Below are 57,671 nucleotides of genomic sequence, written 5' to 3'. Positions count from 1 at the left end.
CGAGCCGCTGTCGCCGGACGAGGTCAACCACCGGCACGCCGAGGACACCCCGGCGGGCAGCTCGTACCACCGCGGCGACCCGGAACTCGGCGATCTGCCGCACCGTGTCCAGCCGGACCCGGACGGGCGCTACACGGTGGACGTGCACGTCACCGCGGACGGCCACGCCCGCATCGGCGACCGGCTGTACACGCCGGAAGAGTTCGCCGACATCCTGCGGCGCAACGGAAACTACGACGGCAGGCCGATCCGGCTGATCGGCTGCGACGCGGGGTCGAACGACTTCGCGCACCGGCTCTCGCGCGACCTCGACACCGAGGTGATGGCACCGAGCAAGCCGGCGTGGACCGATTCGAACGGCCGGGTCTTCTCCTCCGACTACGAAATCGGCCCCGACGGACGGATGCGGCCGCGGATCCCGCCGGACGGCGAATGGTCGGTGCACCGTCCCGACGGCACGTCCCACCACGTCGGCGACGACGGTTTCGCCCCGGACGGCAAGCACCACGACCCGCACGACATCGACGCCGACAGCGCCGTCGACCGCGGGCAACCGCCGTTTAACCAGGAACAGCGGGACCAGGACGTGCGCGATCTCCGGCAGGAGAACCGCGACCGCCGCGCCGAGGGCCTCGACGACGTGCGAGATCTGAACGGCAACCGCAACCCGCTCACCGACGACGTGCGCCGTCCGCACGAACGGGCCCTCACCACGGCTAGGTTCCGCGACGCGAACGGCGAAACTGTCGATCTCTACAGTTTCAGCGGGAAAACCCACGACTGGGCGCCGGCGAAGGACGGCCCCGAGTGGCCCAAGTCCGAGCGGCTGTTCGGCACCAAGGACGCCGCTCCGTACCGGCCCGAACTCGGCATGCCCGACCCGGAGGGCAAGTTCGGCCGCACCCACGACTCGGAACCGAAACTGCTCGAAGAAATGGTGCGGCACAATTTCGCGTCGCGTTCCGGACTCGACCGCGGCGAAATCGACGACATCGTCAAGAAGGAAATCGAGAAGTCCCGGCGCGAGGAAGCGGCGTACCTCAAGAACAACCACGAAAACATGTACCGCGAAGGACTTCGCGGCGACACGGCGCGAGCCCGGGACCGAATGGACGGCGCCCTCGAGGAAATCAACCGGCGCGGTGCGGAACGCGCGCACCAGGCCGGGAAGCCCTACACCCCGGTCACGCGCGAAGATCTCAGCGGCGACCTGCGGATGGTCGTGGACCTGCCGTCGACCAAGCGGGACATGATTCCGAACGAGTACCAGATCTGCGACTCCTGTACCGATGTTATCCTGCAGTACAAGCAGCTTTTCCCGAATGTCCGGGTCGAGGTCGTCAACCTCGCCGGTGAAAGGTTGATGTGATGACGGCGTCTCCGGGCGACGGCGCGGAACTGGTTCGCGCGATCTTCGCCGGTGCGGTCGAAGCCGGTTTGCGCGCGGAATCGGTGCGCGGCGCATCAGATGCCGAGATCGACGCGATGGCGGAAGACCAGCGCGCCCGCGCCGTGCCGGCCGCGGCAAGGGAAGTGCTGCGCCTCATCGGCACGACGCACGGTTTGTGGCTGCCCGGCAGTTCGCTGGGCGTGCAAGCGGTGCGCGGCGAGGCCAAGAACCACGCCGCCGCCACCGCGAACGCGCAGAATGCCGAACTGTCCGATGTGGACGGCGCACTGGTGCTGGTCGCGCACGGCGGGTACACCTACCACGTGATCGACGGGGCGGACGCGGACCAGGACGACCCGCAGGTCTGGCTCCTCACCGAAAACGAGTCCGCCCGCGTCGGGTGGCCTTCGGTCAGCGCGTGGTTCAAGGCCATCACGCCGGATGTCGAGCGTTACCGGGAGCGGCTGGAGATCATGCGCGAGACCGGGTCCGACTTCCTGCCGCCGTGGGCGCAGGACATCACCGTCGGCGGATGACCGTGCCGCTCGCAGGCCAGCCGGCGCAAGGGATCGCCGTTGCCCGGCATTCCGTCAGCGTCGACGTCGCGTGGAAGCAGATCGAGAAGTTGTCGCCGCAGGTGGCCTTCTACTTCGACTACCTCACGCAGGACACCAGCGCGTTGGCGAACGTGCTGCGCCGGGAATTGATGCTGGCGCGGTACCGCAGCGTCGTCGATCCGGACGCCGAGGACCCGGACACCTGGGGCGACCTCGCCCTCGCCGCGCAGGCCGCGGCCGCCGCTTTCACCGCGGCGTGCGCGCCGGAGGGGCAGGAGGTCGAGGCAGTGATCGGCCGCCCGCGGCGCTTCGCCGCCACCGGTCCCACGCCGCGCACTGACCCGGCTGCCTGGATCACCGCGGCCTGGCTCGCCGTGATCCAACGGGACGACGTCCTGATCCAGCAGCTGGCCGCGGTGCCGCTCGACGTGCTGCGCGCCTCGGGCGTCGAGCACGACGCCTACCTGTACCCGTGGGTCGAGACGCTGCAGACGTTCCTCGCACACCGCGAGGTGACCCCGGAGATGTTCCTGCCCGCAATGGACGGCACCGACCCGGACACCGCGCGGTTCACGCCGCCCGCGGCGATGCTGCAGCTCGTGTCCCCGCCGACCCGGATGTTCTACTACGTGCTGCGCCGGGACTCGGAGAAGTTCGCCGAGGCGTTCGTCTCCGCGCTGGAGCGGCACCGCGAGTACTGGACCGCCGAGGATCGCGCCACCGATCCGGAAGGTTTCCTCGCGCTGGCCCCGCTGGCGGTGGCGGTGCTCGCCCGCTCAGTCGGGATGACGTTCGACGTGCGGTCCGGTTACACGCCGGCCAACCTGCTCGCGGGTATCCTCCCGCCGCGGAACGGTTAAGCGAAATGAAGCGTTCGCCCGGTGAGGAGCCGCTGAACTCATGACCCCGCCACCGGTGCCGCTCACTGCCGCCCAGCAGCAGGAGCTAGTCCAGCAGATCGGCCAGGTGGCCGCGGCCGCGCTGCCCGCGGGCTGGCAGCAACTGCAGGTCGTCTGCCGCGCCGCGGGACGGCACGTGGAAGTCGACGTCGCCGTGCTCGCCCCGGACAACCGGACCTACCCGGTCCAGCCGCATCCGGAGCTGCCGCGGCTGTTCGGCGTGCTGCGCACCGGGATGTACCAGCCGGGCCGCGGCACGTGGCTGAGCGCGACTCTGGTGTTCTCGCCGCAACGGCCGCCGTCCGCGGACTACCACCCGGACGTCGAACCGCGGTGGCGACAGATGCCTCCGCCGATCGGCTTCCAGGACGAGCTGCGCTTCTTCCCGCGCGAAGACCGATTCGTACCGCCGTGGCTGCGGCAGCGGGCTGGTGCAGTGCCTCCGCCGCCGGGTGTGGTTCCTGGACAGCCGGTTCCGCCGCCCGTCCCTGGCTCGAACCCTGCGGTACCTCCGCCGGTGCCGGGTGCGGGGCAGGTTCCGCCGCCGTTGCCGGGCGCGGAAAATCCGGCTCCGCCGCCCTCGGCTGGGCCTGCCACGCCTCCTCCGCTGCCGAGCCCCGGGCAGGTTCCGCCGCCGTTGCCGGACGCAGAGAATCCGCCGCCCTTGGCTGAGCCCGCCACACCTCCTCCGCTGCCCAGCGCCGAAGAGCCAGCGGACGCGCGGGCTGTTCCGGAACTCCCCGTGGACGAGCCGAGCACGCCTCCGCCGCTCTCCCCGCCAGAACAGCCCACGGACTCCGCGCAAGCTCTTCCCGTGCTCCCTGTGGACGAGCCCAACACACCACCACCGCTGCCCGAGACAGGCCAACCCACAGACCCCGCGCAAGCTCCTCCCGAACTCCCCGTAGACGAGCCCAACACGCCACCACCGCTGCCCGGGACAGGCCAGCCCATAGACGCCGCGCAAGCTCCTCCCGAACTCCCCGTAGACGAGCCCAACACGCCACCACCGCTGCCCGACGCGGAGCAGGCGGTCCCCCCGGCGCTCCAGGAAGCCGCAGCGACCCCGGCATCGGCTGGCGACGAGGCGCAGTCTGAGCCAAGCGAGGTCGCGGCGGCCGAGATCGCTGCCGAAACCTCCGAGGCAGCGGAAACCATCCCCGCGGAAGAACAATCGGCTGCTCCCGAGCCGGAAACCGTTGTCTCCGAACAGGAATCAGCGACGGGCGCGAGCCCGGCAGGCGAGCTGCGCACTCCGCGCGTCTACGACGGGCTCGACGAGACGGGACATCCGGTCGTCGAGCGGGAAGCGTTGTCGCCGGAGGAGAGCGAGCGTGTTCTCGCCTACCTCGACAACGCGCCGGTCATCCTGGCCTCCCGCAGCAACGACACCGACGCCTTCGATCCGTCCCGCACGGACGCTGTTCCGCTGAATTTCCGGACCGACGGCAGCTGGGTGTGGCCGGGCGCGGTCGCCTATTACCTGCGGGAGCACGGGGTTTCGCCGGATCCGGAGTTCGTCGAGCACATCCGGGCGGCCGGGTACACCGTGCCCGAGGTCGACGAAGCGACGCGGGACCGGATGCTGGCGGCGATGACCAGCCCTCCCGCTGAGAAGAGCCGTCCGGTGCCGCAGGATCCGGACGAACTGCTCAGCGAGATCTCGGCGGCACTCATCGCGGCGGCTCCGCAAGGCTGGCAGCGGATCGTGTTCGACTTCATGGCGCTGGGCAGGCACGCGAACCTCGCGTGCGGTGCGCGGATGGCCGACGGAAGCACACAGCAGGTGCCCGTCGCGCGGGAGTTGTCGAAGCCGTTGGCTCAGTTGCGGCGCAGCAAGTACGTCCAAGGCCGGGGCACCTGGTACACGCTCTCGCTGGTCATCGACCCGCCGTCGAACCACCAGGCCAGCTTCAACGAGGACGACGAACCGGCCTTCCACACTCCGCCCCGGCCCGAGGATTACGCACTGGACCAGGAGCTTTACCCGCGCGACGAGGACTACCTTCCGCTGTGGTTCAGCGCTCGGCTGCCGGAAGGTCCAAAGTAGACAGTCAACTGACGATCGTGAACCCGGCGTCGGCGAGGGCGGCTTCGACGTCCTTGCAGTGCTCCGGGCCGCGGGTTTCCAGGGCCAGGGCGACGTCGACCTCGCCGAGGGCCAGGCTGCCGGAGATGCGGGAGTGCTCGACGTCGAGGACGTTCGCGCCCAGTTCCTTCACGCACGACAGCACCGAAACCAGCGAGCCCGGCCGGTCCGGTACGCGCAGGTGCAGCTTCAGGTAGCGGCCGCCGGCGGTCATGCCGTGCTGGATGATCTGTTGCAGCAGCACGGGATCCACGTTGCCGCCGGAGAGGATCGCCACCACCGGCGGTTCGAAAGCGCCGGGATGCTGCAGAAGCGCGGCCACGGAAGCGGCACCGGCCGGTTCGACGACCAGCTTTCGCCGTTCCAGGCACAGCAATACCGCGCGCGACAAGGATTCCTCGGTGACCGTCACGACATCGTCGACCAACGACTGGACGTGCGCGTAGCTGGTTTTCCCCGGCTCGCCGACCGCGATGCCGTCCGCCATCGTGTGCACCTCGCGCAGCCGGACCGGCGCCCCGGCCTCCAGCGAAGACGGATACGCGGCGGCGTCTTCGGCCTGTACGCCGACCACCCGGATCTCCGGGTGCAGCGCCTTCACCGCCGCCCCGACACCGCCGACGAGCCCGCCGCCGCCCGTCGGGACGAGGATCGTCTTCACGCCAGGCACCTGTTCGAGAATCTCCAGGCCGACGGTGCCCTGACCAGCGATGACGTCGGCGTGGTCGAACGGGTGGATGAAGACCGCGCCGGTGCGCTCCGAGAACGCGATGGCCTCGGCGAGGGTTTCGTCGACGACGGCGCCATGGAGGTGGACCTCCGCGCCGTAACCGCGCGTCGCGGCGAGTTTCGGCAGCGGAGCGCGCAGCGGCATGAAGACGGTCGAGGAAATGCCGAGCAGCGACGACGCCAGCGCGACCCCCTGCGCGTGGTTGCCGGCGCTGGCCGCCACGACGCCGCGGGCGCGTTCCTCGGCGGTCAGGCCGTGGATGCGGGTGTAGGCGCCGCGGATCTTGAAGGAACCGGTGCGCTGCAGGTTCTCGCACTTGAGGTACACCGGGCCGCCGTGCAGCCGGCGCAGGTCGCGGGCGTGCTCCATCGGCGTGACGCGGGTGATGCCCTCGAGAAGCTTCCGAGCTTCCTGGATGCGCTCGACGCTGACCAGTTCCATGGCGCCGATGATGCCACCGACGGACGGCCGGGGTGCGCCGCCCGGCGGACCGGTACTCTGATAACGGCAGTCACACAGGATCAGGGAGTGCGACCATGGCACGCGCGCAGCACGGGACCACCGCCCGGGCGAAGTCCCGAGCCCAGTCCCGCACCGGTCTGCTGCCGCTCGCCGCGGGCATCCTGTCCGCGGTGGCCCTCACCGGAGCCGCCTTCGCGACGGTCGAGGCGGCCGCCTGCACCGGCCCCGCCCAGTACATCCGGCACGACAACCACATCGAACTGGTCGGCGGCTGCGTCAACGGCACCGATCTCCCGGCGACGACCGGAACCCGGCAGGCCAACGCGGCTCAGGAGAACAGCAAGCCCTGACAGTTGGCTGCTGGCCAGCGGGGTATGACGAGCGCGGAGTTGTCGTCCGTGAGGGGAACCTTCACGGACTCTGAGTCCCTCAGGGTTCCCCTCACAGCCACGAGGAAGCGGTCACCTGGGCATTGGTCGAGCATTTCGGCGGTAGTTACGTCCTTTGTGGACGGTCGGCGTGCTGAAGCCGCGCGGCTTAGGTTCCTGGCATTGACGTGACGGACCGCATCGACCGCAACAAGCTCCGCCGAAATCCCGCCCTGGATTTACCGCAGCGGCGGATTCGGCTGCCGCTCGGACGAAGCCCGGTCAGCTGGCCCCGCCAAGCCGTGAACGGGGCACCGGAGCCAGCCCGGCGCCCCCTCAACCAGCTAAAAGTCAGCCCAGCGCCTGCGTAAGGTCCGCCACCAGATCGCGGCCGTCCTCGATGCCGACCGAGAGCCGGATCAAGTCTTCCGGGACCTGCAGCGTCGAGCCTGCCGTCGAGGCGTGGGTCATCTTCCCCGGGTGCTCGATCAGGCTTTCGATGCCGCCGAGCGACTCCGCCAGCACGAACAGCTTCGTGCGGGAAGCGACCTCCAGCGCGGCTTCCTCGCCACCCGCCACGCGGAACGACACCATTCCGCCGAAGCGGCGCATCTGCTTCGCCGCTGCCTCGTGGCCGGGGTGTTCCGGGAGGCCGGGGTAATAAACCTTGGTGACCTTCGGGTGCTTCGCCAGGGTGCGGGCGACCAGATCCGCGTTGTCGCTGTGCCGTTCCATCCGCAGGGCCAGCGTCTTGAGACCGCGCAGGGTCAGCCACGCGTCGAACGGGCCGGGGACGGCACCGGCGGCGTTGCGCAGGTAGAAGAGCTGCTCGCGCAGTTCGTCCTCGTTGGTGACGACCGCACCGCCGACGACGTCTGAGTGGCCGCCCAGGTACTTGGTGGTCGAGTGCACCACGATGTCCGCGCCGAGGGCCAGCGGGGTCTGCAGGTACGGCGTCGCGAAGGTGTTGTCCACGACCAGCCGTGCGCCCGCGTCGTGGGCGGCGCCAGCGAGCGCGGCGATGTCGGCGATGCCCAGCAGCGGGTTGGTCGGCGACTCGCACCAGATCAGCTTGGTTTCCGGACGCATCGCGGCCCGTACGTCGTCGATGCGGCTCAGGTCCGCGACCGTGTGCTCGACACCCCACAGGCTGAGCACCTTGTCGATCAGCCGGAACGTGCCGCCGTACGCGTCATTGCCCAGGACCAGATGGTCGCCGGGGCGCAGGACCGTGCGCAGCACCGCGTCGGACGCGGCCATTCCGGACGCGAACGCCAGCGTGTGCCGGGCGCCCTCAAGCGAAGCGAGGGCTTCCTCCAGCGCGGTCCGCGTGGGGTTCGCGGTGCGCGAGTACTCGTAGCCGCCCTCGCGGGTGCCGCCCACGCCGTCCTGCGCGTACGTGGACGTCTGGTAAATCGGCACGATGACGGCACCCGTGCGGGGATCGGGCTGCTGCCCGGCGTGGATCGCGCGTGTTTCAAAACCCAGGACGGAGTAGTCGTCGGCCATGGTTCCCAGGGTACGGGGCACCCCCGACAATCCCATCAGCTGGGAGGCAACTCACCATGCGGGAGAGGCTGCCGGTACAAAACCCGCACCGGCAGCCCCGCGGTCACCAGCTCTGCGGCGGCGGGTACGCGCCCTGCTGAGCGGGCGCGCCCGGACGGTAGTTGACCCAGTCGGCGGTCGGCTTCACGATCGCCAGCACCAGGGTCGCGACCGGCGGGATCAGCCCGAGCAGGGCACCGCCGATGCCCGCGCCCAGGATCTGCGCGCTGCTGCTGGAGCTGTGGAGACCCGACGTCGCGGCGGAGAAGACGACAGCCGACACGATCCCGAGCGCGATCGTCAGCCCGCAGCCGATGATCGTGCACAGCCGCGCGGACGCCTTGTGCAGGAACAGGCCGATCCCGCCGTAGAACAGCAGGCCGACGAGCACCGCGTCGACGACCAGCGTCAGGTAGAACTGCCAGGGCGTCTCGTGGACGTTCGAGATCACCACGACCGAGGCGATGACCCCGATGATCGCGAAAATGCCGCCGAGGATCGCGAGGATCCCGGCGATGATCGCGGTCGCGCCGTTCGGTTTCTGCTGGTACACGCCAGGGCCGCCCGGGTAAGCCGGGTACGGCTGGCCCGCGGCAGGCGGAGCGAACGGCTGCTGCGGCGCGCCCGGGTACGGCTGCGCCGGCGTCGGCTGGCTCGCCGGGTAGGGCTGGCCGGGAATCGGGCCGCTCTGCGGCTGCTGGGGCTGGCCCTGCGGGTTCTGGGGGTAGGTCACGGGGAGTCCTCGGTGTATCTGTTCCCGCCGGACGGCGAGTGGAATGCCTGTATCGTGCCAGGCCCACCCGGTTTTCGGGGCGGATTTACCATTGTCGCGACGGTGACGAAGCAGGCACGGCGGGTGCGCGATGACGCAGGTAGCCGAAGGTTCGCGGCAAGCCCGCCAGCACGAGTGCCAGCAGCACCGCGGCCGCCAGTGCTACGCGGTCTAGCGCGGCGAAATTCTCGAACCGCACCAGCGTCCGGAAGTACTCGGCGTAAGCCGGGGAACCGCCCAGCGCAGGCTCCAGCAGAAGTGCGCCGAGAGCGAGCAACGCGCCCGCGATCAGCAGTACCGCTCCTGCTGTCGCACGGAAAAAGGTCGCGATCGCACCGAGCAGCAACACCAGAGAAGCGCCCAGGTACGCGGCGAGGTCGGCGAGCGTCAGCGGGGAAAGATCGCCGAGGCTGAAGCCGGAAGGAATGTCGAGGAACAGCCGTGCCGGAAGGTAGCCGGACGTCGCGGCGGCGACGAGACCGAACAGCCCGGCGGCGATCGCGGTGCTCCCGTTCGGCCGGTACGGCGCCGGATCCGCCGCGGAGGATTCCCGTTCCCGCTGCCGTGCCGGAAGTCCGTGCAGGCCGCTCACAGGAGGTCCCCCTCGGGCTGGGAAGGCGATTCGGACGGCGCTCACCCTAGCCCGGAAATGCGCGGTTGGGGACCGGCGAGAGCGCATGGGCGGTGCAATTCCCCCGGCTGCCGGAACGGCCGGGAAAAGCCCACCACCTTTCCGCGAATCCGGCGAAGAACGGACCGGAAACGACGAAGGGCGCCGCCGTCGGGAGACGGAGGCGCCCTTCGCGGAAATTCAGCGGCTCACCACTGCGGCGGCTGCTGCTGTCCCGGCTGGCCGTAGCCCGGAGGCGGCTGCTGCCCGCCCGGCGGCGGGTACTGGCCCGGCTGGCCGAAACCGCCCGGCTGCTGCGGCGGCTGGCCGTAGCCCGGCTGCTGTCCCGGCTGGCCGTAGCCCGGCTGCTGGCCGTAGCCGGGAGGCGGCTGCTGCCCGAAGCCCGGCTGCGGGTTCGCGCCGCTGCCCGGGTTCTGCCCGCCCGGCTGCGGGAAGCCCCCGCTGGCCGGGTTGGGTCCGCCGGGAGGCGGGAAGCCGCCGCCCTGCGGCTGGCCGTAGCCCGGCTGTCCGCCGCCGAAACCGCCCGGCTGCTGCGGTCCGCCGGGACCGCCGGGGCCGCCCGCGTTGCCCGAGGACGAACCGAGGCCGACGTACTGCGAGGTGGCCGGGATGATCGCGACCACGCCGACGATCAGGATGATGATGCCGAGGATCAGCGTCAGCATGCCGCCGCCGCTCGTCGCGCTCGATCCGCTGCCGCCGTACTTGTCGACGAAGGAACTGCTGACCGAGGTCCCGGTCTTCGCCAGGATCGAGAACAGCAGCAACAGCACGCCGCCGACGAGCACGCCGATCGGAGCGAGCTTGCGCATCACGGCCGCGCGGGAGGCGAGCGCCAGCGCGACGCCGCCCGCCAGCGCGATGACCGCGCCGACCAGGATCATGATCACGTAGAACCAGAGCGTGCCCGGCGAGGCGAGACCGGCCTCGTCGAACAGCTTCTGGTAGCGGCTCGAGCTGTTGTACATCGTCGAGTAGTCGCTGGTGTCGCTCATGTAGCTGAACGCGACGATCAGCGAGATCAGGCCGAGCAACGCGACGACGCCGCCGGCGATGTAGCCGTACAGCGCGTTGCCGCCGCCCGAAGAGGACGCCGCGGGGGACGCGCCGAACGGGGCGGGCTGGCCGAAGCCCGGCTGACCCGGCTGTCCGGGCTGGCCGAACGCGCCCTGCGGCGGGCCGCCGAAGCCGCCCTGGTCGTACCCGCCCGGCTGGCCGAAGCCCTGCGGCGGCTGACCCGGCTGCCCGGGCTGGCCCGGCTGCCCGAAGCCCTGCGGGGCGCCGAACCCGGCGACCGCGGCCGGGTTGTCCGCGGCGCTCGGCGGCGGGGCGTACGGGATGTTCTGCGGCTGCTGGCTCGGCGGAACCAGCTGCGTCGACTCGGCGTTGCCCTCGGCGCTCACGGGGTTGACCACCTGGGTGGCGTTCGCGTCGGCCGGCTGTCCCGGCTGCACGACCTGCGTCGGTTCCGGGGTGTCGCCGAACGCGCCGCCCCCGTGGGAAGGCTGCTGCGGCTGGCCCGGCTGGACCACCTGGGTCGGCTCCGACGCGCCGAAGGGACTGTCCTGCTGCGGTGTAGGACCACTCGAAGGGCCCTGCGGCGGCTGCTGTCCGCCGTCCCAGGGCTGGTTCGGTGGCTGCGGAGCACTCATGTGGGTCTTGAACCCCCTTGACGAGGACGCGAAAAAGTTCTATTCGGCCGTAACGCTATCGGATGCCCGGCCAGGACGCGCGCAGACGCCCCGGCCGGCAGCCGCGAGGTTGGAGCTATCGGCCCGCGAGGAACGCGAGCAAATCGTGCCTGGTGACGACGCCCGCCGGCTTGCCGTCGATCAGCACCAGAGCGCCGTCGGCCCCTTCGAGCGCCTTCATCGCGGCGCTCACCTGTTCGCCGGCCCCGATCGTCGGCAGCGGCGGCGACATGTGCGTCTCCAGCCGGTCGGCGAGCTGGGCCTTGCCGGTGAACAGCGCGTCGAGCAGGTCGCGCTCGTTGACCGCGCCGACCACCTCGGCGGCCATGACCGGCGGTTCGGCGCTGACGACGGGCATCTGGCTCACGCCGAATTCCGACAGGATGGCCACCGCTTCGGCGACCGTCTCGTTCGGATGCGAGTGCACGAGGCTGGGCAGCGCGCCGGACTTGCGGGTGAGCACGTCGCCGACCGTCGCGCCGGAGGAATCCGGCGGGAGGAAGCCGTAGGACGACATCCAGGCGTCGTTGAAAACCTTGGTGAGGTAGCCGCGGCCGCCGTCGGGCAGCAGCACGACCACGACGTCGTCCTCGGTCAGGTTCTCGGCCAGCTTCAGCGCGGCGGCCACGGCCATCCCGCACGAACCGCCGACGAGCAGGCCTTCTTCCGTCGCGAGCCGGCGCGTGGTCTCGAAGGAATGCGCGTCGCTGATCGGGATGATCTGGTCCGCGACGTTCCGGTCGTAGGTCTCCGGCCAGAAGTCCTCGCCGACGCCCTCGACCAGGTACGGCCGTCCGCTGCCGCCGGAGTACACCGAGCCCTCCGGATCAGCCCCGACGACCTGGACGCGGCCGTCGCTGACCTCCTTCAGGAACTGACCGGTGCCGGAGATCGTGCCGCCGGTGCCGACGCCCGCGACGAAGTGCGTGATCTTCCCGTCGGTCTGCTTCCAGATCTCCGGGCCGGTGGAGTGGTAGTGGCTGGCCGGGTTCTCCGGGTTGGCGTACTGGTTGGGCTTCCAGGCGCCCTCGATCTCGCGGACGAGCCGGTCGGACACGTTGTAGTACGAGTCGGGGTGCTCGGGCGCGACCGCGGTGGGGCACACGACGACGCGGGCACCGTACGCGCGCAGCACGTTGCGCTTGTCCTCGCTCACCTTGTCCGGGCAGACGAACACGCACTGGTAGCCCTTGCGCTGGGCGACCATGGCGAGCCCGACCCCGGTGTTGCCCGAGGTGGGCTCCACGATCGTGCCGCCGGGCCGCAGCTCTCCGGAGGCCTCGGCGGCCTCGATCATCCGCAGCGCGATCCGGTCCTTCACGCTGCCGCCCGGGTTGACGTACTCGACCTTGGCGAGCACGAGCGGCTTGAGCCCCCGCGTAAGCGAATTCAGCTTGACCAGCGGGGTGTTGCCCACGAGGTCCACGATGTGTTCTGCGTACTCCACGCGACCAGCCTAAACAGCCGGGTGCCGGACCGGCTAGCGCGGGACCACGCGGAGCCAGCCGTCGTCGCCGGGTTCCTCCGTCCATCCGGCGGGCCAGCCGCGGCGGTAGCCGGGTTTCGCGAGGGCTCCGGCCAGCCGGACTTCCGCGTCCCCGGCGAATTCCGCGTGCTGTTCGAACTTCGCGCCGCGGAATGCGTCGCGTTCGCCGCCGATGGCGACGCCGCGGAAGTCCGCGCGTTTCTCGAACACCGCCTCAGTGAAATCGGCTTTGGTGCGGAATTCGGTGTAACAAAACGTAGATTCTTCGGTGAACGTCGTTTTGTGACAGACGATGGAACGGATCCGGCAGTAGGTGAGAGTCAGCTCGACGAGCCGGGCGCCGGAGAAGTCGAGGTCGATGTCCGGCCAGTACGACCCGGTCGGCTCGTCGCCGCCGCCCGGACGCAGGTGCAGCATCAGGATCCGCTGCGCGGCCTTGCGCACCTGCACCTCTTCGTCGGTGCCGTCCAACGGCATCCGCAGGTACGCGCAGAGCACGTTGACGATGGTCTGCCGCTGGTCCGCGTGGCTCTGGGCAAGCCGTTCGAGCGCGTACAGCCCGGCCAGCCGGACCGGGGCCTTGTCGCTGCCGAGCTGGTCGGCGGCCTTGCCGTACATGTCGGTGATCCGGCGCTGGGTCGCGTCGTGGTCCTTCTGTTCCAGATCCAGTTCCGCGGACCGCTGCCGCCGCGCGGCGAGCAGGAGCGCGGCCGCGCCGCCGGTCCCGACGACGATGCTCGAGGCCGTGCGCAGCGCGTCGAGCCGCGACGAATCCGCCGGGGTGCCGCCGCCGAGCAGCCACAGCAGCAGCGCCGCCGCGACCGCCGCGAGCAGCACGATGCCGGTCCCCCACCACGCGATCGTCCGCGTGGACAACACCCGGTTGCGCTCTGTCACGGCGGAAATCCTCCCACGGGCGCAAGGTGGTGCATGTCGCCTTCGGCTTTCGATCGGACGCCGGACGCGGCAAGATGGTGAGCAACCGCTTAGCGCCGCCGACCCGAGGATGTGTCTGTCATGCCCGAAGCCGTCATCGTCTCCACCGCCCGCTCCCCGATCGGCCGCGCCGGGAAGGGCTCGCTGGTCGGGATGCGCCCCGACGACCTGGCCGTGCAGATGGTGCGCGCGGCGCTGGACAAGGTGCCCCAGCTGGACCCGGCCGACATCGACGACCTGATGCTCGGCTGCGGCCTGCCCGGCGGCGAGTCCGGTTTCAACATGGGCCGCGCGGTGGCCGTCGAACTCGGCTACGACCACCTGCCCGGCTGCACGATCACCCGGTACTGCTCCTCCAGCTTGCAGACCACCCGGATGGCGCTGCACGCGATCAAGGCGGGCGAGGGCGACGTCTTCATCTCGGCCGGCGTCGAGGCCGTGTCGCGGTTCGCCAAGGGCAGCTCCGACTCCTGGCCGGACACGCACAACCCGCTGTTCGCCGACGCCGAGGCGCGCACCAAGGCCACCGCCGAGTCCGGTGCGGACAGCTGGCAGGACCCGCGCGAGAACGGGCAGCTCCCGGACGTCTACATCGCGATGGGGCAGACCGCGGAGAACCTCGCGCGGCTCAAGGGCGTCACGCGCGAGGAGATGGACGAGTTCGGCGTGCGGTCGCAGAACCTCGCCGAGAAGGCCATCGCGGACGGCTTCTGGGCCAAGGACATCACGCCGGTCACGCTGCCGGACGGCACCGTCGTGTCGAAGGACGACGGGCCGCGCGCGGGCGTGACGCTCGAAGGCGTGTCCGGACTGAAGCCGGTCTTCCGCCCCGACGGCCGGATCACCGCGGGCAACTGCTGCCCGCTCAACGACGGCGCGGCGGCTGTCGTGATCATGTCCGACACGAAGGCGCGCGAGCTGGGCCTGACGCCGCTGGCGCGCGTCGTGTCGACCGGCGTCACCGGGCTGTCGCCGGAGATCATGGGCTACGGCCCGGTCGAGGCGTCGAAGCAGGCGCTGTCCCGCGCCGGACTGTCCATTTCGGACATCGACCTCGTCGAGATCAACGAGGCGTTCGCCGCACAGGTGATTCCCTCCTACCGCGACCTTGGCATCGACCTGGACCGGCTGAACGTCAACGGCGGCGCGATCGCGGTCGGCCACCCGTTCGGCATGACCGGCGCGCGGATCACCTCGACGCTGATCAACTCCCTGCAGCACCACGACAAGCAGTTCGGCCTCGAGACGATGTGCGTCGGCGGCGGACAGGGCATGGCGATGGTTCTGGAGCGGCTTTCCTGAACGCCAGCGTGGCTCCGTTCCTGCGATAGTCCGTGAGGGGAACCCTGAGGGAATCTGAGTCCCTCAGGGTTCCCCTCACGGACCGCAGCAACGAGAAAGGGCCGTCCGCGAGCGCAACGCGGACGGCCCTTTCCTCAGGTGAAGCGTCAGTGCATCAGCACCGGAGGAGCGGCCTCGTCGGACTCCGTCGCCGCGGGCACCACGCGCTTCTTCGGCAGGAAGAACGCGGGCACCAGGCACAGCGCCAGCAGGACCGTGCCCCACAGGAACGTCGTCGCGAACGACTCGCCCGCGAGACCGGCCGCGGCGTCGTGCGTGGCCGGGTTCATCGTCGCCGCGGTGGCGACCAGCTGGCCCTGGCTCGTCGGGACGCCGAACTTCCCGGCGAGCAGCGCCGCCAGGATGATCGACATCACCGCGGACCCGATCGCGCCCGCGGTCTGCTGCAGGATGTTCGTCGCGGTCGAAGCCTTCGCCATGTCCTTGGACTGCAACGTCTGCAGTGCGGCCGAGGTGATCGGCATCATCGTGCAGCCCATACCAATGCCCATCACGAACAGCGCGGCCAGCAGCTGCCAGTACGGCGTGGTGGCGCTGACCTGCGTGAACACCACCATGCCCAGTGCGATCAGGACCAGCCCGGGCACCACGATCCGGCGCGGCGCGATCTTGTCCGCCAGCCGTCCGGTGACCGGCATCGCCAGCATCGCGCCCAGGCCCTGCGGGGCCAGCAGAAGACCGGCGTTCAGCGCGCTCTCCCCGCGCACCAGCACGAAATACGTGGGCAGCAACAGCATCGCGCCGAAGAACCCGACGCAGAACACCGCCATCGTGATCATCGCGACCGAGAACGACCTGTTGCGGAACAGCTTCAGGTCGATCAGCGGATGCTCCATGGTCCGCGCCCGCAGCACGAACGCGACCAGCAGCACGATCCCGGCCAGCGCGGGCAGCCACACCTCGAGGTCGGCGACGGTGCCGGTCGACGGGATCCGCGAGACCCCGAAGATCAGCGCGGCCAGGCCCGGCGACACCATCAGCATGCCGAGGAAGTCGAACCGGTTGCCTGCCTCCGGGTTGTCCTTCGGGAGCAGCCGCAGCGCGAGCACGAAGGCGATCAGTCCGATCGGGACGTTGATGTAGAAGATCCAGCGCCAGCTCACCGAGTCGACCAGCCAGCCGCCGAGGATCGGGCCGCAGATCGGGCCGAGCAGCATCGGCACGCCCAGCACGGCCATCACCCGGCCGATCCGCTGCGGACCGGCCGCACGGGTCAGGATCGTCATGCCCGCGGGCATCAGCATGCCGCCGCCGAGGCCCTGCACGACGCGGAACGCGATCAGCGATTCGACGTTCCAGGCGAGCCCGGCCAGCATCGAGCCGAGCAGGAAGGTGCCGATCGCGAGCAGGTACAGCCGTTTCGTGCCGAACCGGTCGGACGCCCAGCCGGTGACCGGGATGACCGTCGCCAGCGCCAGCATGTAGCCGGTCGCGACCCACTGGATGGTGTCGAAGGACGTGGTGAACTGGATGGTGAGTTTCTGAAGCGCGACGTTGACCACGGTGGTGTCGAGGATCGCCATAATGGCGCCGAGCACCACCACGGAAGCGACCTTCAGCACTCCCCGGTCAAGTTTGTCACCGGCATCCGGCGCGGCCGGAGTCGCGGGTGCGGACATGCGGAACCCCATCTGTTAGTGGTGAAGCGCAAGCCCGCGACGCGACAATACGACAGCGGTTCCCCCTTGCGCGCGCTCCAGACTAGCCGAGCGGCAAGCGGTGCCACAGCCTTTTTCGCTGGCGGAAGAAATACGTGGGGGCTTTTCGCGCAGTCACGATGACCTGCGAAAAGCCCCCACGAGGGTCAGCAGATACTGTCCGTGCGCACGGGGTTGCCCAAACCGAACAATGGCCGCAGTTTCAGCCCGATCCAGGTCCCGAAAAGCGCGAACGCGCCCCACAGCCAGCCGTGCAGACTGCCGACGGAAATGCCGCCGAGGTACGCGCCGATGTTGCAGCCGTTCGCCAGTCGCGCGCCGATGCCCATCAGGATTCCGCCGAGAACCGCGGCGACGGCGGTGCGCCACGGGATCGAGCTGTGGATCTTCCACGCGCCCGCGGCAGCCGCGGCGACGAACGCGCCGATCATGATCCCGATGTCGGTGAGGCTCGTCTTGTCCTGCCAGATCGGCTTGGACAGCGACGTCGCGTTGGCCTTCAACTGCCAGAACTCCCACTGCTCCGGGTGCAGTCCGAACACCTGGAGAATTTTCGCGCCCCACAAGCTGAACGCGCTCGTGACGCCCCAGATCCCGCCGGAAACCAGGTAGACCGCGCCGGCCAGCACGCCGAGCACCACCGCGCCGACGAGGACCGGCCACGAGCCGCGGAAGATCCGGGCGAACCCGTGCGCGGTCGGCACGGTGTCGACCGGCGGCGGCACGCGGCGTTTCTGCACCACCCGGGTACCGATCACGATCGCGACGAGGACCGCGATCGTGATCGCCCACGAGCCGAACCAGCCGACGTGATCCGACAGCAGGAATCCGGAAACCTGCGGCCAGCCGGTGAAAAGCGGGTAGCCCCACGTGTAGATGACCGATCCGGTGATGAAACCGCCGAGAGTCAGCACGATCGTCGACTGCCCGGCACCGACCGCGAACAGGGTCCCGGACGCGCACGCACCGCCGAGTTGCATGCCGATCGCGAAAAGCGTGGCTCCGACGAACAACGCCAGCCCGATCGGCCCGACGTTCGCCACCGGCAGCGGTTTGCTGCCGAAGAGACCCGCGCCGGTGCCGCAGATGAGGGCGACGAGTGTCGCGGCCGTGCCGAGCAGGAGAGTGTGCGCACGGAGGCCTTGGCCGTTGCCGACGGCGATCAGCTGCCGCCAGGCGGACGTGAAACCGAAGCGGGAGTGGAAAAGGGCGAGGCCGAGCAGCAGCCCCAGCACGAGCAGAACCCCGAACTTCGCGCCGTGCGCGGCCCAGACGTACGCCGTCAGCCCGACCGCGAGCACCGCGGCGACGGCCAGCGGGACGACCTTGACCGGCTCCTCCGGTTTCGGAGCCGGAGCCTCGCAGGAGGTCGGGAAATCGAGCAGTTTTCGCTCGTCGACAGGGGAATCGGTGGTCGCCACCACGTCTCCTGGGGGTGTCGGGGATCAACGGGGCCGCCCGGCGGCGGGCGGCGGTCCACGTTAGGTCCGCGCGGCGACCGCACGCAGCCTGTCCCACGGAGTGCGACGAACGGCCGAAACCGGACGTCCGGACGGCCCCTTTGTACCGCCCCGGTCAGCTCTTGATGCAGATGACTTCTTCCGGATCGGAGTACCAGCGGACGGCGGTCGAACCGCTGCCCTCGCACGCCGAACGATCCTTCGTGCCGGTCACCAGCTTGACGATCTCCGCGTTCTTCTGCGGGTCCGTGCACGCGACCTTCTGGTAGGTCGTCGTGGCGGTCTGGAGCCCGGAGAGGCAATCCCCTTGCCGCACATTGGGAACGAGACAGAGCACGCGGCGGTTCTTGCCGCCGGTGGTGTAGCGGTAGTAGTCGCCGCGCGGGCAGGTTCCGCTCCGGTTCGCGCGGACGACCGCGACCTTGACGTTCGCTCCGGGGTCGGCGCAGTCGATCGTTTTCGTCGTCGTGGTCGAGCCGGACTTCTCGATGTGCATGCAGTCGCTCGCGTGGGTGTTGCTGGTCGAGTTGCCGAACGTGAAGAACCCGATGACGACCCCCGCCGCCACGACCACCACCGCGACGGCGACCAGCACGACGGTCTTGGTCGGGAAGTTACGCTTCGGACTCTGTTGCGGCGGCATCCCGCCCGGGCCGTGGTGCTGCTGGAACGGCGACGGCCCGTTCTGGCCGTAGCCCGGCTGCGGTCCGTGCCCGTACGGGGGGACGCTCACGTGATACCTCGCAAACCCGAAAGAAAGATTCCGACCGGGCACATCCAACACGACGGCCGCGAGGGCTCGCAGAGGTTCGAGGCAGAAAACCAGAAAAGGCGCTCCGCGTATCGCGGAGCGCCCCTTCCCGGAAACCTGCGGCGACAGCTAGTCGCGCAGGTAAGACAGCAGACGCAGGATCTCGAGGTACAGCCACACCAGCGTGGTCATCAGGCCGAACGCGGCGTACCAGGCCCACTTCGACGGCATGCCGGCGCGGATCATCTTGTCGGCCTGGTCGAAGTCGAGCAGGAAGCTGAACGCGGCGATGCCGATGACCACCAGGCTGAACAAGATGGACAGCGGGCTGCCGTCGCGCAGCGGGTTGAAGCCGAAGAACACCGCGGTGACCAGGTTGACCAGCATGAGGATCGCGGCACCGGCGATCGCGCCGACGATCCACTTGGTGAGCTTCGGCGTGACCTTCACCGCGCCGGTCTTGTAGACGACCAGCATCGCGACGAAGACGCCCGCGGTGCCGATGAGCGCCTGCAGGGCGATGCCCGGCAGGAACACCTCGAACAGGCCGCTGAGCGCACCGAGGAACAGGCCCTCGGCACCGGAGTAGACGAGCGTGAGCGGGCCGCTCGGCTTCTGCTTGAAGATGATCACCAGCGACACGACGAGGCCCACCACGAGCCCGCCGATCAGCGCGCCGAGGAGCGGCCCGCTCGGCGAGAGCCTGCCGAGCGAATCGCGCACGAGCTGGGACTGCGCCCAGATCGCGGTGAGGACGCCGATGACGAGCGCGACGCCGAGCGACATGCCGGTCTTGACGACGACGTCGTCGACCGTCATCGGACGGTCGGCGGAGGCGGTGCCCATCTGCCCCGGGCCGTAACCCGGGACGCCGCCTTGGCCCTGCGGCTGGCCGTAGGGCTGGTCGAAGCCGACGTTCGGCCCGTACTGCCCGGTCGCGGCCGCGCCGCGCGGGAGATTGCGGAACGCCGGGTTGCTGCTGGAACGCACCTGTCCTCCTGGACTTTATGGCACCTTGCATCGGGTTCAACGACCGCGGCGGCTCGCTGGTTCCCGTTCGGGTAAAGCCGATTTTACTCGTCACCCGCACGGGTGGGGCGACCCCCGTTACGGCCACCGTAGGCGATGAAGGTCACGACCGTTCACCGCAGGTCACCCGATGGTCTCTAGACAACCCCCATGCTGACCCGCGAACCTTCACATCGCGTGTCCGGGAAGTGACCGAACGCGCGTCGGGGAGTTTGTTCGATCAGGTGAACTGCGAAGACGCCGCTCAGGCGTCGGCGGGCACGTCGAAGGAGCCAACACACCATGGGGTGGATCTCACGCCCGCGCGCTCGCTGGCGCGCGGCCACCGGGCTGGTCGCGACCGCACTGCTCGGCGCACTCTCCGTAACCGCATTAGGGACTACTCCGGCTGCCGCGGCCGCCACCACCGGCCACGGCCAAACGATCAAGCACAAAGAGGCCGACGGCGTCACGTACGAGGATTGGCTTGGCTCGTACAAGGTGGGCGGCAAGGACGTGTTCTGCGTCAGCTTCCACCTGAAGGCACCGGACAGCGATGAGCAGTACCAACCAGGTCAAGATCTGTTGACGAAGTGGGGCGATCCGCTGAAGCCCGACGTCGCAGGCAACATCTCGTACCTGCTGTTGCGTTACGGCAACACCACGAACGACGACGAGGCCGCCGCGCTGGCCCACCTGCTGCACTCGTGGACCGCCCCGACGAAGACGCCCGGCGACACGGACTTCGGCACGCCCCCGAACAAAGCTGCCTATCCCGAGGACAAATACTTCAAGCTCCTCACCGCGGAAGCCGCCAAGGACGTGGCCAAGATGAAGGCCGAGGCCGCAGCGAACCGCGGCCCGTGGACGGCCTCGGTCACCGCGCCGAAGGGCGATCAGCACATCGGCCAGCCCGCGGCCTGGACAGTCACGGTGAAGAACTCCCAGGGCAAGGGCATCCCGGACGTTCCGGTGAAGCTGACCGCCACCGACGGGACTATCGGCCAAGCGGACAAGCAGGCCGACGCCGAGAAGGCTTCAGACTCTTCGTCGGGCAACTCCGCGCCCCAGGCCGCGGAGAAGGACACGACGATCAAGACCGATGCGAACGGCACGGTCACGGCGAAGGTCACTCCCACCGGCGACCAGCCGAAGCTCGTCGCGTCCCTGTCCGCGCCCGCGGACAAGCCGACTGTCCAGACCCCGGTCGACACCAAGGACGGAATCCAGAGCGTCGTCGGCACCGGCGGTGAACAGCAACTGACCGCGCAAGGCGTCGTAGCCGTAGCGAAGCCGGGCAAGGTGCAGGTCACCAAGACCGACGCCAAGACCGGCAAGGGCATCGGCGGGGCGACGCTGCGGGTCACCGGCAAGGACCGCAAGAGCGCGGCCACCAGCCAGGACGGCAAGCCGCTCACCGGGCCCGACGGGCAACCCGCCGTGGTGACCACCAGCGGGGACAACGGGACGGCGACCGTCGAGAATCTGCTGGCCCCGCAGGAGGTTTGCGTGGTCGAGGTGAACGCGCCGCCGGGCTACACCAACGCGTTCGACCCGAACAATCCGCCCGCCGCGTGCGGATCGCTGACGCCGGGCGGCACACTCGCACTGACTGTGGCGAACACGCCGAACGAAGTGCCGCACGCGATTCCGGCCGGCGATCTGCCGGTGACGATGGCGAAGGGCACTGTCGAGACGAGTTTCTCCACGGGCGGCATCGCGGGTCTCGCGGCACTGGTACTCGTCGGTTCGGCGCTGGTCGGGTTCGCCGCTCGGCGGTCGGCCCGGCGGTAATCGAAAGCAGCAAGGGCAATGAACGGAAAAGGACGGCTGATCGGCGGGTTCGTGCTCGGCGCGGCAAGCGTGCTGGCAGTGGAACTCGCGACGGTCGTGATCAGTTCGCCGCCGACGACGGTGGTGGCCGGGAGCGCGTCCCCGGCCACCGCCGCCGTTCCGGCCGCTTCCCCGCAGCAATTGGCGCCCGCGCCGCCGCCGTCGAGCAGTTCGGCGGCACCGCCCAGCAGTTCGGCGGCAGCACCGCCGCCTGCCGCACCCGCGGAGCATCGGCAGGCTCCGGAACCGGGACCGCAGGCACCGGGCACGATCCGGCTGCCTGGCGGCGGGACCGCGGCGATGGTGCGCCAGGACCTCGGGCCGGGCAACACGCTTCCGGTGCCGGCGGACATCGGCCAGGCGGCTTGGTGGGGCGCGGATCTGGAGGCAGTCAGCGGCGCGAGCGTGTTCGCGGGCCACGTGAACTGGCGCGGCGCGACCGGCCCCTTTTCGGAGCTGTGGAACGAGCGCATCGGCGGCGTGGTGACGATCGTGGACCGCGCGGGCAAGACGCGCCAGTACCGGATCTCCCAGCTGGTCACCGTGCACAAGAACGATCTGCCGAGCCGCGCCGACGACCTCTTCGGGCAGGCCGGGCCGCATCGGGTGGTCCTGGTGACCTGCGGCGGACGCTGGATCGGCGGGAGCGACGGGTACGAGGAGAACCGCGTGGTGATCGCGGACCCGGCGTGAGGGGTCCCCTCGCGCCCCGCTGAAACCAATGCCAGGGACTCAAGCGGCGTGGCCTCACGCCTACCTACCGTCCGCAAAGGCCACCACTTCCGCCGAAATGCCCGAACTATGCCCACTTAGCCGCTTCCGCCTGTCCGTGAGGGGAACCCTGAGGGACTCAGAGTCCCTCAGGGTTCCCCTCACGGACAGCGAACCCCGTGCCGGCCTCGCCAACCCCACGACCAGGACAGGCACGCTTCGAACCGCACCCACAGCGCCGCCTTAAGTCCCTGGCATTGTCCGCTGAAACCGCGCGAGGGGTCCATTCGCGCAGTTTTTGGCCAGCCCGTCGCTCGCGGAAATCCGCCGCCACCTGCGGAACCCCGTGCCGACGCTAAGTTACTTGCGAGTAACCTCACCCTGTCGCGTTGTGGTCAGCGCGGCGTCCATGCAGCAGAATGCCCATGGGTTCAGGCGGCGGCACGGCGGAGGGTGATGGAGATGGCGACGTTCTTGGTGACAGGCGCGACCGGGTTGATCGGACGCCAGGTCACCCGGCAGCTGCTCACCCGGCCGGACGTGGAACGGGTCGCGCTCGTGGTGCGCGCGTCGTCGAGGGAGAAGCTGGCCGCGCTCGTCGACGCGTGGCCGCATCCGGACCGCGTGACGCTCGTGACCGGCGACCTCGGCGAACCGCTGATGGGGGTGTCCGAAGCGGACCGGGAGGCGCTGCGCGGCGTCGACCACGTCGTCCACCTCGCCGCGCTCTACGACCTCACCGCCGACGACGAAACGAGCATCCGGGCCAATGTGGACGGTACGCAGAACGTCCTCGACCTCGCCGCGGACCTGAACGCCGGCTGCCTGCACCACGTCTCGTCGGTCGCCGTCGCCGGAGACCACGAAGGACTGTTCACCGAGGACATGTTCGACGTCGGCCAGCGGCTGATCACGCCGTACCACCGCACCAAATTCGAGGCCGAGAAGCTCGTCCGGGAACAGCACGAGGTGCCGTGGCGGGTGTACCGGCCCGCGGTCGTGGTCGGCGATTCGCAGACCGGCGAGATGGACAAGATCGACGGCCCGTACTACCTCTTCCCAGCGATCAGCAGGCTCGCCGGGCTGCCCGACATCCCGTCCGCCGGCCCGGATCTGGGCGACACCAACGTGGTTCCGGTGGACTACGTCGCGAAAGCCCTGCTGGAACTGGTCACCACGCCGGGTCTCGACGGCCGCGCCTTCCACCTCGTGAACCCCGAACCGCAGCCGGTGGTGTCGGTCTACAACGCGTTCGCCCGCGCCGCCGGAGCGCCGACGATCACCGTGCAGCTCGGCGACAAGGTGTCGAAGGGAATCGTGGGGCTGGTCAAGCTCAGCGAGCACATTCCCGGGTTCACCATCGCCCGCGACGCGGTGCTGGAGCGGCTCGGCATTCCGCCGGTGCTGCTGGAAACGATGGCGTTCCCGGCGGTGTTCGCCTCCGCGGAAACCCGGAAGGCGCTGGCCGGCAGCGGCGTCGAGGTGCCCCGGCTCGAGGAGTACGCCCCGACGCTGTGGCGCTACTGGCGCGAACACCTCGACCCGTTCCGCGCGCGCAAGCACGGTCCGCGCGGCGAACTGGACGGCCGCCGGGTGATCATCACCGGCGCGTCGTCGGGCATCGGACGGGCCACCGCGCTGAAGGTCGCCGCGGCGGGCGGGGTTCCGCTGCTGGTCGCGCGCCGGCAGCACGAACTGGAAGAAGTGCGGGACGAGATCATCGCGGCGGGCGGCACCGCGTCGGTGTACCCGGCGGACCTCACCGACGAGGATTCGGTGCGCAAGGCCGTGGACGCGATGCTGTCCGAACACGGCCGGATCGACATGCTCGTGAACAACGCCGGCCGGTCGATCCGGCGGTCGATCAAGCTGTCGTACGACCGGATGCACGACTACGAGCGCGCGATGGCGATCAACTACTTCGGCGCGGTGCGGCTGATCCTGGCGGTCCTCCCGCACATGTCGGAGCGCAAATTCGGGCACATCGTGAACGTTTCCTCGATCGGCGTGCAGGGAATCGCGCCGCGCTTTTCCGCCTATGCCGCGTCGAAGGCCGCGCTGGACTACTTCTCCCGGATAGCGGCGACCGAAACGCACGGCGACGGGATCACCTTCACCACCATCCACATGCCGCTCGTGCGCACGCCGATGATCCGGCCGACGAAGATCTACGACGCGTTCCCCACGAAATCGCCGGAACAGGCGGCGGACATGGTGCTGAAAGCGCTGGTGCGGCGGCCGAAGCACATCGGCACCCCGGCCGGCCAGGCGATCGGGCTGACCTACACGCTCGCGCCGGGGCTCACCGACGCGATCGCGTACCAGGGTTTCCGGATTTTCCCGGACTCCGCGGCGGCGGGCGGCAGCGGGAAACTGAAGATCGGGCGCGGCGACAAACACCTGTCCCGCGCGGCGATGGCATTGGCCCGGCTGTCGCGCGGGTTCCACTGGTAGTGACGGCTTCGCGCGGCGGGTGAGGCCGTTCAGGCGAGATCGCCGCGGAGAATCGACCCGGGGCGGTGATTCACCACTCCTGGCGGCACGCACGCCAGGTGCGCGGGTACGGTCGTGGACATGGTTCCCGAGCGAGACAACGGCCTCCTCCCGCTGCGGCGCGAATACACCGAAGCCTGGCGCGGCTTCGACCGCACCGAGGTGCGGCAGTACCTCGACCACCTCGAAGGTCAGCTGCACCGGCTGATCACCGACCGCGACGCGACGGCCGCGCAGGTCGCCACGCTGTCGCGCGAACTCGAGGCGGCGCGCGGAGAGGTGTCGAAGCTGCAGTCCCGGGTCGAGGAGCTGCTGAAGCCGCCGGAGCGTCTCGAGGACCTGGACGAGCGGATGCAGCGCACCGTCACGCTCGCGCACGCGCGTGCCGAGGAGATCACCAAGCGCGCGCAGGTGGCGGCCGAGAAGCACTGGGCGTCGTCGACCGAGGCGTCCACGAAGCTGCGCGAGCGGTACCACCGCCTGGTCGAGGAGCTGGACAAGCAGGCCGAAGCGCTGCACTCGGAGCACGAGGCCGCGCTGAAGGAAACCCGCGCCGAAGTGCAGCGGCTGACGGTCGAGGCGGCACAGCGCCGGGAACTCCTCGACAACGAAGCCGAGCGCAAGCGCCGCAAGATCGAGCGCGATTTCGACGCGAAGATCACCGCCGAGCGCACCGCGCACGAAAAGATGATCACCGACCAGCGCACGGCCAGCAAGAACCAGGCCGAGCGCCGGATCTCGGAAGCCACCGCGGAGGCGACCCGCCGCGTCGAGGAGGCGACGGCAGAGGCCAAGCGCCGTCTCGACGAGGCGACCACGCAGGCGGCCCAGCGCACCACCGCGGCGACGCGGAAGGTCGAGCGGCTCGCGGAGATCCGCGAACAGGCCCGCAAGAACCTGGCGCTGGCGGACGAGGTGCTCGGCCGCAGCGAAGGTTTGCTGACGGCGCTGCCGTCGGAATCGGTGCTGCCGTCTGCCTCGAAGCTCGTCGGCGGGGACGACCCGGCCAAGCCGGACCCGTCGCCCGCGCCGGTTGAGTCGAAGGCTGCTGCTCCGTCTCCGTCGCCCAAGGCGAAGGCTGGGAATGGTTCTGCCGCGAAGACTCCGGCGGGGAACGGCTCGTCGGCGAACGGCGGGTCCGGAAACGGCGGGGCGGCGGAAAGCGCGGCTGGCAACGGCGCGAAGACCGGAAACGGCTCGACGGGGAACGGCGCGAAGTCCCAGCCGCAGACGGCGGGCAAGCCGAGCAGCTGAGCCACGGTTCGCGGGCCGGGACGCCTCGGCCGCCAACAGCTTGACCGTGGTTTGCGGGAGCCCGTCGACCCGGACACGGTTCGGCGGGCACCTGCTGCAGCTATCGGAACAGGCGTTCCGCATACGGCCCCGGAAAGAGCACACCGCTTGACCCGCGGTTCGCAGCGAACCCGCCGACCCAGACACAGTTCGGCGGGTATCTACTGTGGCCATCGGAGCGGGCCTCCCGCATACGGCCCGGAAAAAAGCACATCGGCAGGCTTGCCGAACCGCCGCAAGCAGTTAGCCCGTCGGTCCGGAAGCGGCTCGCGGCGGGCACCAGCCGCAGCCATAAGAGCAGGCCTTCCACGCGCAGCTCGAAAAGAGCACGTCGGCGCGCAGCGCATCCGCCGACGGCTCGACCGGCGACTGTGCGGCCCACTCCGAGCAGCGAGCAGGCAACCGGAGCCGCCGCTCGGTTCTGTGGCCAAGGCCGTGGGGGCCACCTTCACGGACTCTGATTCCCTCGGGGTTCCCCTCACGGACTTCAACTGTCAATGCCAGGGACTTAAGCGGCGTGGCCTCAGCCTACCTACCGTCCACAAAGGACGTCACTTCCGCCGAAATGCCCGAACTATGCCCACTTAGCCGCTTCCGCGCGTCCGTGAGGGGAACCCTGAGGGACTCTGAGTCCCTCAGGGTTCCCCTCACGAACAGCAAACCCCGTGCCCGCCTCGCCAACCCCCACGACCAGCACAGGCACACTTCAAACCGCACCCACAGCGCCGCCTTAAGTCCCTGGCATTGCCCGCACCAGTCCGTGAGGGGCCCCTTCACGGACTTGGATTCCCGCAAGGAGTCCTTCACGGCATACCGGCGCGAGCTAGACCGTCCGCGGCCAAGGGTTCGCCGACTCCAGCTCCGCCGCCAAGCCCAGCAGCAACGGCTCCCCGCCGGGGCGAGCGACCAACTGCACGCACATCGCCAGGTCGTGGACGGGATGCCGGGCCACCGGGACCGACAGCGCCGGGTATCCGGCCAGGTTCCACGGGCCGGTGAAGGACGCCACCCTCGACGACGGGACCGCGTTGGCCAGCCAGGATTCTCGGTGCCAGCGGCGGGCTTTCAGCGGCAGCGTCGCCAAAGTGGGCGTCACCAGCACGTCGTGAGACTCGAAGAACTGCGCGGCGATCGCTTGCCATTCGTCGCGGGCTCGGTCGTTGACCAGGCGCGACGTCAGGCGGCCTAGGCGGACATGCACGCGGGTTCGGGGTTGCAGGCGCGAGAGGTCGAACGTGCCTGCAACCTGCTCGGCTGGGCCAGCGAACCAGCGGGCGACCAGGCCGCCTAGGGCGCGGAGCGGGTAGGCCGGGGTCGCGGAGACCACCTGGTGGCCGGAGGAGCGCAGGAGAGCCGCGGCTTGGTCGACGGCGGCGCGCAGGGCGCGGGGCAAGGGGGCTCGGGTGAACGGGACCTGGGTGGAGGTCGCGATTCGTTGCGAAACCGGAGTCGCGAGCGTGGCCCATTCCGGGCGGTCGGCCAGGACGGACATCAGGAGAGCGGCGTCGGCGGCCGTGGTGGCCAGCGGGCCGTGGGTGGAGAGGCCGAACCAGCCTGGGGTCTCTTCGCGGACCACGTCGCGGCCCGGTTTCAGGCCGACGATTCCGCACATTCCAGCGGGCAGGCGGATGGAACCCAAGCCATCGGTGCCGTGCGCGATGGGGACCAGGCCCGCGGCTACCGCGGCGGCGCTGCCGCCGGAGGAGCCGCCTGCGGTGAAGGACGGGTTGCGGGGGTTGCGGGCGATGCCGTCGGGGTCGTCGCTGGTCGGGAAGATGCACAGCTCCGGCACGCGGGTCAGGCCGACAATTACCGCACCGGCCGCGCGCAGGCGGGTGGCGATCAGGCCGTCGGCGTCGGCCAGGGTGCGGGGGCCTGCTTCCGAGCCCCAGCCCAGGTACTCGCCGGTGACCTCGGTGACGTCCTTGACCGCGACTGGGACGCCAGCTAGTGGCAGCGAAGCCAAGTCCGGGCGGGCCGCGACTTCGGCGGCTTCGGCTCGTGCCTCGGCAAAGCGCACGCGGCGGAAAGCGCCGACGACGCCGTCCGCTGCCGCGATCCGGGCGAGTGCGTCCTCGGTCACCTGGACCGGGTCCAGCTCCCCTGCCCGCACTCCGCGAGCGATCTCTACCGCCGTCTGCGCCATGAGCAGAACATTAGATCGCGCCGGCGCGCAGGGCATAGGCCACGGCGTGGGCCCGGTTGTTCAGACCGCACCGGGTCATCAGGCCATAGAGCACGTTCTTGACCGTCCGCTCCGAATAACAGAGCTTCGTCGCGATCTCCTCGGTCCCGTAGCCCTCGGCGACCAATCGGAGCACGTCGCATTCGCGCGAGGCCAGGCCGGACAGCGTGAGGCCGTTCGGTTCCAGCACGTCGCGGCGCATCCGCTGGACCTGTGCGAGCAGCGCGCCCTGCAGCCGCGGCGGCAGCGTCGCCGTGCCGTCCCCAGCGGCCAGCACTGCCGCGACCAGTTCGCCGCCGCCGGTTTCGCGGCGCGGCAGGATCGCGACGACGCCGCATTCGACGGCCGTCATCAGGTCACTCTCGCGGAAATGGTCGACGACGATCACCAGATGCGGTCCGGTCAGCTGCTCGGACTGCCTGCCGAGGTCCCGCACCTGCGACAGCACCCGGTCGGTGACGTGCTCCTCCATCACGAGGACCACGTCCGCCTGGCTCGCCGCGTCCTGGCCGAGCAGGACCAGCTCCGGGCGCGAACCCAGCAGGCTCGCGGCTCCGGCCCGGGTGATCGGGTCCGAGGCGAGCACTGCGACCTTGACCAGCTTCACGACTACCCCCTCCACATTGCCTGGACGCAGTGTGTCGGGCGAGACTTCACGTTTTCTGCCGCGCTCGTGAAGACCGGTGAAGAAAACCAGCGTTTTCGCAGTTCAGCGACCTCTTTTCGGCTCCTCCGCGGAGATCTCGCGGAACGCTCGCGCCGCCCGGTCGAGGCATTCGGGCATCAGGTCCAGCGCGGTGGACCACTCCCGTTTGGCCTCCCGGTAGCGGGCCCGCGCCTCCGCCGACCAGCCGGCCACCTCGGGCTCCACTGTGGACTCCAGCTCGGCGAGCACCGCGCCGAGGTCGCCGGTCGTCCGGCGGATCCGGGACAGCACCTCGGCGGCCTGCTCGAAGCCGGGATCACCACTCATGGACGGTCGGCGCACCGCGAGCGCTCATTTGAGCACTTTGCGGCCGCGGTCGCGGCGGTAGCGCGCGCCGCGTCCACGAGATCTGCCAGACTGCCGAGAATGCGATCGAACTGCTGCTCCCAATCGTTCATCGCCTGGCCGAACCGGACCGCCGCTTCGCCGCGCCACGACGCCTGCAAGGCCGCCATTTCGTTGTTCACCGTGCCGAAACAGGCGTTCGCGGCGTCGATCGCCGCCGCGAACCTCGCCCCCGCCGGGGCCGGAACCGGGTCCACGCCTCCTCCTCACCGTCCGCACGTCCAGGCCGCATTCGAGCGCGCGGGCGCCAAACCGAGGCTGCCGCAGGGATTCCCGTTCGGAAACCGGAGCGCGGGCCCGATGCCCCTTTGTCGCGGCAGGTGTGCCTGCCGGACCGCCCCGCCGGTTTGCCCGGCGTTCACCGCCGAGCCTTCCCCGCGACGATGTCCACTGGACAATTCGCTGGACAAGACCGGCAAAAGCAACCTGGGGCGGTCCCGCCACGTCACCTTTTCGGCGTAAGCTCACCAGTGGCATCCGGCGTGTGACGATCCGTCAGCGCGTGAAGGGAGACCGATGTCGGCATCCGGCGGCGTCCCGGCGCCGGAAATCCAGCTGCTCGGACCGGTGCGAGCCTGGCTCGGCGACCGGCAGCTCGACCTCGGTTCCGCTCATCGGCGCACAGTCTTCGCGGTGCTCGCCTTCTCCCCGAACCGCACGGTCTCTCGCGAAGTGCTCATCGACGCAGTGTGGGGCGACGCGCCCCCGGCCAGCGCACAGGGGAGCATCTACACCTATATCTCCGGACTGCGCCGCGTCCTCGAACCGGGCCGCCGCAAAGGCGCCGAATCGCGGCTGATCGCCTCCACCGGGTCCGGTTACTCGCTCTGCGTCGAGCCGGAGCAGATCGACGTCCACCGGTTCAGCGCGCTGCGCGATCTCGGCAACCGGCTGCTCGCCGAAGGACGCCGGGCCGAGGCGCGGAGCGTGCTCGACGAGGCTCTCGCGGAGTGGGACGGCACGCCGCTGCAATGCCTGTCCGGGCATTACGCCACCGCGCAGCGGGTGCGGCTGGAGGAACTCCGGCTGGCGACTGTCGAACGCCGGGCCGAGCTGGCGATGGACTCCGGCGAGTCCGCCGGGCTCGTCACGCAGCTCGGCGAACTCGCTGCCGAACACCCGTTCCGCGAGCCGCTGCACGGTCTGCTCATGCGAGCACTCGACCGCGCGGGCCGGCCTCACGAGGCGCTCACCGTCTATACCGAGCTGCGCGAGCGGCTAGTCGAAGCGTCCGGCACCGAGCCGGGTCCAGCGCTGCGGGAGCTTTACGAAAAGCTGCTGGCCGCCGACCAGGCGGTCACGCCCGCGCCGGTCGCGAAGGTCCCGCGCTTCCCGTTGCCGGTGCTGCCGCCGCGCCCGGCGACGTTTGTCGGGCGGGAGAAGGAGCTTCAGCTGCTCAACGAGGCCGTCGCCGGTCTCGGCGGCGGCCTCGGCCGTTCGGTGTGGGTCAAGGGCGAACCGGGGATCGGCCGGACCGCGCTGCTGGCCGAAACCGTCGCGCTGGCCCACGAAACCGGCTACCCCGCGCTGTTCGCCGCCGCCGATTCGCTCGACCAGGGCTTTGCCCTGCGTCCGCTGCTGGACGCGCTCGGCGTGCATCCGCGCGCCTCGGACCTGCGCCGTGCGGAACTCGCGGTGGCGCTCGCCGAGAACCCGGAGCTGGACCCGGTCGAGGGCATTCTCGGGCTGGTCCGGAAGCTCTGCGCGGACGGGCCGCTCGCGCTCGTGGTCGACGATCTGCAGTGGGCCGACGACACCACGCTGCAGGTGTGGCAACACCTCTCCCGCGAGACCCGGCGGCTGCCGCTGCTGCTCGTCGGAGCGAGCCGCCCGCTTCCCCGCTCCGCCGCGCTCGAAGCGCTCGCCGCAGACCTGTCGTCCGGCACGACCTCGCTGCTGCGGCTGGAACCGTTGCCGGACAACGAGATCCGGAAGATCTCCGCCGATCTCACCGGTGCGCCACCGAACCGGATGCTCTCGCTTCTGCTCAGTCACGCCGCCGGGAATCCGCGCTACGCCACGGAAATCGTCGAGACTCTGCTCGCCAATTCGATGATCCTGCTCGACGGCGCGCACGCGATCGTCGACGGTTCCTCGTGCCGCTCGATCCCGTCGCCGCTCGGGTCGCGGATCACGCTGTACCTGATCTTCCTTTCCAGCTCCGCGCGCGACCTGCTGCGCTGGGCGGCCTTGCTGGGCAAGGAATTCTCGCTCGCCGACATCGCGATCGCCACCGAACGCGCGCCGACCGCGCTCGTCGCCGCGGTCGAGGAAGCGCTCACCGCGGGAGTGCTGGTCGAGTCCGGCGATCTGCTCGCGTTCCGGCATCCATTGCTGCGCCGCGTGTTGTACGAAAAGACGCCGGCCGCGATGCGCGTCGCGTTGCACCGGCAACTGGCCGAGGCGCTCGACGGAGCGGGTGCCGGGGCGGAACGCGTCGCCGAGCAGTTGGCCGCCGCGCCCGCGCAGGTGGATCCGTGGGTCGCGAACTGGCTGGTCGAGCACATCGGCACGGTCGCCGCGCAGTCGCCTCGGATCGCGGTGGACCTGCTCAAACAGGTCGTCAAGCAGGCTGTACTGCCTGCCGACGCTCGCGAACCGCTCACCGCCACGCTCGCTCGGCTGTTGTTCTGGCTCGGCCGGGAACCGGAGGCGGAGGCGCGGTCGGTCGTCGCGCGTACCAAGGACAGCAGGCAGGCCGCGGAAATGCGCTGGATCCTCGCCTACATCTATTACCGCCGCGGCGAATTCGCCGAAGCCTCCTCGGAAGTCCGCCGTACGCTGGCCGATCCTAAGGTGCCGGAGATGTGGCGCGGGCGGCACGAAACCCTGCGCGCGACCATCGAACGGTTCGCCGTCGACCATCAAGCGGCCGCACCGGATCTGTCCGAATTGGGCGTGCTGGACGGCCTCGACAACGACGCCGACCTGAGCACCGCGCGCAGGCTGGCCGCGACCCGCGCGGTGCCCGGCGAAATGCACCTGGCCGGCGCGGTGCATTACTACTGGCGCGGCCGCTGGAGCGAGGCCCTCGCCGAACTCGACACGGTGATCCGAGGCGGCGCGGAAACCGCGTCGTATGTGTTGCGCAGCCCCGGATCGGCGTTGCTGGTGCACGGTGTCGGCGCGTTGATCGCGAGTCATCGGGACGAGCCGGAAGAGGCACGCGCGCATCTCGACGCCGCCGCCCGGCACCAGTTCCCGCACGATCTCGAACCGAACGGCGGCGACTATCTGCTCGCCGCGCGCGCCCAACTCGCCGAATTGGAAGGCGAGCCGGACGCCGCCCTCGCCGCGCTGCTGCCGCTGCTCGATCAGAACTACCCGCCCGCGGCGCGCCAGCAATGGCTGCCGGACCTCGCCCGGCTCGCCATGCAGCTCGGCGACCTGCCGCACGCGTTCCGCGCGCTGCGGCTGATGGGCGACACCAGCGGGTACGACACACCGCCGTCGCACACTGCGGCGACCGCGCACTGCCGGGGCCTGGTGACCGCGGATCCGGACGCGATCCTCGGCGCCGCCACGCACTACGAGTCCGCCGGCCGGATGCTCAAGCACGCGCGCGCCAGCGAGGACGCCGCGATCCTGCTCGCCGAGTACCGCCGTCTCGACGAGGCGCGCACGGCTTTCCTCGCGGCACTCACCAGCTACACCTCGGTCGGCGCGGCTTGGGACGTGCGGCGGGCCGAGACGCGGATGCAGCCGTACGGCATCCGGCGGGCCAGCCCGGTCCGCGCGCGTGCGGCAGGAGAGTGAACCGGGGTGGACTCGGGTCCATGATCGAGGCGGTAAACTCGGTCAACACGGCGAATGGAACGGCATGCCAGGGGATTTGCGGGTGACGGTGCTCGGCCCGCTGCGCGCCTGGCGCGGGACGACCGAAATCTCGCTCGGGCCCGCGCGGCAGCGGGCGGTCTTCGCCATGCTGGCGGTCGCTGCCGGACGCCCGGTGCCGCGCGCCGAACTGATCGCGGGTGTGTGGGGCGAGTCGCCGCCAGCCAGTGTCGAAGGCAGCGTGCACACGTATATTTCCGGACTGCGCCGCGCACTTGAGCCCGAGCGCACCCGCTGGTCCGCGTCGACCGTGCTCGGGTCCGGCCCGACCGGCTACACGCTCGACCTCGCGCCGGAAGCGCTGGACGCGGCGAAGTTCGAGCAGCACCGGGAAGACGGCAAACGCGAGGCCGAGGCCGGGGCGCACAACCGGGCGGTGGCCGAATTCAGTGCTGCGCTCAAGCTGTGGCACGGCGAAGCGCTGTCCGGGGTGCCCGGCAACTTCGCCGAGCGGCATCGCGCTTACCTGGCTGAGCTGCGGTTGGACACGCTGGACCGCGCTGCCCGCAGCAGGCTGGAAATGGGCGGCCATCAGGAGATCATCGCCGAGCTGACCGCGCTCACCGCCGAGTATCCGCTGCGCGAATCGTTGCGGGCGTCGCTGATGCTCGCGCTTTACCGCAGCGGACGGCATTCCGACGCGCTCGACGTGTTCCGCGACGCGCGCAGCACGATCCGCGCGGAGCTGGGCGTGGAGCCCGGGCCGGGGCTGCGCGATCTGCACCAGCGCGTGCTCGCCGAGGACCCGGCGCTGGATCTGCGGCGACCGGCGATGCCCGAGCCGGTCGTGCGTGCGCCGCGGGATCCGTTGCTCGGCCGGGAAGCCGAGGTCGGCAAGCTGCACCAGCTGCTCGACGGGGTCCGCGCGGGCCGGGGCCGGGCGGTGTGGATCGAGGGCGAAGCCGGGATCGGGAAGTCGGAACTGCTGGCGCACGCGTTCGGCGACGCCGGTGGCCTGCAGGTCGCCTGGGTCACCGCGGACGAGCTGAGCATGCGGTTTCCCTTGCAGGTCATGCACGAATGCCTGGCGATCGACCCGCATTCGCCGGATCCACGCCGGGCGCGCGTCGCGTTGAGCAGCGAGGAACCGGTGCGGCGGGTCGGCGACCCGGTGCTGGATTCGGTCGACCGGCTGCTGGCACTCGTCGACGAACTGTGCGCCGAATCGCCGCTGCTGCTCGTGGTCGACGACCTGCAATGGGCGGACGAGTCGAGCGTGCTGGTGTGGCATCGGCTGTCCGCGGCCGCCCGGCAGCTGCCGTTGCTGCTGGTCGCCGCGACGCGACCGGCACCGGAGCGGCCGGAGATGACCCAGCTGCGCCGTGGCGTCGAGACGCGCGACGGGGTTGTGCTCGACCTCGGCCCGCTCGGCGAGGACGACGTCCTGTGCCTGCTGCAGCGGCAGATCGGCGCTGACCCCGGACCGCGGCTGCGGGACCTGACCGCGCGCGCCGGCGGCAATCCGTTGTACCTCAAGGAAATGCTGGACGCGCTGGTGCACTCGGGCGCGGTCGAACAGCGCGACGGGCTCGCCGACGTCCCGGATCCGCTGCGGTTCGAGCCGCCGGAGTCGATCGTCGCGGCGGTCAACCGGCGGCTGGAGCTGCTGCCCGCGCAGACCCGGCACGTGCTGGGCTGGGGCGCGATCCTCGGCATGGAGTTCGGGGTCGGCGACATCGCGGCGGTGCTCGGACAGCGGCCGTCGGACCTGCTCGGACCGCTCGAAGCGGCCGTGGCGGACAACATCCTGCTCGACACCGGAACCCAGCTCGCGTTCCGGCTTCCGTTGCTGCGCCAGACGTTGTACCACCATCTGCCGCCGGAAACCCGGGCCGCGCAGCATCGGCAGGCCGCCGAAGCGCTGGCCAAGATCGGCGCGCCGGTGAAGCGGGTCGCCGAGCAGCTCGTGGCCGTTCCGTCCACTGTGGACCCGTGGGTGCTGGACTGGCTGGTGGAGCACCAGAGCGCGGTGTCGAACCGGGCCCCGCTGATCGCGGTCGAGCTGCTGGAGCGCGCGCTGGCCGGGATCGAGGACGACGATCCGCGCCGCGAACCGTTGCTGGTCGCGCTGGTGCGGGTGTTGTTCCGGCTCGAACGGAGTCCGGAAGAGCTTGCGCTGCAAGCCTTTGAGATGTCTCGCGATCCGGACCACGCCGCGGAGATGCGGCACGTGGTGTCCGCGATGCGGTTTCGCCGGGGCGACACGCAGCTCGCGGTGGAGACGCTCGGGAATCCGGCGGAGGACCCGGGAGTTCCGGAGCTGTGGCGGGTCCGGGGTCGCCATCTGCTCGCCAACTTCCGGCGCGGCGGGCTCGACGACCTCGATGTCGCGGAGGAGAACGCGCATCGCGCCCGGGCCGAGGCGAACGGAGACGGCTATCTCACCGCCCACGCGCTGCAGACGTTGTGGCTGGTCGATTCCGTGCGGCGGCATCACGCCAGCGCACTGAAACACGTCGACGAGGCGCTCGCGGCCGTCGGCGACGAGCACGAACTGGCCGATCTGCACCTTGATCTGCTGGACAACCGCGTCTTCACGCTGCAGAACCTCGACCGGCTGGACGACGCGAACCGCACGCTGCAGGAGGCCGCCGAGGTGACGCGGCGGCACAGCATGCCGAGCGGGCTGCAGGTTTCCGTCGCGGTGCACCGGTATTGGGAAGGCCGGTGGGACGAAGCGCTGGTGGAGCTGGACACCGTCACCGAGGACGGTCCGGCGATCACCTTCTTCGGCCTGCGCGAACCGGGTGCCGCGGCGTTGCTGCTGCACGGGGTCGCGGCGCTCATCGCGGCGCGGCGGGGTGAACGCGCACAAGCGGCTGCACTGCTGGACGCGGCGGAGGAACACGCGCCCGCGACCAGTGCCGAGCGGGAAAGTTTCGACTTTTTGCTTGCCGCGCACGCGCTTGTCGCCTATCAGAGAGGTGATCTGCAGAAGGCGATCACCGTGTTCGAGCCGATTCTGAACCCGACGTACGCGCAGATGATGTTGCGGCATCAGTGGTTGCCGCAGTTCGCGCAGATCGCGTTGGCGGCAGGCGACCGAGCCGCGGCGGAGCGGGCGCTGGCGGTGTGCGTCGAAGAGGCGGAGAAGGAACTCGAACCGGCGCGGGCGTTCGCGGCCGCTGAATGGTGTCGCGGGTTGCTGGATGAGGATCCGGAGCCGGTGCTGCGAACGGTGGAGCATTTCCGCGCGGTGGGGCGGAAACCGGAGCTGGCCAGTGCGTTGGAGGATGCGGCGGTGCTACTCGCCCGGGTCGGCCGGTTGGACGCCGCGCAGGCCGCGTTCGATGAGGCAGCCTCGCTGTACACCGAACTTTCGGCAGCGTGGAATCTGGAGCACGCCGAGACGCGGTTGCAGGCGTTCGGCGTGCAGCGCGGGGCTTCGCTGGCGTCGGCGCGGCCTGAGCACGGCTGGGAATCGCTGTCGACGCTGGAAGTCCGGATCGCCCGGCTCGTCGCCGCTGGCCGGTCCAATCCGGAGATCGCGACGGAGCTGCGCATTCCGCGCCGGACGGTCCAGGCGCACGTCGTGCGGTTGCTCGGGAAGCTGGACGCGCCGTCGCGGAGCGAGCTGGCGACCACCGTGGCGCGACGGACGGGTTGACGAAAGTCGGGGGTCGCTGAGGCCGATCGGCAGGCGCGGGCATCCCGGGCAAACCGGCAGAGTTCCGGCATGCGCTTCCGAACTGTCCTCGCCGCCGCACTACTCGTCACCGCCTTGGGCGCCGCGCCCGCCGCGGCTGACTCCGCGGTCACCTTCGAGCTTCCCACCCCGTCCGGACCGCACGCGATCGGCGAACGCGACGTCCACCTCGTCGACCAGGCGCGGAACCGGGAGCTGATGATCAGCGTCTGGTACCCCACTCGGCCCGGTTCTGGCCCGAAGGCGAGATATCTGTCAGCTAAGGCCGCGCCGTACTTCGATCAGGGTGCGGCACCGGCTCTGGGGTTGCCGACCGGCAAGGTCGACTGGGCGGCCGTCGAGACGCACGCGCGGGCGAACGCGCCGGTGCAGGGTCGGTGGCCGGTGGTCGTGTACTCGCCGGGCTGGGCTTCGCTGCGGGCGCTGGGCAGCGCGACGGCCGAGGATCTCGCCAGCCGCGGGTACATCGTGGTGACCATCGACCACACCGGTGAGGCGCCGTTCGTCGTGTTTCCTGACGGGCGCGTGGTGTTCTCTCAGCAGAGCAAGGGCCTGGTCGCGGGGATGCGCACGCGGGTCGCGGATGTCCGGTTCACTCTTGATCGGTTGCCGGGTATTCCGGGGCTCGGGCAGTCGATGGATCTGAGCCGGGTCGGGGCGATCGGGCATTCGTTCGGTGGGGATACCGCTGCTGAGGTATCCACAGTGGACTCTCGGGTGGACGCTGTGGCCGATTTGGACGGTTGGCTCGCTTATGACGTCGATGGCAAGCAGCTCACTCGCGCTGGCGCGGAGGGGGTGTCGCGGCCGGTGTTGTTGATGGGGTCGTCCGGGAGCACCAGCGACGGTCAGGCGCGTAGTCATCGGACGTCACCGGCTTGGAAGTCGTTGTGGGAGCGCACTTCGGCACCGAAGCAGGACATCACCTTGGCGTCGGCGATGCACTACAGCTACACCGATGTGCAGTGGTTCCTGCCTAAGCTGGCGCAGCGGGTGCCGGTCGATCCGAAGGTGCAGCAGACGCGGATCGGGACGATCGATCCTCGGGTGAGCATCGGCGTGCAGCGGGGGGCCATTGCCGGGTTCTTCGGGCGTTACGTCTCGTGAGTGCCTATGCCGGTTCTAACCGGTATTAGCACTCACGAGGTCTTGAGCCCAGTGGAGATGCTGCGCACCAGGTTCCGCCCCAGCAACAGGAACAGCACGATCACCGGCAGTACGCCCAGCGTCGCCCCCGTCAGCATCAAGGCGTAGTCGGTGAAGTAGCCGCTGGCCAGCTGAGACAGGACCACTTGCACGGTCGGCGTCTGCGCCGGATCGAGCACCACTAACGGCCAGAAGTAGTCGTTCCACGCGCCGAGGAAGGTCACCATGGCCAGGACAGTCGCTTGTGGACGGATCGCCGGAACTGCCACGTGCCAGAACGTGCGCAGCACCGACGCTCCGTCCACAGTGGCCGCGTCGACCAGGTCCTGGTCGATCGAACCCTCGCAGGCCTGGCGCATCCAGAACACGCCGAACGCGCTCACCAGCGCGGGCACGATCACCGCTTCGAGGCGGCCGTACCAGCCGAAGTCGCTCACCACCAGGTAAAGCGGGACGACGCCCAGCTGGGCGGGCACCATCGCCGAACCGACCACCAGGAGGAACAGCGTGTTGCGGCCGCGGAACCGGAGCCGGGCGAAGGAAAACCCGGCGAAACTGGACAGGACCACATTGGACACCATCACCGTCGTCGCGACGATCAGCGAATTGCCGATCGCCAGCCAGAAATCGACGGTGGTGAAGACGCGCTGGATGTTGTCGAAGAGGTGGCCGCCGGGCAGCAGCAGGGGCGAGGTCTCGCCGATCGCCGCGTTGTCCCGAGTGGACACGACGAACGACCAGTACAGCGGGAATAGCGACGCGGCGACCAGCCCCACGAGGACCGCGTACACCCAGGCCCCGGCTCGGCCCCGGCGGATCACGGTGCACCCACGAACCGGCGGACCAGCCGGTAGTTGAAGACCGCGAACACCAGGCAGATCAGGAACATCACCCACGACAAGGCCGCCGCGTATCCGGCGTCGAATTTGCCGAAGCCTTTTTCGTACAGATACATCGTGAGGGTCTGGAATTGCCGGTCGTTGCCACCTGCGCCGCCGTTTCCCGTGGCGTCGAACAGTTGTGGTTCGGCGAACAATTGAAGCCCGTTGACCGTGCCTGCGACGGCGGTGAAGGCGATCGTCGGCCGGATGCCGGGCACGGTGATCGACCAGAACGACCGCCATCGCGAAGCGCCGTCGAGTGCGGCGGCCTCGTACAGATCCTGTGGCACCGCTTGCATCGCGGCCAGGTAGATCAGCGCGTTGTAGCCGGTCCAGCGCCACATCACCATGCTCGCCACCGCGAGATGCGACGACCATTGGTGCGACTGCCAAGACACCGGCGGCACCCCGAACCAGCCGAGCACCTCGTTGACCACGCCGTAGCCCGAGCTGTACAGCTGCGCGAACACCAGCCCAACCGCGACCACGGACACCAGGTTCGGCAGTAAAAGCCCGGCCCGCCACCAGGTCGCCGCGCGCAGTGGCCGGTTCAGCAGGGCAGCGATGCCGAGCGCCAGGAAGAACTGCGGAATCGCGGCGAGCAGGAAGATGCTGACGGTGTTGAAAAGCGCGTTGTAGAACCGCGGATCACCGAACAGCTCGACGTAATTGGAGAAGCCGAGGCCGCCTTCCTGGCCGGAAAGCAAATCCCACCGGTGCAGCGAAACCCACGACGTGTACAGCAGCGGGAACGCGCCGAACACTCCAAAAAGGACAAAGAACGGCAGAATGAAGGCGTAGGGGGTGAGCTTCCGGTCCACGACAGCTACTTGATCGCGTCGCGGCCCATCCGGACCGCGTCGGCCCACGCCTGCTCGACGTTCTCGGTCCCGTCCTCGATCCGGCCGAGCGCGCGGCCGAATTCGGGACGCACGTCAGCGTCGTGCAGGCCGCGGTAATTCGGTCGCAGCTTCTCCGCCGACGCCGCGTAGATCCGGCCGACCGGAGCGTTCGAGAAATAGGGGTCGGTGTGTGCGACGACCTGCGGATCCTGATAGACGCTCGGTTCGCTCGGCAGGATTCCGTCGGAAAGGAAAAGCCGTTTCTGCTGTGCGGGCGCGGTCAGCCACTGCGCGAGATCGTAGGCTTCCTTCGGGTGCGCGCTCTGCTTCGGCACGGCGAGGAAGGAACCGCCCTGGTTACCGCTGTTGCCCGGCACCGTCGTGACGTCCCATTTGCCGCTGCCCGCGTCGCCGCCGGCTTCCTTGATCTGCGCGAGCATCCACGCCGGACACGCGATGGTCGCGAAGCTGCCCTGTTTGATCGCGACGTTCCAGGCCTGCGTGTACGTGGTCGCGCCGGCCGTTTCGCGGGCTTGTGCGAGACCGCCGGACAATTGGAACGCGTTGCGCACGCTGGGGTTCTTGTCGGCGATGTAGGAATCGTCCTTGGCGGAGAAGTAGTTCTCCGGCGACTGGTTGAGCATCGCGGTGTAGACGGTGCCCGCCGAATCGGCGAACTTCACCTTCGGCAGCTTTTCGGTGAATCGGGCGGCGGCCTTCGCGTAACCAGCCCAGTCCGGCATCAGCTCCGCGACGGCCTTGCGGTCGGTGGGCAAACCGGCCTGCTGGAACAGATCCCGGCGGTAGCACATCGCGAGGCTGCCCATGTCGGTGCCGAGCCCGAAGACGTAATCGCCCGCGGTGCCCTGTGCCCACTTCCACGGCGCCCACTGCTGTTTCAGCTTGTCCGCACCGAATTCGGCCAGGTTGACGAATTTGTCCTTGGCCCGGATGTACTTCGGGATGTACTGCTCCTCGACCGCGACGACGTCGGCTGCTCCGCGACCGGCCGCCAGCTGCGTGGCGAGGCTCTTGAAATGCGTGTCGAAATCGGTGACCCGGCTGCGGATCTCGACGTTGGGATGGTCTTTCTGGTACTGCTCGAACAGCGGCGCGTAGCCGAACTCGCCGAAGGTCGCCACGCTGAGCGTGATCTTTCCCGAGGACGCGGAGGAACCGCACGCGGCCGCCAGTAACAGGAATGCGGCGGCGAGCGCGGCAACGGCCGGGCGCCGGGTCAGCTTTCGCACGTGGTGAGCATCCTTTAAATCACTCCGGCGCGCAGCGCGTAGGCGACGGCGTGCGGACGGTTCCGCAACTTGAGCCGGTTCGTCATGCCGTAGATCACGTTCTTCACGGTCCGCTCCGAGTAGCAGAGCTTGTTCGCGATTTCCGCGGTGTCCCAGCCCTCGGCCATCAGCCGCAGCACGTCGACCTCGCGCGGAGACAGAGTGGTGCGGTCGCCGTTGCGGCGCAGGGTCTCCGCCTGCTGCAGCAGATCCCGCATCGAGGTCTCGCGCCCGGAGGCGGCGGCCACGATGCTGCGCACCAGCTGGTCCCCGCCGATCGCGTCGCGCGGCAGCACCGCGGCGACGTGCCAAGCGGCCAGCTCGGCCAGATCGTCGGCGTCGACGTATCCGGCGACGAACACGATGGCCGCGGGCGTCTCCGAGGCCGCTGCCCGCAGCGCCGCCTTCACCTCGCGGGTGACGCGGTTCGCGGCGAACACGAGCACGGCCGCTTCACCGCGCTGCTGGCCCGGCATCACCCGCACCTCGCGGCGCGTGCGCAGATGATCGATGAGGCCCGCGAGCGTGATCGGGTCCGAAGCCCATGCCGCAACCTTGACCTGATTCATCGCTGCCTCCCCGGTGCAGAGCCTTTGCCTGTCGTGTTCCAGCAGTGTGCCCACCGCGGCTTCACGAAATCTCTAGTCGGGACGCGCTCATTCTTCACAGCGTGAAGTTGGGCCCGCCGGTGGGGTTCGGTTACCGTCACGGGGACCTGTCCGGACATGCAGAGGAAACGATGAAGGCGCACGCACGACCCCGCTGGATCACCGCAGGCGCCGTCAGCGGCTTGACGCTCATATGTGCGCTTTCCGCGTGTTCCGGGGAACGTTCCGTTTCCGGAACAGCAACGCCCACCCCGCTCACAGCGCCAAGCGCGGGAAGTTCGCCGCAAGCCGCTCCACCTGCGTCAACCTCGCCTTCGCAGACTGTGCCGGGGCAACTGTCGTGCGCGTCGGCGGTGGCGGGAATGGATCCGCGGGCGCGAGTGGCGCAACTGGTGGTGCCGGGCGTCAACGCGGGTGACCCGGCGGCCGTCGCGGACCTCGTGCGGACGCAGCAGGTCGGCGGGATCTTCGTGGGAGACAAAAAGACCACGCTGTTGCAAAATGGCGCGCTCGACGGCGTCCAGCGGGCGGCGAAGATCCCGGTTTCGGTCGCGGTCGACGAGGAGGGCGGCCGGGTGCAGCGCATCGACGACCTCGACGGCTCGCTCCCGAGCGCCCGGCAATTGGCGGCCTCGAAGACGCCGGACGAGGTGCGCGCGATCGGCGAGCAGCGAGGCAAGCAACTGCGGGCACGCGGGGTGACGGTCGACTACGCACCGGACGCGGACGTGAGCGACGAACCCGACGACGCGGTGATCGGCGACCGTTCGTACAGCCCGGACCCGGAAAAGGTGCGGCAGTACGCGCTGGCGTTCGCCGAGGGCCTGCGCGCGGGCGGGGTGCAGCCGGTGTTGAAGCATTTCCCGGGCCACGGCCACGGATCCGGCGACTCGCACCGCGGAACCGTCGTCACGCCGCCGCTCGACCAGCTGCGGCGGGTTGATCTGGTGCCTTATCGCGACATTTCGGAGTACGGGCAGGTCGGGGTGATGGTGGGACACCTTGAGGTCCCGGGGCTGACTGGGGATGAGCCGGCGTCGTTGGCACCGGAGGCGTATCGGTTGCTGCGCAACGAGTTCCACTTCACTGGGCCGGTGATCACGGATGATCTGGGCGGGATGAAGGCGATCACGGACCGGTTCGCGTTGCCGGACGCGGTGCTGAAGTCTTTGCAGGCGGGGGCTGACCAGGCGTTGTTCTCCTCCGGGCACAACGACGTGGGGGCCGTGGTGGATCGACTGCAGCGGGCAGTGCAGAGCGGGGAGCTGTCCTCGGCGCAGGTGACGGCTTCGGTGGAGCGGGTGTTGGCGGGTAAGGGGTTTTGTCGTCCTTGACCTCAGTTGGCGTGAAGCAGATTCTGCTGCTCGACGTGGACGGGCCGCTGAACCCTTTCGCGGCTGAGACCCGCACGGGGGCGCTCTGCTCGCTCTCGCGGAGCGGACCGGGGCAAATCTGGCCTGGATGACCTCGCCGGAAGAAGAGGCCAGCACCGCCGTCGGCCCGGCGCTCGGACTTCGCGCGCTGATCCCGGTCGATCCCGCCGCAGGCATAGGTCCGGACCCACCCCACCGCGGCGGAAAGCGCGCTGCGGCAAGGCGAATCCTGACCTCGGCTCAGTCCTCCTGCGCCAAGACCTGAGCCAAGGTGGCAGCGGCGCTCACCGTCTGCGGATGGTCCTCCCCCAGCGCCCTTCGGCACCTCGGCAGCAGGTCTTCCAGCACCGCAAGGGCTGAAGCTCGGTCACCGAGGCGGAGGTGGATCTGGACCAGGTTGCCGGTAGTCCGCAGGGTGCCCAACGCGTCCGGACCCAACGCGCGGCGGCTTCGGACCAGGACGTCCTCCGTCTGCTCGCGGGCGCGTTCGTATTCGTTCAGCCCCATGTACGCCACGCAGAGGTTGCTCGCGACGGTCAGCGTCAGCGGATCGTCCTCGCCCAGGACGCGGCTCACCCTGGGCAGGAGGTCGGCCAGCAGGTTGCGCGCCTCCGGGTAATCAGTAGTGCCGACCAGGCAACCGGCTAGGCGGTTGGCGGCGGCGAGGGTGTCCGGGTGGTCTTCGCCGAGTGCTGCGGTCCATTCGGCGTGCAGGATGCGACCTAGCGCGGCACCGGGGTGGGCTTGGCCGGAGACGAAGAGGTAGCGCAGTACTCGGATGAGCAGTGCGCGGTATTCCGGCGGTTCGTGGCTGTGAAAGTCCGGTTCCGCGGCAGCCATCCGGACGGCTACCGCGACCCGGCGGTATTCGGGCCACGACTCCTTCAGGTCGGGGTCCAGGTCCAGGTCGAAGGGGATTTCGGCCGCCGAGAACGGAGGCAGCACGGGATACGGCGGCGGTTGTTGCTGATCCCAGAGCGACGCGGGGGCGCCCGCCAGCAGGGTGGCCGGACAGCCCCGTTCGTGGAACAGGTCGCAACCGGAGCTGAGCACCGAATGCGAGCGGCCGGAGAAGAGCGCGGGGACCGGGTACGCGTGGAACGGCTCGCCCTGGTTGTCGATGACGGTGGTGCCATGGCGGCCCGCGCAGGTCCAGTCCACTTCGAGGCGCCACGCGACCTCGTGGGTGGTGGTGATCGGTTCGATCTCGAACTGCTCGATGTCGGTCGCGCTGACGGTGAACGGGAAATCCGGGCCCTGCGCGACCAGCCGGGGCGACGGGGCGTCGAAATCGGTCGTGAACGGGCGCGGTTCCAGGAGCCCGCCGATCCGGACCTGCAGGCAGGCCGGGCGCGGAGGGGTCCGCGAGACGACGACTACCCGCGCGGCTTGCAGGACGACGGCGCGGTTCGTTCTGGCTTCCACGGTGATGATGTGGACGGTCCCGCCGGGAACCGCGACCTGCGGCGGATCGGTGTCCAGCACCAGGTCGGCCAGGGTTCCGCCGGGTTGCAGCCGGACCGAGGCGATGAGCGGGTCGGCCAGATCCGCCGGACTGTCGCCCGATCGGCCGACGTTGATGTCGCCGTGCACCGCCCCGGCCATCACGACCTTGTCGAACTGGCCGCCGGTGATGCGGTTGGCAGAGGACTCTTCCGCGTCCGTCACCCCAGCGAGCCTAGCCGTTAACTCAATGAACGAAAGGTTCGTCCGGGGCCGATCCGGGGTGACTATGGTCGCGCTCGCCCGTCGATCGAGGAGGATCGGATGTCCGGACGTTTCCGTGCAGGCGTTGCCGTGTTAGCGGCGGCGATGGGTTTCGGGGCGCTGCTCGCCGCGCCGGCCTCGGCGGCCGGGGCAGTGCCGACGACCGGATGCGGGCAGGCGGTGGCCGGTGCCGGGACCACGACTGTCGAGCATCTGACGTCCGGCGGGATCGATCGCGAGTACCGGATCTACGTGCCCGCGCGCTACAACCCGCACCGGCAGTATCCGGTCGTCCTCTCCTATCACGGGCACGGCCGCACGGCGGAGTACCAGGAGGAGCTGTCCGGCTTCTCCGGCTCGGACGTGATCGCGGTGTACCCGCAGGGCGTCACCGGCACCGACGGCAAATCCGCCTGGACCGGCGCGCCCTACTCGGCCCCGGTCGACGACGTCCGGTTCACCGGCGACCTGCTTACCTCGCTGCAGCAACGGATGTGCATGGACCCGGCGCGGATCTACGCGGCGGGCAAGTCGAACGGGGGCGGCTTCGTCGGCGTGCTGGCGTGCCGGATGGCCGACCGGATCGCCGCGTTCGCCCCGGTTTCCGGCGCGTTCTACCCCCAGGGCGGTGCCTGCCATCCGAGCCGGAAGGTCGCCTTGCTCGACTTCCACGGCACGGCCGACACCACCATTCCGTACACCGGCAATCCGGCGAAGGGGCTTCCGTCCATTCCGGACTGGTTGTCCGGCTGGGCCGCGCGCGACCGGTGTTTCCCTTACCCCGTCTCGGTTTCTCCGGTGCACAATGTGGTGAAGCAGTGGTGGCCCGGCTGTTCGCTGGTGCATTACCGGGTGGAGGGGGCCGGGCACGTCTGGCCGAGCACGCGTCCGAACAACGACTCCGACACCCCTACCGCGATCGACGCCACTCCGGTGATCCTTCAGTTCTTCAAAGCGCACCGCCTGGCCGGAGCCTGAGTTTCGCGCTGACGTCCGTGAGGGGAACCCTGAGGGACTCAGAGTCCCTGAGGGTTCCCCTCACGGACGTTCACCGCACCGCGGGCTCCCGCTTCTTGGCTAGCATCCGGCGGAACCCGTCGGCCACGGCCTTCGCGGTGTCCTTGCCGTGGTTGGCGGTGATCCGCTTGACCATCTCCGCGGATTCGGCGGCGACCTCCTCGCCGCGGGCGAACATCCGTTCCTCGTGCAGGGCCAGCGCGGTCTCGACGTCGTCCGGGTGCGCGGCCAGCAGTTCGGCGAGGTCGGAGCCGTCGAGCATGGCCAGGTTCGCGCCTTCCCCGTTCGGACCCTGCAGGTGCGCCGCGTCGCCGATCAGCGTCACCCCCGGGGGTCCGCTCCCACCGGAGCACGCCCGGCAGCCGGTAGTGCTTGCGCAGGATCGGCGCGGTGTCGCCGCCGGAGATCAGCTCGCGGATTTCCGGCGCCCAGTCTTCGAACTCGGCCGCGACCCGGGCGAGAGCGGCCGAGGTGTCGAGGCGGGCGAGGTCGTCGAACCACTCCGCCGGCTTGTTCAGCATCGCGTAGGTGTGCAGGGCGTCGCGTTCGCGGTGGACCATGATGCGCCGGCCCGGCCCGGGCGAGCCCATTCCGCCGCCGCCCACGATCTTCGCGGTCGCCGGATGCCGGGTGTCGGCGTCGTAAAGGTAGGTCTCGACGAAAGCCAGCCCCATGTACTCCGGCACCGCGTCGGACAGCAGAGGCCGCACCCGTGACCACGCGCCGTCCGCCCCGACCAGCAGCTTCGCGACGATCGAAGTGCCGTCGGCGAAGGAAACCTCGTGTCCGTCGGCGACCGTGCGGACGCCGCTGACCTTCCGGCCCCACTGGACGACGCCGTCCGGAAGCGAGTCGAGCAGCATCTGCCGCAACTCGCCGCGCAGCAGTTCGGGACGGCCGCCGGTGCCGTCGTCGGGATGGTCCAGCAGGACGGTGCCGTCGGGGTCGAGGATCCGCATCTGCTGGCGGCCCTCGAGAATCAGGTCGCGGAACTCGTCCATGAGACCGGCGGCCTCGACGGCGAGCTGGCCGTTGTAGTCGTGAATGTCGAGCAGTCCGCCCTGGGACCGCGACATCGGCGACGGCTCGGCCTCGTAGACCGTGGCCGGAATCCCGTGCAGGTACAGGACCCGGGCCAGGGTCAGTCCGCCGAGGCCGGCGCCGATGATGGTGACTGGAGTCTGCATTGTTCTCCCCGGTTGGCTGGTGACCTCCGAAGAGTGGCGGGCTTGCCTGGCACCGGCCGCACACTTCGCTGGCAGTCCGCTGCCAGGCGCTGACAGCCAGTCAGGGTCTGGGATCCGAGACACAATCATCCGGCGGCTACTTGGCCGACCGGGCCGCGCTGACGTTGAGTTCGTCCAGCGCATTCACCGAAGATCCGCAGGAGGGGCACGTGGCGGCCACATTGGAGCGACGCTCGATCGACCCGGTGCCCGAGTCCGAGCGACACGGGCATCCGCGGAGCCTGTTCAGCCTGTGGTTCGCCGCGAACACGCAGATCACGTCGGCGGTCACCGGCGCGCTGACCGTGCTGGTCGGCGTGCATCCGCTGTGGGCGATCGTCGCGGTCGTGCTCGGCAACGCGCTCGGCGGCATTCCGATGGCGCTGCACGCCGCGCAGGGGCCGAAGCTCGGCATCCCGCAGATGATCCAGTCGCGCGCGCAGTTCGGCGTGTACGGCGCGGCGCTCCCGCTGGTGCTCGTCGTGGTGATGTACCTCGGCTATTTCGCGAGCGGTTCGCTGCTCGGCGGCCAGGCGGTCGCCCAGATCACGCACCTGCCGACGGACGCCGCGATCGCGGTCTACGCACTCGCCTCGGCGCTGATCGCGATCGTCGGGTACCGGCTGATCCACCGGTTCGGCTGGCTCGCGTCCGCGCTGTCCGTGGTCGTCTTCCTCTACCTGACGATCCGGCTGATCAGCGGACACGACCTCGGCGCCGTGCTCGCCGCGCCGCACCTGGACTTCCCGAAGTTCCTGCTGGCGATCTCGCTGACCGCGTCCTGGCAGCTCACCTTCGGCCCGTACGTCGCGGACACCTCGCGCTACCTGCCGTCGGCGACGTCGGTGCGCGCGACGTTCTGGTGGACGTACGGCGGCACGGTGCTCGGCGCGGTGTGGGCGATGTCGTTCGGTGCGATGGCGTACGCCATCGCCGGGAAAGCGTTCAAGGGCCACGAAGTCGCGTACGTCGTCGGCCTCGGTGGCGAAGCGCTGCTGATCCCGCTGCTGCTGGCCATCGCGCTCGGCAAGTTCACGGTGAACGTGCTGAACATCTACGGCGGCTACATGACCGTCGCGACCGCGCTGACCGGTTTCGGTCGACGCGCAGCGCTTTCCCAGGCCACGCGGATCGCTTACATCGCGGGAGTCGGCGTGGTCGGCGCGGTGATCGCCATCCTCGGCCGCGGGCAGTTCCTGTCGAACTTCGTGCTGTTCCTCGACTTTCTGCTGTACTTTCTCACGCCGTGGAGTTCGATCAACTTGGTCGACTTTTATCTGCTGCGCAAGGAGAAGTACGACCTCGACGCGCTTTACGACCCGAATGGGCGCTACGGGCGCTGGGCTTGGCCCGCGCTGACCGCTTACGTGCTGGGGATCGCGGTGCAGATCCCGTTCGCCAACGTCGACGGCATCTTCGTCGGTCCGATCGCACCGCTGCTGGGCGGCGCGGACATCTCGTGGTTGCTCGGCCTGATCGTGCCTGGTGCGTTGTATGTGGCGTTCATGCGCCGTTCGGCCGCACTTCGAGTGTGAACGTCCGGGCTGAGTTCCGCACTCGCCCGCCGGTTCCCCATCACAGGCCTCTCTCCACCCGAACGAACGGGGCGACGTACAACAGCACCACCGCGACGGCGACGGCCACCCAATACGGCAGAGCAATCAGACTGAGCGCGAGATAGACCACCGCGTCCAGCGCCAGCAGAGCCGGATACCGCCCAGGTTTGGTCCACGGCCGAGCCGCGACAAAGCAGTTCGTCAACGCCCCCGGAACCGCGCCGAGAAACATGATCGGCAGAAATGCGTCCGCCGGGAGTTTCACCATCAGGAACACGGCCGCCGCCACCGCGTGCATGAGCGCGCCGAAAACCCGAGCCGCCGACGGTTCCCGTTCCACCGGCTCGCTCGGGACATACGTCGAGGCAGCGACCTCGTTACGCGCCACCGCTTCCAAGGTCTCCGGATCGCGGCTGCACCTCCGAGCGACCGCGAACACCTCCCGCACCAGCTCCGCGGAAGCGCCCCGCACCTCCGCCAGCGCGACCCCGATGTTGTTCGCCACCACCGCGAGTGCCTCCGAAAGCGACGCCGTGCGCCGGAATTCCGCGCGCGGAACAACTTCTTCGAGGCGGTAGAACAGCGGCGCGGTCTCTTCGATGGCCCGTTTCGCGGCGGCCTGAACCCGGTGCCCGTCCAAATCACCACGCAGGTCTTTGAGCAATGTCTCGACCCGCCGATACGTCCCGTCGGCAATAGCCGCCCGCGCGTCCTCGACTGCGTGCCGATCAGCCCCGAACAAACCGAGATACCCCGTGAACCGCTTCGGTTCAGCCGACCGCGCGGCTAATTCGACCAACGGCGCGAGCAGCGCGTCCGGCAATGCGATCCGCAGGCCGTCCACAGTGGATTCGTCGAGCCGCCGGTCGCCAAGCTTCTCGACCCGGTGGTTCAGATGCCGCCAGAACGATTCACTCCGCAGAACCACCGTCCAGCAACGTCCGGCTTCTGTCCACAATAGATTCGAATGGTCGTTGGTGCGGCCGGCTTCCGCGTCGAGCGCTGCCGCGTGGGTGGCGACTGCGGTGTCGTGCTTCTGGTGGAGCTGGAGCGGGCATCCGCAATCGATGGGCCTGCCCCAGGTCCAGAAGACCTCGTCGACCAGCCGATGTTCGGTGTTGCCGAGCGCGTCGAAGGCGGCCCGCACCTGGTCGGCGGTCGCGTCCGCGGGCACCCCGTCCGGTACCGCGCCGCCGGCTTCGAGCACCCCTAGGACTCGAAGGCGCCGCTCCCGCACCTCTCGCCGAGTCGCGGCCGCGGTGAGGCCGACGATCCGGAACGGGTTGCGCCGGTACAGCTCGGGCGTCGCGACTTCCCGCACCCGCGCCGCGGCGGTCCGGCCGCGCCCCTCGTTCGCTCCCATGCCCGGAAGGTAGGGCGAGACGGCTGGGAGGGGTCCCGGAACAGCGGGACTAGCTGGACTCGCGCACGACCAGCGACACCGGCAAGATCTGCGCACCGGGCGCGACGTCCCCGCCGTCCAGCAGTCGCATGAGCGTCGAGACCATCGCGTGGACCTGCTCACGCGGATCCTGGTGCACGGAAGTCAACGGCGGCGTCATCGCCGGAGCCAGCGCGGCGTTGTCGTCGAAGCTGACCACCGCGACGTCGCCGGGCACGTCGCGTCCGGCGTCCGACAACGTGCGCAGCGCGCCCACCGCCATCATGTCGCTGCCGACGAACACCGCGTCGAGGTCGGGCACCCGCTCCAGCAGCGCGGCCATCGCTTTCGCGCCGCCGGCCAGGGTGAAGTCGGCTTCTTCGGCCAGCTCGGACGGATCGATCCCGGCGTCCACGAGCGTCTTGCGCCAGCCGGCGAGCCGGTCGATCGGCGCGCCCTGATCCTGCGGGCCCGCGATGGTCGCGATCCGGCGGCGGCCGGATTCCACCAGGTGGGTCACCGCCTGCCGGGCGCCGCCCTCGTTGTCGAAATCCACCAGGTGCACGCCCCGGCGCAGATCGGCGGCCTGTCCGCCGAACACGGTGGGCAGCTTCAGCAACCGCAACGCCCGGGGCAGCGGATCGGCGCGGTGCGGGGCGAAGACGAGGACACCGTCGACATGCCCGCCCTCGAGAAACCGCACGGTGCGCCCGAGATCCTCCCGGGTGTCGCTGAAAAGCAACACCATCTGGCAGCCGACGTCGGCCAGTTCCCGGTAGCCCGCGCGCATCACCGCGGTCCGGTACGGGTCGTCGAGCAGCCGGGCTTCCGGCTCCGAAAGCACCACCGCGATCGCGCCGGTCCGCCGGGTGACGAGCGAGCGCGCGGCCTGGTTCGGCGAATACCCGAGATCCCGCGCCGCGGCCAGCACCTTCTCGCGCGAGCGCGCGCTGACGTACGCGTCGTCGTTCAACGCGCGCGACGCGGTGGACCGCGAGACCCCGGCGAACGCCGCGACGTCCTCCAGCGTCGGCCGCTCGTCCTCGGACCGAGGCACCACTCCGCCCACCCCCTGACTGTTGATCGGGCTCAGCTTAACGGCGTCCGACCGGGAGCGCTCCCGGAGACTCCGGCCTTGACATCCCTCGTTACCTGCAACACACTCGGTCGGCATCTGGGAGCGCTCCCAGAATGACTTCCAAGGGGTTGACGACGGTGACAACGTTCCGGAAGGGCCTGGTGCTGGCACTGGGCATCACGATGACCGCGGTGAGCGCCGCGGCGTGCGGCGGCGGCAACGACGTGCCCGCGGCCGCCGGGCCGAACGAGCACGTGGAGCTGACGCTCGCGACGTTCACGGAGTTCGGCTACGAGGCGCTGATCCCGGAGTACGAACGGCTGCACCCGAACATCAAGATCACCCACCGCAAAACCGGGCAGGGCGGTCCGTACGCCCAGGACATGATGACGAAGCTCGCCGCCGGTTCCGGACTCGCCGACGTGCAGGCCGTCGAGGAAGGCCACCTGTCGGACATCCTCAGCAAGTCCTCGAAGTTCAACGACCTGAGCAAGATCGGTCCCGCCGACGTTTCGCCGGACCGGTGGCTTTCGTGGAAATACGAGGCGGGCAAAGACAAAAACGGCAAGCTCATCGGCTACGGCACGGACATCGGCCCGCTCGCCATGTGCTACCGCAAGGACCTGCTCGCCGCGGCCGGGTTGCCCAGCGACCCGGAGGCGGTGAAACCGCTGTTCGCGACCTGGGACAGCTATTTCGCGGCCGGCGCGCAGTACACCGCCAAAACCGGCAAGGCGTGGTTCGATTCGGCCGCGCAGAACTTCAACTCCATGGTCAACCAGCTGCCGGTCGGCTACCTCGACACCAGCGACAAGCTCACGGTGGAGAACAACCAGGGCATCAAGGACGCCTGGACGAAGGTGACCGACGCGGTCGCGAAAGGCGAATCGGCGAAACTCACCGCGTTCAGCAACGAATGGAACTCTGGATTCAAGCAGAGCGCGTTCGCCACTAAGGCTTGTCCGGCGTGGATGCTCGGGGTGATCAAGGAACAGGCCGGGCCGGACAACGCGGGCAAATGGGCGGTCACCGCGGCATTCCCCGGCGGAGGCGGCAACTGGGGCGGCTCGTACCTGACGGTGCCGACGCAGAGCAAGCACCCTCGGGAGGCCGCTGAGCTGGCCGCCTGGCTCACCGCGCCGGAGCAGCAGATCAAGGCGTTCGAGGCCAAGGGCAACTTCCCGAGCCAGGCGAAGGCACTCGAAAGCCCGCAGCTGCTGAACGCCACCGACGCCTACTTCGGCGGCGCGAAGATCGGCGAATTGTTCGCCGAGCAGGCGAAGAAGGTGGCGAAGCCGCAGTACAAGGGTCCGAACGACGGCCAGATTCAGGAAAACGTGGCCAGCCCCGCGTTGCAATCGGTGGAACAGGGCGCTTCGGCCGCCGACGGCTGGCAGCGGTTGGTCGACGGCGCGAAGAAACTCACCCGCTGACGATGACTGTCACCGACAAGACTGCCCCGGAAAGCCGGGCCACGACGCGGCAGCACACCGCGGCGCGGCCCGGCCTCCGCGACCGGTTAGCGAGATGGGATGTCAAAGTCTCGCCGTATCTTTACGTCGCGCCGTTTTTCATCGTGTTCGCCGTCGTGGGCATGTTCCCGTTGCTGTACACCGCGTACGTGTCGCTGTTCTCCTGGAAAGCCGGCGACGACAACCCGGACTTCATCGGGCTGGACAACTTCAAGGAACTGTTCGCGGACACGCAGTTCTGGCACGCGCTGGAAAACACCGTCAGCATCTTCCTGCTGTCCAGCGTGCCTCAGCTGATCATCGCGGTGCTGCTCGCCGCGGTGCTCACGCTGCGGCTGCGCGGCGCGACCAGTTGGCGGGTCGGCATTCTGCTGCCTTACGCAGCGAGCCTGGTGGCGCTCGGGATCATCTTCGCGAACTTGTTCGGCCCGCGGTACGGACTCGTCAACGGCGTGCTCCAGACGTTCGGTCTGTCCCCAGTGGACTGGCAGGCCAACCGGTTCGCCAGCCACGTCGCCATCGCGATCATGGTGAACTGGCGGTGGACCGGCTACAACGCGCTGATCGTTCTCGCCGCCATGCAGGCCATTCCGAAGGAATTGCACGAGGCCGCGCTGATCGACGGCGCGGGAACCGTGCGCCGCTTCACCCACGTGACGTTGCCGCTGCTCAAACCCACGCTGATCTTCGTCACCATCACCTCGACGATCGGCGGGCTGCAGATCTTCACCGAGCCCAAGCTGTTCGACGCGATGCCCGGGTCGAACAACGGCGGTTCCACCCACCAGTTCCAGACCGTGACGCTGTATCTGTATCAAACCGCTTTCGAGAATTTCGATCTCGGCTACGCGTCCGCGATCGCGTGGGTGTTGTTCCTGATCATCGTCGTGATCGCACTGATCAACTACTTCGTCACCGGGCGGCTCGCGGGAAGGCGCACATGAGCGTGCAATTCGATTTGCGGGCGCGCGCGGCCCGCCTCGGCAAGCCGCGCAAGGCGACCTACGGCGTGCTGATCGTTTTCGTGCTCGGCTCGCTGTTCCCGTTCTACTGGTCGTTTCTCGTGGCCAGCCGCGACAACGGAATGCTCACCGAACGGATCCCGCCGCTGCTGCCGGGCGGCAACTTCTTCGCCAACGCGGCACGGGTTTTCGACACCGTGCCGTTCTGGCGGGCACTCGGGAACAGCGTCCTCGTGTCCGGCACGGTCACGCTCACCACGGTGCTGTTTTCATCGCTGGCCGGCTTCGCCTTCGCCAAACTGCGCTTCCGCGGCCGCAACGGCTTGTTCGTCTTCATCGTGGTGACGCTCGCGGTGCCGACCCAGCTCGGCATCATCCCGCTGTTCATCGCGATGTCGAAACTCGGCTGGGCGGGCGGATTGCAGTCGGTGATCGTGCCGAACCTGGTCACCGCGTTCGGCGTGTTCTGGATGCGGCAGTACACAGTGGACGCTTTGCCGTACGAGCTGATCGAAGCCGCTCGCATGGACGGGTGCAGCATGATCCGGGTCTTCTGGAACGTGTGCCTTCCCGCCGTCCGCCCGGCCGCGGCGATTCTCGCCATGTTCACGTTCATGACGTCCTGGAACGATTTCCTGTGGCCGCTGGTGGTGCTCGACGCGGGCAATCCGACCGTGCAGGTGGCGCTGGAAAAGCTGCAAAGCGGTTACTACGTCGACTATTCGCTGGTGCTCGCGGGCACCACGCTGGCCACGATTCCGATCCTCATCGTCTTTCTCCTGCTCGGCCGCCAGATCGTGGCCGGGATCATGCAAGGCGCCGTGAAAGGGTGACCATGTCCGCACAGCCGATCCCCGACGTGCTCGCGTTCCCGGACGCGTTCGTCTGGGGCGCCGCCACGGCGGCCTTCCAGGTCGAAGGATCGACCACCTCCGACGGTCGCGAGGCTTCCGTCTGGGACACCTTCGCCGCGCGCCCGGGCACGGTCGTCGGCGGCGACACCGGCGACCCGGCGGCCGACCACTACCGCCACTACGCCGACGACGTAGCGCTGATGCGATCGCTCGGGCTCACCGCGTACCGGTTTTCCCTTTCCTGGCCACGAATCCTGCCGCACGGCAAGCCGGAGCCGCGCGGACTGGAGTTCTACGACCGCTTGGTCGACCGACTGCTGGCCGCAGGGATTCAGCCGTGGGCGACGTTGTATCACTGGGATCTTCCGCAGTCGCTGGAGGACCGCGGCGGGTGGACCGCGCGCGACACCGCGTACCGGTTCGCCGAGTACGCCGAGACCGTCGCAGCCCGGCTCGGCGACCGCGTGGCGAGCTGGTCAACGCTGAACGAACCGTGGTGCGCGGCGATGCTCGGCTACGGTTCGGGCGTCCACGCCCCGGGCCGGACGTCGCCGGAGGGGGCCGTGGCCGCGGCGCATCACCTGCTGCTGGGGCACGGGCTGGCGATGGACGTGCTCCGGCAGCACACCAGCTCCCCGTCCGGGATCACGCTCAACCTGTACCCGGTCGTTGCGGACTCGCCGGACGACCCAGCCGACGCCGACGCCGCCCGCCGGATCGACGGACTGCAGAACCGGTTGTTCCTCGACCCGCTGCTGCGCGGCGGCTATCCCGCCGACCTGCGCGAGGACCTGGCCCGGTTCGGCTTCGACACCGTGGTGCGCGACGGCGACGAGGCGGTGCTCGGCAAGCCGATCGACTGGCTGGGCGTGAACTACTACCGCGGCTACCGGGTGGCCGGTTCGGCACGGCCGGGAAGCACCCTGGCGGGCCGGGAATGGCCGGGAGCCGACCAGGTGCACTTCGTCCCGGACCCGGCCGCGCCGCGCACGCATTCCGGTTGGGAGGTGCAGCCCGCCGGACTCACCGAATCGCTGCTGCAGGTGCATCGGGACTATCCGCCGGTGCCGTTGTACGTCACGGAGAACGGCGCGGCGTACCAGGACGTGCTCCGCGACGGTGAGGTCTCCGACGGCCAGCGCATCGCCTTCCTCGACGCGCACCTGCGGGCCGCGCACGCCGCGCTCTCCCACGGAGTGGATCTTCGCGGCTACTTCTACTGGTCGTTGCTGGACAACTTCGAATGGGCCGAGGGGTACGCGAAACGCTTCGGCCTGGTGCACGTCGACTACCGCACCCAGCAGCGCACGCCGAAGCGAAGCGCACGGTGGTATGCGGAGGTGATCGCGCGCAACGCGCTCACCTGAGCCGGGCGTGACCTACTCCCGGGTTTTCTCGCGTCGCCGGGAAGGACTTTCTCCGCGTTTTCGCGTCACGACCTGCGGGCGCGGCCGTCGGACCAGTGCCGGGGCCGCCCCGAACGGCCCCGCGAGCGGAGACGGGGAGTGTCCGATGACGGTGCGAAGCCGGGTGGCCGACGAGGTCACCACATGGCTGACCGGGGAATTCGCGGGCCGAGTGCCCGCCGAAGCGGTCAAGGTGGTGGTGCGAGCGACCGGACGGGACCTCGACGGCAGAGTCGTCGCGGACGACCGCGGCGATCTGCTCTACCGAGTGGCGCGGGGCCGGCTGGTGCGGATGCTCGCCGCGCCGGACGAGCCGCGCATCCCGCGTTCGCGCCGGTAAGCACGATCAGGGCGACGGTCCCCCGTTCGGGGACCGGGCTCCGTTGGTGGCTCAAGGTCACCGGGCGCGCGCCGACCGTGTCCGGCGCGGCTGGGAACCGTTACGACCCCGGCAGCACCCGGCTGCTCAGCGGGGCGTGCGAGCGCTCCGGCGGCCACCAGACCTGCGCGGGCGGCGGGGGAACGTCATCGTCCGGAAGTTCGAGCGCGTCCGCGCCGCTCTGCCAGCGGTTCCAGTGCACGGAGCACAGCCCGCGCCACAAGGAATCCTCCGCACAGTCCCGCCGACGGCACCTGCGTACCTGCTGCCCGCTATCAATCACGTCCACGACTCCAAACCAGCGCTCAACCTCCCCGCCGGCTCCAGTCTGCCCCGGCACCGGCGGGAACGCCCCGTACTCGCGCCAACACAACCCTTGTGCAGCAACGGAACGAGAGTTCTCACCTTACTCCAGGCGCCGATGCGCGTACCGCGCGACCACAGTGCACTCTTTCAGCGGTTGACGGTTCACCGCTCGGCCGTCGAGCCCGAATACTTTGTGCCGCAACGGAGAGTCAGCGCGCGACGGCGCACGGTAGGTATGTCCACAATGGATGATCAACCGCGTGGATGGTTGGCGTCGTACTCGTGCGCGGCAGTGCGCTGGGTGCGGGTGCGCAGGAGCTGCTCCTCCGACGAGTCGTCCACATCGGCCAGTCCGAGCGCGACCGCACGGCGGATCTGTTCGCGGTTGTCGCGCACGACGGAGGAAAAGAAGTCGTCGATGCGCGGATCCAGCAGGACTTCCAGCAGCACGCGGAAGGACGTGTCCACGGTGGCGCGGACGATCTCGTCGTGGAAGGGGAGCCTGCGCAGTTTGCCCAGCTGCGGGTCCTCGGAGATCTTCTCGGTGATGATGGCGCGCAGCTCGGTCTTGTTCTCGCTGAGGGATTTAGCCAGGTTCTCTGGGTAGTTCCCGGTTTCCAGCACCTTGACCACCTCGTCCAGGACGGCGATCGTGACCGGCTTTTTGATGGCGCGGACGATTGGTTCGGAGAGTTTGTCGACCAGGCGGTAGGTGAACTGCTCGCCTACGGCGCGGTCGGCGGCTCGGCCCAGACGGATGATCAGGAGGATTACGCCCAAGACGTGGTGGTTCGCGGTGAAGGCCGGGTGCGCGACGGGGATCATCGCGAAGACTTCGTACCAGGTTCGGGCCAGGAAGGCGGCTCGCCAGCCTTGTTTGCGCCAGCGGTGGAGGAGTTCCAGGAAGAAGATGCCGCAGATGGTGCAGTCCGCGATGAAGAACCAGTGGCTGATGTCCGACGGGGGCGGGCTGATCAGGAGCCAGGCCAGCATTCCGGCGGAGATCAGGGCCAGGGCGAGCATGATCCAGTCGTCGGCTCGGACGTTGCCGGGGAGGATTCCGCTGTTGAGTTCAGCGGGTGCTGAACGGCCGGTGGTCATGCTTGCTCCCCTGGTTCTGGCTTGCGGCTGCCGGGGGTGATGATTCCATGGGTCGGCTGGTGGGGCTGGGATCGCTGGGGGCGTTTTGGACGGCTCGTGCTTCGCACATCGCGGGGGTGGTTGCGTGGGGCACCCCGAAGCTGATTGTGCTGACGGTCTGAGGGTGGTTGTCAAGGCGGGAAAGATGCCTTGACAACCACCCTCAGACCGCAGGGAAGGCTTCGTATCGGGGTGCGGGGGTGG

At 69.3% G+C, this 57,671-nt stretch carries 45 protein-coding genes and 1 pseudogene (1 of these 46 running past the window's edge); 21 read left to right on the top strand and 25 right to left on the bottom strand.

Annotation, left to right across the window (positions count from 1 at the left end):
- The 4 genes in view from D0D37_RS20435 to D0D37_RS48860 are tightly spaced (at most 40 nt apart) and all read left to right on the top strand, a layout consistent with a single transcriptional unit that may run on beyond the window.
- Positions 1-1,369, top strand: the 3' portion of a protein-coding gene (locus D0D37_RS20435) for a hypothetical protein (protein WP_116202157.1). The gene continues 461 nt to the left of window position 1, outside the view; only the last 1,369 of its 1,830 coding nucleotides appear in the window; its start codon lies off the left edge, out of view; it ends in the stop codon at positions 1,367-1,369.
- Positions 1,369-1,926, top strand: a complete 558-nt coding sequence (locus D0D37_RS20430) for a hypothetical protein (RefSeq protein WP_116202156.1) — start codon at positions 1,369-1,371, stop codon at positions 1,924-1,926. The genes D0D37_RS20435 and D0D37_RS20430 overlap by 1 nt, the downstream gene beginning before the upstream one ends.
- On the top strand, positions 1,923-2,807 hold the full coding sequence (locus D0D37_RS20425) for an immunity 49 family protein (protein WP_116202155.1): 885 nt from the start codon (positions 1,923-1,925) through the stop codon (positions 2,805-2,807). The genes D0D37_RS20430 and D0D37_RS20425 overlap by 4 nt, the downstream gene beginning before the upstream one ends.
- Positions 2,808-2,847: 40 nt before the next feature.
- Positions 2,848-4,896 (top strand): hypothetical protein, encoded by a 2,049-nt coding sequence (locus D0D37_RS48860; protein WP_116202154.1) that lies wholly within the window; start codon positions 2,848-2,850, stop codon positions 4,894-4,896.
- 4 nt (positions 4,897-4,900) lie between these two features.
- Here the strand turns inward: D0D37_RS48860 and ilvA are convergent, their stop codons facing one another.
- Positions 4,901-6,106 (bottom strand): threonine ammonia-lyase, encoded by a 1,206-nt coding sequence (gene ilvA / locus D0D37_RS20415; RefSeq protein ID WP_116202153.1) that lies wholly within the window; start codon positions 6,104-6,106, stop codon positions 4,901-4,903.
- A gap of 95 nt (positions 6,107-6,201) precedes the next feature.
- On the opposite strand from ilvA, the gene D0D37_RS20410 reads away from it, so the two are divergent.
- Positions 6,202-6,477 (top strand): hypothetical protein, encoded by a 276-nt coding sequence (locus D0D37_RS20410; protein ID WP_116202152.1) that lies wholly within the window; start codon positions 6,202-6,204, stop codon positions 6,475-6,477.
- Positions 6,478-6,846: 369 nt separating this feature from the next.
- Here the strand turns inward: D0D37_RS20410 and D0D37_RS20405 are convergent, their stop codons facing one another.
- The 6 genes from D0D37_RS20405 to D0D37_RS20380 form a co-directional block, all read right to left on the bottom strand.
- Complete coding sequence (locus D0D37_RS20405) at positions 6,847-8,004, bottom strand: cystathionine gamma-synthase (protein WP_116202151.1); 1,158 nt, start codon at positions 8,002-8,004, stop codon at positions 6,847-6,849.
- Between the two features lie 103 nt (positions 8,005-8,107).
- Entirely contained in the window at positions 8,108-8,776 is a 669-nt protein-coding gene (locus D0D37_RS20400) for a hypothetical protein (protein ID WP_116202150.1), read from the bottom strand.
- A gap of 85 nt (positions 8,777-8,861) precedes the next feature.
- Positions 8,862-9,407 carry a hypothetical protein gene (locus tag D0D37_RS20395; RefSeq protein WP_244223587.1) on the bottom strand — a complete coding sequence of 182 codons (546 nt, stop codon included), beginning with the start codon at positions 9,405-9,407 and terminating at the stop codon, positions 8,862-8,864.
- Positions 9,408-9,634: 227 nt separating this feature from the next.
- Positions 9,635-10,978, bottom strand: coding sequence for a hypothetical protein (locus D0D37_RS20390; RefSeq protein WP_162834345.1), 1,344 nt, complete (start codon positions 10,976-10,978; stop codon positions 9,635-9,637).
- A 235-nt stretch (positions 10,979-11,213) separates the two neighbouring features.
- On the bottom strand, positions 11,214-12,584 hold the full coding sequence (locus D0D37_RS20385; RefSeq protein WP_116202148.1) for a cystathionine beta-synthase: 1,371 nt from the start codon (positions 12,582-12,584) through the stop codon (positions 11,214-11,216).
- Between the two features lie 33 nt (positions 12,585-12,617).
- Positions 12,618-13,520 (bottom strand): pentapeptide repeat-containing protein, encoded by a 903-nt coding sequence (locus tag D0D37_RS20380; protein WP_116202147.1) that lies wholly within the window; start codon positions 13,518-13,520, stop codon positions 12,618-12,620.
- 120 nt (positions 13,521-13,640) lie between these two features.
- On the opposite strand from D0D37_RS20380, the gene D0D37_RS20375 reads away from it, so the two are divergent.
- The gene (locus D0D37_RS20375; protein ID WP_043828073.1) at positions 13,641-14,861 is read left to right on the top strand and encodes an acetyl-CoA C-acetyltransferase; all 1,221 of its coding nucleotides are present in this window, start codon (positions 13,641-13,643) and stop codon (positions 14,859-14,861) included.
- A 146-nt stretch (positions 14,862-15,007) separates the two neighbouring features.
- Here D0D37_RS20375 and D0D37_RS20370 read toward each other — a convergent pair whose 3' ends face one another.
- From D0D37_RS20370 to D0D37_RS20355, 4 genes are all read right to left on the bottom strand, one after another.
- Entirely contained in the window at positions 15,008-16,540 is a 1,533-nt protein-coding gene (locus D0D37_RS20370; RefSeq protein WP_116202146.1) for a DHA2 family efflux MFS transporter permease subunit, read from the bottom strand.
- Between the two features lie 185 nt (positions 16,541-16,725).
- Complete coding sequence (locus tag D0D37_RS20365) at positions 16,726-18,003, bottom strand: YeeE/YedE family protein (RefSeq protein ID WP_425266958.1); 1,278 nt, start codon at positions 18,001-18,003, stop codon at positions 16,726-16,728.
- Positions 18,004-18,154: 151 nt separating this feature from the next.
- Positions 18,155-18,772, bottom strand: coding sequence for an LppU/SCO3897 family protein (locus D0D37_RS20360; protein ID WP_208720057.1), 618 nt, complete (start codon positions 18,770-18,772; stop codon positions 18,155-18,157).
- Between the two features lie 147 nt (positions 18,773-18,919).
- On the bottom strand, positions 18,920-19,780 hold the full coding sequence (locus D0D37_RS20355; RefSeq protein WP_116202143.1) for a Bax inhibitor-1/YccA family protein: 861 nt from the start codon (positions 19,778-19,780) through the stop codon (positions 18,920-18,922).
- Positions 19,781-20,101: 321 nt separating this feature from the next.
- On the opposite strand from D0D37_RS20355, the gene D0D37_RS20350 reads away from it, so the two are divergent.
- The 4 genes from D0D37_RS20350 to D0D37_RS20335 all read left to right on the top strand — a co-directional run bounded on the left by D0D37_RS20350 (position 20,102) and on the right by D0D37_RS20335 (position 26,089).
- Complete coding sequence (locus tag D0D37_RS20350; RefSeq protein ID WP_116202142.1) at positions 20,102-21,592, top strand: MSCRAMM family protein; 1,491 nt, start codon at positions 20,102-20,104, stop codon at positions 21,590-21,592.
- Positions 21,593-21,610: 18 nt separating this feature from the next.
- Positions 21,611-22,324 (top strand): class F sortase, encoded by a 714-nt coding sequence (locus D0D37_RS20345; RefSeq protein ID WP_116202141.1) that lies wholly within the window; start codon positions 21,611-21,613, stop codon positions 22,322-22,324.
- Between the two features lie 480 nt (positions 22,325-22,804).
- On the top strand, positions 22,805-24,796 hold the full coding sequence (locus D0D37_RS20340) for an SDR family oxidoreductase (protein WP_116202163.1): 1,992 nt from the start codon (positions 22,805-22,807) through the stop codon (positions 24,794-24,796).
- 120 nt (positions 24,797-24,916) lie between these two features.
- Entirely contained in the window at positions 24,917-26,089 is a 1,173-nt protein-coding gene (locus D0D37_RS20335) for a coiled-coil domain-containing protein (RefSeq protein WP_116202162.1), read from the top strand.
- Positions 26,090-26,951: 862 nt separating this feature from the next.
- On the opposite strand, the gene D0D37_RS20330 is transcribed toward D0D37_RS20335, so the two are convergent.
- The 4 genes from D0D37_RS20330 to D0D37_RS20315 all read right to left on the bottom strand — a co-directional run bounded on the left by D0D37_RS20330 (position 26,952) and on the right by D0D37_RS20315 (position 29,561).
- Positions 26,952-28,274 (bottom strand): amidase family protein, encoded by a 1,323-nt coding sequence (locus tag D0D37_RS20330; RefSeq protein ID WP_116202140.1) that lies wholly within the window; start codon positions 28,272-28,274, stop codon positions 26,952-26,954.
- A gap of 10 nt (positions 28,275-28,284) precedes the next feature.
- Positions 28,285-28,920 carry a response regulator transcription factor gene (locus D0D37_RS20325; RefSeq protein ID WP_037816759.1) on the bottom strand — a complete coding sequence of 212 codons (636 nt, stop codon included), beginning with the start codon at positions 28,918-28,920 and terminating at the stop codon, positions 28,285-28,287.
- A 102-nt stretch (positions 28,921-29,022) separates the two neighbouring features.
- Positions 29,023-29,286 (bottom strand): WXG100 family type VII secretion target, encoded by a 264-nt coding sequence (locus D0D37_RS20320; protein WP_162834344.1) that lies wholly within the window; start codon positions 29,284-29,286, stop codon positions 29,023-29,025.
- A complete protein-coding gene (locus D0D37_RS20315) occupies positions 29,283-29,561 on the bottom strand; it encodes a WXG100 family type VII secretion target (RefSeq protein WP_116202138.1) in 279 nt (92 codons plus the stop codon). The genes D0D37_RS20320 and D0D37_RS20315 overlap by 4 nt, the downstream gene beginning before the upstream one ends.
- Before the next feature lie 319 nt (positions 29,562-29,880).
- On the opposite strand from D0D37_RS20315, the gene D0D37_RS20310 reads away from it, so the two are divergent.
- From D0D37_RS20310 to D0D37_RS20300, 3 genes are all read left to right on the top strand, one after another.
- A complete protein-coding gene (locus D0D37_RS20310; RefSeq protein WP_116202137.1) occupies positions 29,881-33,120 on the top strand; it encodes an ATP-binding protein in 3,240 nt (1,079 codons plus the stop codon).
- A gap of 64 nt (positions 33,121-33,184) precedes the next feature.
- A complete protein-coding gene (locus D0D37_RS20305) occupies positions 33,185-36,805 on the top strand; it encodes an ATP-binding protein (protein ID WP_208720056.1) in 3,621 nt (1,206 codons plus the stop codon).
- Positions 36,806-36,874: 69 nt separating this feature from the next.
- Complete coding sequence (locus D0D37_RS20300; RefSeq protein ID WP_116202135.1) at positions 36,875-37,951, top strand: alpha/beta hydrolase family protein; 1,077 nt, start codon at positions 36,875-36,877, stop codon at positions 37,949-37,951.
- Between the two features lie 32 nt (positions 37,952-37,983).
- Here D0D37_RS20300 and D0D37_RS20295 read toward each other — a convergent pair whose 3' ends face one another.
- From D0D37_RS20295 to D0D37_RS20280, 4 genes are read right to left on the bottom strand one after another with little or no spacing between them, the layout of a single operon-like run.
- On the bottom strand, positions 37,984-38,808 hold the full coding sequence (locus tag D0D37_RS20295; RefSeq protein WP_162834349.1) for a carbohydrate ABC transporter permease: 825 nt from the start codon (positions 38,806-38,808) through the stop codon (positions 37,984-37,986).
- A complete protein-coding gene (locus tag D0D37_RS20290) occupies positions 38,808-39,692 on the bottom strand; it encodes a carbohydrate ABC transporter permease (protein WP_167493551.1) in 885 nt (294 codons plus the stop codon). The genes D0D37_RS20295 and D0D37_RS20290 overlap by 1 nt, the downstream gene beginning before the upstream one ends.
- 5 nt (positions 39,693-39,697) lie before the next feature.
- On the bottom strand, positions 39,698-40,963 hold the full coding sequence (locus tag D0D37_RS20285; RefSeq protein WP_116202132.1) for an ABC transporter substrate-binding protein: 1,266 nt from the start codon (positions 40,961-40,963) through the stop codon (positions 39,698-39,700).
- Positions 40,964-40,977: 14 nt separating this feature from the next.
- A complete protein-coding gene (locus D0D37_RS20280) occupies positions 40,978-41,571 on the bottom strand; it encodes a helix-turn-helix transcriptional regulator (RefSeq protein ID WP_116202131.1) in 594 nt (197 codons plus the stop codon).
- A 401-nt stretch (positions 41,572-41,972) separates the two neighbouring features.
- Between D0D37_RS20280 and D0D37_RS20275 the strand changes: the two genes are divergently transcribed.
- Positions 41,973-42,944, top strand: a complete 972-nt coding sequence (locus tag D0D37_RS20275) for a glycoside hydrolase family 3 N-terminal domain-containing protein (protein ID WP_208720055.1) — start codon at positions 41,973-41,975, stop codon at positions 42,942-42,944.
- 279 nt (positions 42,945-43,223) lie between these two features.
- Here D0D37_RS20275 and D0D37_RS47460 read toward each other — a convergent pair whose 3' ends face one another.
- The gene (locus D0D37_RS47460) at positions 43,224-44,651 is read right to left on the bottom strand and encodes a tetratricopeptide repeat protein (protein ID WP_208720054.1); all 1,428 of its coding nucleotides are present in this window, start codon (positions 44,649-44,651) and stop codon (positions 43,224-43,226) included.
- Between the two features lie 99 nt (positions 44,652-44,750).
- On the opposite strand from D0D37_RS47460, the gene D0D37_RS20265 reads away from it, so the two are divergent.
- On the top strand, positions 44,751-45,668 hold the full coding sequence (locus D0D37_RS20265; RefSeq protein WP_116202129.1) for a CE1 family esterase: 918 nt from the start codon (positions 44,751-44,753) through the stop codon (positions 45,666-45,668).
- Positions 45,669-45,738: 70 nt separating this feature from the next.
- Here the strand turns inward: D0D37_RS20265 and D0D37_RS20260 are convergent.
- A pseudogene (locus tag D0D37_RS20260) lies at positions 45,739-46,894 on the bottom strand (FAD-dependent oxidoreductase).
- A 209-nt stretch (positions 46,895-47,103) separates the two neighbouring features.
- On the opposite strand from D0D37_RS20260, the gene D0D37_RS20255 reads away from it, so the two are divergent.
- Positions 47,104-48,468 (top strand): purine-cytosine permease family protein, encoded by a 1,365-nt coding sequence (locus D0D37_RS20255; protein WP_116202160.1) that lies wholly within the window; start codon positions 47,104-47,106, stop codon positions 48,466-48,468.
- Positions 48,469-48,508: 40 nt separating this feature from the next.
- On the opposite strand, the gene D0D37_RS20250 is transcribed toward D0D37_RS20255, so the two are convergent.
- Together D0D37_RS20250 and D0D37_RS20245 are read right to left on the bottom strand one after the other, a co-directional pair.
- Positions 48,509-49,852, bottom strand: a complete 1,344-nt coding sequence (locus D0D37_RS20250; RefSeq protein WP_116202128.1) for a hypothetical protein — start codon at positions 49,850-49,852, stop codon at positions 48,509-48,511.
- A 49-nt stretch (positions 49,853-49,901) separates the two neighbouring features.
- Positions 49,902-50,930: a LacI family DNA-binding transcriptional regulator gene (locus tag D0D37_RS20245; protein ID WP_162834347.1), complete on the bottom strand. Its 1,029-nt coding sequence runs from the start codon at positions 50,928-50,930 to the stop codon at positions 49,902-49,904.
- Between the two features lie 131 nt (positions 50,931-51,061).
- Between D0D37_RS20245 and D0D37_RS20240 the strand changes: the two genes are divergently transcribed.
- The 5 genes from D0D37_RS20240 (at position 51,062) to D0D37_RS20220 (ending at position 55,982) form a co-directional block, all read left to right on the top strand.
- Positions 51,062-52,381 (top strand): ABC transporter substrate-binding protein, encoded by a 1,320-nt coding sequence (locus D0D37_RS20240; protein ID WP_425266957.1) that lies wholly within the window; start codon positions 51,062-51,064, stop codon positions 52,379-52,381.
- A gap of 2 nt (positions 52,382-52,383) precedes the next feature.
- Positions 52,384-53,364 (top strand): carbohydrate ABC transporter permease, encoded by a 981-nt coding sequence (locus tag D0D37_RS20235; RefSeq protein WP_116202127.1) that lies wholly within the window; start codon positions 52,384-52,386, stop codon positions 53,362-53,364.
- The gene (locus D0D37_RS20230; RefSeq protein ID WP_116202126.1) at positions 53,361-54,215 is read left to right on the top strand and encodes a carbohydrate ABC transporter permease; all 855 of its coding nucleotides are present in this window, start codon (positions 53,361-53,363) and stop codon (positions 54,213-54,215) included. The genes D0D37_RS20235 and D0D37_RS20230 overlap by 4 nt, the downstream gene beginning before the upstream one ends.
- A 2-nt stretch (positions 54,216-54,217) precedes the next feature.
- Positions 54,218-55,603 (top strand): GH1 family beta-glucosidase, encoded by a 1,386-nt coding sequence (locus tag D0D37_RS20225; protein WP_116202125.1) that lies wholly within the window; start codon positions 54,218-54,220, stop codon positions 55,601-55,603.
- Between the two features lie 145 nt (positions 55,604-55,748).
- Entirely contained in the window at positions 55,749-55,982 is a 234-nt protein-coding gene (locus D0D37_RS20220) for a hypothetical protein (RefSeq protein WP_116202124.1), read from the top strand.
- Positions 55,983-56,082: 100 nt separating this feature from the next.
- Here D0D37_RS20220 and D0D37_RS48010 read toward each other — a convergent pair whose 3' ends face one another.
- Both D0D37_RS48010 and D0D37_RS20210 read right to left on the bottom strand, forming a co-directional pair.
- Positions 56,083-56,223, bottom strand: a complete 141-nt coding sequence (locus tag D0D37_RS48010) for a hypothetical protein (RefSeq protein ID WP_244223586.1) — start codon at positions 56,221-56,223, stop codon at positions 56,083-56,085.
- A 356-nt stretch (positions 56,224-56,579) separates the two neighbouring features.
- Positions 56,580-57,428, bottom strand: a complete 849-nt coding sequence (locus D0D37_RS20210; protein WP_116202122.1) for an ion transporter — start codon at positions 57,426-57,428, stop codon at positions 56,580-56,582.
- Positions 57,429-57,671 lie beyond the last annotated feature (243 nt).

The organism is Amycolatopsis circi, from assembly GCF_003385235.1.
Taxonomy (GTDB): Bacteria; Actinomycetota; Actinomycetes; order Mycobacteriales; family Pseudonocardiaceae; genus Amycolatopsis; species Amycolatopsis circi.
This window is presented reverse-complemented; position numbering and strand designations above follow the sequence as displayed.

Excerpts from the sequence above, each read along its gene's own strand:
- D0D37_RS20430 (WP_116202156.1), top strand. The coding sequence starts at position 1,369 with ATGACGGCGTCTCCGGGCGACGGCGCGGAACTGGTTCGCGCGATCTTC.
- D0D37_RS20425 (WP_116202155.1), top strand. The coding sequence starts at position 1,923 with ATGACCGTGCCGCTCGCAGGCCAGCCGGCGCAAGGGATCGCCGTTGCC.
- D0D37_RS48860 (WP_116202154.1), top strand. The coding sequence starts at position 2,848 with ATGACCCCGCCACCGGTGCCGCTCACTGCCGCCCAGCAGCAGGAGCTA.
- ilvA (WP_116202153.1), bottom strand. The coding sequence starts at position 6,106 with ATGGAACTGGTCAGCGTCGAGCGCATCCAGGAAGCTCGGAAGCTTCTC.
- D0D37_RS20410 (WP_116202152.1), top strand. The coding sequence starts at position 6,202 with ATGGCACGCGCGCAGCACGGGACCACCGCCCGGGCGAAGTCCCGAGCC.
- D0D37_RS20405 (WP_116202151.1), bottom strand. The coding sequence starts at position 8,004 with ATGGCCGACGACTACTCCGTCCTGGGTTTTGAAACACGCGCGATCCAC.
- D0D37_RS20375 (WP_043828073.1), top strand. The coding sequence starts at position 13,641 with ATGCCCGAAGCCGTCATCGTCTCCACCGCCCGCTCCCCGATCGGCCGC.
- D0D37_RS20370 (WP_116202146.1), bottom strand. The coding sequence starts at position 16,540 with ATGTCCGCACCCGCGACTCCGGCCGCGCCGGATGCCGGTGACAAACTT.
- D0D37_RS20350 (WP_116202142.1), top strand. The coding sequence starts at position 20,102 with ATGGGGTGGATCTCACGCCCGCGCGCTCGCTGGCGCGCGGCCACCGGG.
- D0D37_RS20345 (WP_116202141.1), top strand. The coding sequence starts at position 21,611 with ATGAACGGAAAAGGACGGCTGATCGGCGGGTTCGTGCTCGGCGCGGCA.
- D0D37_RS20340 (WP_116202163.1), top strand. The coding sequence starts at position 22,805 with ATGGCGACGTTCTTGGTGACAGGCGCGACCGGGTTGATCGGACGCCAG.
- D0D37_RS20335 (WP_116202162.1), top strand. The coding sequence starts at position 24,917 with ATGGTTCCCGAGCGAGACAACGGCCTCCTCCCGCTGCGGCGCGAATAC.
- D0D37_RS20330 (WP_116202140.1), bottom strand. The coding sequence starts at position 28,274 with ATGGCGCAGACGGCGGTAGAGATCGCTCGCGGAGTGCGGGCAGGGGAG.
- D0D37_RS20320 (WP_162834344.1), bottom strand. The coding sequence starts at position 29,286 with ATGAGTGGTGATCCCGGCTTCGAGCAGGCCGCCGAGGTGCTGTCCCGG.
- D0D37_RS20310 (WP_116202137.1), top strand. The coding sequence starts at position 29,881 with ATGTCGGCATCCGGCGGCGTCCCGGCGCCGGAAATCCAGCTGCTCGGA.
- D0D37_RS20305 (WP_208720056.1), top strand. The coding sequence starts at position 33,185 with ATGCCAGGGGATTTGCGGGTGACGGTGCTCGGCCCGCTGCGCGCCTGG.
- D0D37_RS20300 (WP_116202135.1), top strand. The coding sequence starts at position 36,875 with ATGCGCTTCCGAACTGTCCTCGCCGCCGCACTACTCGTCACCGCCTTG.
- D0D37_RS20280 (WP_116202131.1), bottom strand. The coding sequence starts at position 41,571 with ATGAATCAGGTCAAGGTTGCGGCATGGGCTTCGGACCCGATCACGCTC.
- D0D37_RS20275 (WP_208720055.1), top strand. The coding sequence starts at position 41,973 with ATGGATCCGCGGGCGCGAGTGGCGCAACTGGTGGTGCCGGGCGTCAAC.
- D0D37_RS20265 (WP_116202129.1), top strand. The coding sequence starts at position 44,751 with ATGTCCGGACGTTTCCGTGCAGGCGTTGCCGTGTTAGCGGCGGCGATG.
- D0D37_RS20250 (WP_116202128.1), bottom strand. The coding sequence starts at position 49,852 with ATGGGAGCGAACGAGGGGCGCGGCCGGACCGCCGCGGCGCGGGTGCGG.
- D0D37_RS20240 (WP_425266957.1), top strand. The coding sequence starts at position 51,062 with ATGACTTCCAAGGGGTTGACGACGGTGACAACGTTCCGGAAGGGCCTG.
- D0D37_RS20235 (WP_116202127.1), top strand. The coding sequence starts at position 52,384 with ATGACTGTCACCGACAAGACTGCCCCGGAAAGCCGGGCCACGACGCGG.
- D0D37_RS20230 (WP_116202126.1), top strand. The coding sequence starts at position 53,361 with ATGAGCGTGCAATTCGATTTGCGGGCGCGCGCGGCCCGCCTCGGCAAG.
- D0D37_RS20225 (WP_116202125.1), top strand. The coding sequence starts at position 54,218 with ATGTCCGCACAGCCGATCCCCGACGTGCTCGCGTTCCCGGACGCGTTC.
- D0D37_RS20220 (WP_116202124.1), top strand. The coding sequence starts at position 55,749 with ATGACGGTGCGAAGCCGGGTGGCCGACGAGGTCACCACATGGCTGACC.
- D0D37_RS20210 (WP_116202122.1), bottom strand. The coding sequence starts at position 57,428 with ATGACCACCGGCCGTTCAGCACCCGCTGAACTCAACAGCGGAATCCTC.